We start from the raw sequence: 40,885 nt of genomic DNA on the forward strand, positions 1-40,885 counted from the left end.
CGGATCGCGCCGTTCAAGGTGCCCAAGCAGGTCCGCTTCGTCGAGGCGCTGCCCCGCAACCAGAGCGGCAAGCTGCTCAAGCGGGAACTGCGGACGCCACTGGGCTCCTCCCAGGGATGACATCGGGCGCGGGTCACGGGGACACCTCCGTGACCCGCCCCTACATCGACAGGGCCATCCGCGCGAACCCGCGCGCCCAGTCCGGCGGCCGCCCGGCATCGCGCGGGGAGGACGCAGTCACCGCGCCGATCAGCTCGAGGAAGTCCGCGGTCGCGGCGGCCACCCGCCATGCGTCGGACTCGTCGAGAACCCCGCCGTCCTCGAGGCACCACCCGAGCGCCTCCAGGCCCTCGGCCAGCGCGGCACGCTGCTCGCCGCGGGTGGCCCCGGCGGCGACACCGAGCAGCAGCAGGCGGCCGGCCTCGTACTCGATCTGCTCCCTGCCGAGCGGCACCGTGGTGACCACGTGCTCCCACAGGTCGGAGTCCCGGCGCAGCAGCGTCGCACCGCGCTTCGTCAGCAGGAGCGCGCCCTTGTACTTGCGGGTCAGGCCGAACGCGCGGCCCGCGTCCAGGAGCCGCCGAAAGAGCGGATTGTCGGCCTCGCGGGGGCCGGTCCACCGTCCGCCCCAGTCGAGTTCGTCGCGGGCGGCCGCGACCTGCTCGGACGGAACGTAACCGGCCGCGGTCAGCGCGATGCCCTCGGTGCCGATCCGGCGCAGCAGCCACCGCAGCTGGGCGAGCGCGGCGGCCTCCATCTCCTCGAACGGCACCACCAGCCGGTCCTGCAGGTCCGCGCGCGCCACCAGCGCGTGCACCCGAGGGGCAGCCTGGTACGGAATCCGCGCCAACAGCGCCGCGAACCGGGAGTCCAGGACGGGCGGGTGAAGTCGCACGGCGTCGCGCGCGGCCAGATTCACGTTCACCGCGTCGACGTCGAACGCTTCCGGGTCGAACTCGCCGCCGAGCCAGCCCAGCAGGTCCTCGCGTTCCGAATGCGCCCGGTCCGCGAGCACTCCCACCAGGTGCCGGTAACCGGACGCGCCCCCGCAGTCCTCCGGTGGACAGGCCCGTTCGCCGGCGATGCAGTGCGATTCGTCCGGGGAGGCGTCCCGATCGACCGCCTCGAGCACCACGGTGTGTTCCCAACCGTCTCCGAAGTCGTACTCGTACTCCAGGACGTCGCCGGGCGCCCTGAGCACGTCGTCGAGCCGGACCTTCTCCTCGCAGCGGGCGCCCTCGTCGAAGCCGTCCTCGATGCTCGACCGCATGGCATACCGCTCACCGTCACCGAACCCCTGCGGGTCCGGACGGAGCCATTGGTGCAGGTGGGTGTCCTTCCATCCCATCGCGGACTGCAGTACCGGGTGCAGCTCGTCGAGCCTGAGCGTCGACGGCACCACCAACCGCCGCCACACCGCCGGAAAGACTCCGTCGAGGTCGATTCGCAACCGGTAGGCGACGGCGCCGAGCGGCTCCGTCCAGGCGCGGGTCTCCTCGACGAACGACCGCAGAGCGTCGGGGTCGGTGGGCACGGACCGGAGGCGTCGACCGGATGCGGAAGCTCCCATTGCGCCAGCCTAGGACAGGTCACGGACAACGGCCTCCGGAGACCTTCCCAATTTCTGCAACACGTTCTAGGGTGCTGGGCATGAGCATCCTCATCGACGACCGCGCCCGCGTCCGGACGCTGACCCTCGACCGACCGGACGCGCTCAACGCGTTCAACGAGGCGCTCTACGACGCGACCACCGAGGCGCTGCGTGAGGCCGCCGCGGATCCGTCGGTGGCGGTGGTGCTGCTCACCGGCAACGGCCGCGCCTTCAGCGCGGGCACCGACCTACGCGAGATGCACGCGCGGGCAAGCGATCCGAACTTCCAGCCGGGAAAGCACGGCTTCCTGGGCCTGATCGACGCGCTCGCCGAGTTCCCGAAGCCGCTGATCTGCGCGATCAACGGCCTCGGCCTGGGCATCGGCACCACGATCATCGGGTTCGCCGACCTGGCGTTCATGTCGACCGCGGCGAAGCTCAAGTGCCCGTTCACCGGCCTCGGCGTGGCCCCCGAGGCGGCGTCGAGTTACCTGCTGCCGACGTTGATCGGGCGCCAGAACGCAGCCTGGGTGCTCATGAGCTCGGAATGGATCCACGCCGACCAGGCCAAGGAGATGGGCCTGGTCTTCCAGGTGTGCGAGCCCGACGAGCTGCTCGACGTCGCCCGCAGGCACGCGGAAACCCTGGCCGCCAAGCCGATCTCGAGCCTGATGGCCGTCAAGCGGACGATGATCGAGCCGCTCCGCGCCGAGATCGCCGCGGCACGGGAGCGGGAGAACGCCTGCTTCGCGGAACTGATGGGCGGCCCCGCGAACATCGAGGCGCTCGTCGCCTTCGCGGAGGGCAGGGAGCCGGACTTCACGAAGCTGCCGGCGGGGGCCTGACCCTGCAACGACCCACATTCACTGTCGCCCCCGGCTCGCGCCGCTACGACGGATGCGGCGCCTCATGGCCGGGGGCGCCGACGATACCACTCACTACGAACCCCAGCATCTCATCGCTGGAGTCGAACCAAATCGACAAGCTTCTTCCCTCATGTTGAAGAGCGGCTGTCCACACCGTCGTACCCTGACTCTCCTCGAGGCGAGACAGAAGCTCCCGCATTCCCGGGAAGACTTCGCCCCGCTGATCTGCGCGCCGCAGCCTTCTCTGGAAGGTCGTCACAACAGCACGCCTCTCAATAGCATGCAGTTCGATACGTCCCGACCGGGTACAACTCTGCAAAATGACACCGACGCCAGCCGCAATCGACGGCTCCAATCCCAGCCGATCGAGTTGTCGCCGAACATACTCGGCCCCCAACAACCGCGGAAGTGCGCTCATGACTGATCCTTGCGTCCTGGTCTTGTGCGGTCAGCGTATCTCGGCATTGCGAACCGGCCCCGCAATCAGTACTTCGAACTCGCCAAAGGCATCCGGCGATGGGACCCGAGTGTAGGTTGGGCCATCAACGTTGGGCATCTGCAAGACAACTCCCGGACCGTTTCCGCTGCGCGCGAAGTCCTGCGCAATCGACTCGTCGACGGTCCACGAAGTGAAAATGCTGTTGTTGTCACCCTGGTTGTGGAGATGTGGGTCGTGGTGGCCGCCCCATGGCACGGCAACACCGTCGAGCGCATCGGCATGTGCGGGATGTCCGTAGTAGACGCCGCGATAGAGGTACTCATAGGTGCTGGAGTCGAGATACCCCATTCCAGCAACGCCAGCACTCCCACACGCCTCCGGCGTCAGCCCCAGCGGGTCGATCCATCCCGTCGGGTTGTGTGGGTACGCACTGGGATTCGGCGCCGGCCTCAGGCCGAGTGGGTCCTGCGTGACGTACCGCCCGAGTGCGGGGTCGTAGTAGCGGTGCAGGTTGTAGTGCAGGCCCGACTCGTCGTCGAAGTACTGCCCCGGGAACCGCAGTGGCGTGGACTCCCCCTGCCACGTCGTCCGTCCCCACAGGTCCGCCGATGCCGACCCCACGACCTCGCCCGCGTCGGGGTCGACCAGTTCCACCGGCAAGCCGACGAGGTCGGTGACGATCGCGAAGAACTCGGCATCGACCCGCGACTGCGTCAGGGGTGCGAACCCACCCGGCCGATAGGTCCATCGCGTCACCTCACCCGCGACGTCCTGCTCGACGAGTTGAACTCCGTCCCAAACGAACCGGTTCCACTCGACCACCGTCCCGTCGTCCGCCACCCGCGACTTGGTGGTGCGGCGGCCGTACGCGTCGTAGGTGTACCGCCAGCACCGCCCGTCCGGGGTTATCAACTCGACGAGTTGGTCGAACGCGTCGTACCGATACTGCCAGACATCGGGTTTGCGGGACAGCCGGGTCACCACCTTGCGCACCAGCCGCCCCGCGCGGTCATGGTGGTAGCGGCTGCGCCCGTCCCGGACGATGAGGTTTCGGCGGTACTCGCGTCGATCGTCGCCGGCCCGCGAGATGTTTCCGAGCCCGTCGTATCCGTACCGTTCACCGGTCACGTGACCGCGGTCGATGGCGGTGATCCGGCCAACCGGGTCGAGCGTGTAGTCGGTGTCCAGGTGCGCATCGCCCGCCAGTGCCAGGTGCCGGACCAGGTAGCCGTCCGGCCGGTAGTCGTAGGTGTCCTCCCGCAGCATCGCCGGGGCAGCACCCGACCCGCCTCCGAGTCCCAGGTTCAGCGCGGACGCGGGGTGCGCGGTGACGGAGCGTCGGGCGAGCCGACCGCACGCGGTGTGGGTCTGCGCGACCGCGATCTCACCGATCCGCCACCCGGTAGCGGCGCCGCGTGCGTCGTGGGTGAACTCGACCCCACGCCCGTCGATGGTCAGCGCCGACAGTCGTCCCGCCGGATCCCATCGCCACGTCGTCTCGCCGCCGGTCTCGCTCATCCGCCGGGTCCGCCGACCGGCGAGGTCGTGCTCGAAGGCCGCGCGGCGTCCGTCGACCGTCTCGCTCACCGCCAGACCGTGTGATGTGTAGTCGAATTCGACGGTGTGCGAGGCACCGTCGGCGGCGAGCGACTCCGCGAGCGTGACCCGTCCGGCGAGATCGTGGACGAAGCGGCGACGCTCGCCGGTGTCGGCGCGCACGTCGGTGAGCCGGCCGATCAGGTCGTACGTGTGGGTGCGGGTGACGCCGGTCGCGGCGGTCACCGTCGCGGGCCGGCCCATCGGGTCCCGGGTGTAGGTGGTCGTGGCTCCGGTGAAGTCGGTCTCGGAGATCAGGCGCCCGGCCGGGTCGTACCGGTAGGTCCAGGTATCGCCGAGCGGGTTGGTGACGGCGGTGAGCCTGCGCTCGGTGTCCCACTCGTACCGGGCGGCCGTGCCGTCCGGTGGGGGTACCTCCCGCTTGCGGGGGACTGTGCGCGCGGCGAGTAGATCGAACGGCCCGTACTCGTACCGAGTGATGCCGCCGACCGCGTCCGTGTAGGCGAGCAGGTTGCCTTCCCCGTCGTACGACCAGGTTTCCGCGGCGCCGTCGGGATCGGTTCGGCTGAGCAGGTGCCCGCTCGGGGACCAGGTCTGGACGGTGGTGGCGCCGGTCGGGTCGACGACGCGGACGGGGCGGCCGAATCCGTCCCGGTCGATCCTGGTGACCGCGCCGGTCGGGTCAATGTCCCCGACCGGCAATCCGGCGGCGTCGCACTCGACGAGGGTGGTGGCGCCGGTCGGATCGGTGACGCGGGCGATCGCACCGGTGCTGTGGTGACCGTACGAGGTTCTGGCACCGGACGGGTCGACGACCGCGACGAGTCTGCCGCACTCGTCCCACTGCTGCCGAATGGTGGCGCCGTCCGGATGATGCACGGCCGCCGGCTGTTTCGGTGCGGAGTACTGGACGGTGACGACCGCGCCGTCGGGCCGGGTGATGCGGGCGACGTCCCCGTCTGGCGTGTACGCGTATCCCGTGGTGGCGCCGTCCGGGGTGCGGACGCGCAGCGGCTCGCGCCGACTGTTGTAATCCGTGTGGGTGTGCCCGCCGCCAGGATCGATCAGGTCGCGCAACCGCAGATCGGCGTCGAAACCGTGGGTGGTGGCCGCCCCGGTGGAGTCGGTGACGACGGTGACCCGCCCGCTCGGCAGGTCGGTGTACTCGAAGCGGCAGTTCATGATTCCCGCGGTGCCCCGCTGGAGCACGACGCGGCCGTCCTCGTCGTAGGTGTTGTCCATGCGGGTGCCGTTGTCGTCGACCCACGCCAGCATCCGGCCGTCCGCGTCGTACTCGTATCGGGTGACGCCCCCTTCCCCGGTCGTCACCGAGGTGAGGTTGCCGCCCGCGTAGCCGAATCGGCGCACTGGCACCGTCTCGTCGCGGTCCACGACGGACAGCGACGTCACTCGGCCCGCCACAGCGGAGACGAGCACCCGGTAGCCACCGGAATGCGAGATCTCCCGCGGCGCCCCGTCCGCGTCGTACCGGAACAGGATGCGGTTGCGATGCCGGTCGGTGATCGCACTGATCGCCAGGTTGCCGAGTGCGGCATCCACCCCGTCCAGTTCGGGATTCGGCGCGAAGTGCCAGGTGATGCGGCGGTCCGGGTCGTGGATCCGGTAGCCGCCGGTCTCGGTGCGGGTGAGCGGCCAGCGCTGCCCGGACGTCGGCAGCACCTCGGCGTCGACCTCGGGGTGCGGGTAGGTGAGCATCACGCCGTCCTCGGCGAGGAACGTGACGCCGTATTCCTCGACCACCACGCGCAGGTCGAGGGTCGCGGACCAGCTCGGCCCGAACCATCGGCCGAATCGATGGTTCGACCGGTGCCGACGTCCCAGGACGAGGGGAAGCACACCGGGGAGCGCGAGATCGGTTTCCGGGAGCAGGAATTCTCCCGTCGCCACATCGACCGGGTCGCCGCCCTCGGTGTTCTGATGTCCCGTGCGGTCGGCTTCGACCCCGTTGTCCGCCGCCGCCTGGTACGCACCACTGTCCGCGTCCGCGAGCTCGTGGGGTGTGGGTGCAGCGTCACCGCCCACCTCGGGCGCACCCGCGCCGCCCGAATCCTGTTCGCGGGTGGCCGGTTCCGTGTCGCGGTCCGGTTGGTCGGCACCGTCGGTGGTGGCCTCGGCGGACCCGTGACCTGTCGAGTCGGAGGCCGGGACCTGTTCTCGGTCGGCGGGCGGGTTCGGATCGCCGCCGTCTGCACGCGGTGACGCCGCGGGATCGGTGTCCGCTGCCGAGTGCGGCATGTCCGCGGGCTCGGTCCGGGGTGCAGCATGGGCTTCCGGGATCTCCGGTCGCGCCGCGTCCGGAATCACTCCGGGCCGATGTACCTCCGGGACGTGCTCCGCGAGCCGCGCCGCATCGGCGATCCCGTCGGCGACGTCCGCGACCCGCTCCGCCCCTCGCACGGCGGCGACGCCCGCACCCCCGACACCGCCGGTCGCCACGGTGAGAACCGCGTCGCCGGTGAGGCCGCCGAGCACCTCGAACGGGTTCTCGCGGAAGTCTGTCAGCATTCCCTCGACGACGGCGCCCGGATCCGAGGCGGCGACGAACAGGCCGGCCACCAACGCCGACATGGACTCCGCGTACTCCGCGGGGTGACTGAGGTTGTAGGGGTCGGTCGGGTTGACCTGGCGCACGAACCCCACGATGCCGGAGAACGAAGTGATCAGTCCGGAGGTGAAGTTCGCCTCCGCCATCTGCGCCGCGCCCTGCAGGTCCATGACATCCGCGAAAACGCGCTCGGTGAAGGGGGGTTCGGTCGGCGCGGACTCGGTGGCCGCCGCCAACTGGGACGCGATCCGGCCGGCGGCGCCGTCGCGTTCGGCGCGGGCGCCGCGAAGGATTTCGGTGGCCGCGGCCTTCGCCTCGCTCCACGTGTGGGTGACCTCGCTGCCCACCGCCGCACTCGCGGCCTGGACCCGCTCCGCCTCCTGCCAGAGCACCACGGCATCGGCGGCCCGCGCCTGCGCCGCCGCGACGGCATGTGCCCACGAGGTGAGGCAGTTGCCCGCTGTGGTCATCGAGGCGGCCGCCGTCCGCCAGAGCCCCGGCTGCCGGTCGTACACCGACTCGAACGCATCCGCGGCGCTCCCCGTCCACCCGGCGGTGTCGATCGCGGCGAGGGAGTCGCCGACCCCGGCGATGCCGGAGGCCATCTCGGCCAGCGTCGAGACGGCCTCGCCGATCGCGGCCGGATCCCCGCGCACGAGTTCGCAGGGATCCTCGGTCTGGCCGAGCTCGAGTTCGTCGACCGCGCCGCCGGTGAGGTCGGCGACGCTGTCACCGAGTCCGGTCAGGGTGTCCGCGATCGTGTCCGCACCCAGGTCGCGGGCGAACCGCGCGGCTCTGTCCAGTCCGGAGTCGACCGCCTGCCCGAGAGTTTCGGTACCGGATTCGGCGGTGTCGGTGAGGAAGTCACCGGCGTCGTCGATCGTTCCCTTCGCCGCCTCCCAGGTGTCGCTGAGCCAGCTCATTGCGGGCGCCCGGATCCGGGACCCGCATCCGCCCCGGTTACGGCAGATTCGGCCGTGGCCCCGTTTGCCCGTATCTCCTGGTACGCATCGGTGAACGACCCGACGCTGTACTCGGGGTGCAGGACATTGTTGACCGGATTGTCCGCGAGGGTTTCGCCCCAGTCGCGGTCGGCGATCTCCTCGCCGCTCAGGTGCGGGTTGCCGACGATGTCGGTCCACACCGTCTTGAGCATCGCCTCGGTGGTCTGCTCCATGTCGTGGTAGCGGCCGGCGTTCAGGTCCAGGGTCTGCGCGATCGAGTTGGCGGCCTGCACCAGATGCCGCACACCCCACGACCAGCGCTCGACGAACTCCTCGAACGCGGCCTGCACGTCGTGCGCGCCCGCTTCCAGCGGCGACAGCGACAGCAGAGAGAAGCCGCGGCCCATCGAGGCGATCTCGCCGATACCGAGGTCGGCGAGGGAACCGGTGATCGCGTTGATGCCCTCGGCCGCCTGGACGAGGACCTGCGGGTCGACCGCGAGTTCGCTCACGACGCCACCCGCTCGAGATCCGGTGGGAACGCCATCGGCGCCGCGCCGGCGGCGTCGATCACGACACCGGTCGGGCGCGGCAGCGCCGGGACGATCTCGTCGAGGAGTCGGCGGCCGAACAGCGCCCGGTACCGCACCGACGCCGCCTCCCGCCGGGCGTGGAGATACGCCGTGTACTCCGCCTCGTCGGTGAACGCGCAGACCCAGTCGACGCCACGAACCGTGCTGATCAGGATGCGGTCGTCGTCGGTGACGGGAAGCAACACCACCGCGGCGCGTAGCGCGGCCGTCAGCAGATCCGGCTGGCCGAACCCCTGCCGGAATGCCTCGATCTCCGCGCGCAGCACCGTACGGCCGTCGTCGTGCTCCCCCACCTGCAATCCCCCCGGATCGTCCCCCGCGTCCCCCGACGCGCCGGGCAAGGATAGCGTGCGGTCGGCGGAGCTAGCGCGACGCCATCGCCGCGATCCGGATGTCGCGGGTGCGTTCCTGGTGCGCGATCATCAGGGTGCGGGCCCGCTCCCCGTCCCCTGCGACGACGGCGGCATGGATCTCGCGATGCTCGGCTTCGATCTGGGTCAGGTTCGACGGCGCCTTCGACTCCTCCGCGTCGTAGACGGCGAGTTGGGCGTCGAGCCGGTCCATCAGCTCGGCGATGGTCGTGTTGTGGGCGGCGATGCGCAGCGCCGCGTGCCATTCGTTGTGCAGCCGTAGCGCCAACGCGGGATCCGGTGCCGCCACGGCGCTCTCGAGCAACCTGCTCAATCGCGCCACGTCGATGTCGGACCGCCGGCCGGCGGCCGAGTGCGCCACCGCGGACTCGAGCGCGATGCGCGCGTCGCAGATCTCGAGGACCTCCTCCTCGCTGCGTTCGCGCACCATGTAGCCGCGGGTCACCTTCGTGACCAACCCCTCGTTCTCCAGGCGGTGCAGCGCCTCGCGGACAGGGGTGCGCGACAGTCCCAGCTCGACGCCCACCGTGGCGGGTACCAGCATCGAACCCGGTGGGCAGTGCCCGCCCGTGATCCGTTCGCGCAGTTGCGTGTACGGCGACACCACGTTCCGCACCGACCCTCCCCATTCCCGTGACGACTGAAACCGAACGGGGCAACGCTTACCAGGGTCGTGAACACAAGTAAATAGTTTGAATCCATGTGTATACATATGTCGTCACATGCGTGCACTCGTATTTATCGTGCTCTCCGCAACACACTGCGAGGAGAACGATGCACACCCCAGCACCCACCACGGTCCGGCCATGACCGACACGACCCTCGCGCCGGTTCAGGCGCCGGAATCGACCACTCCCCCACTGCGCCAACGCCTGCGCCCCCGACCGAGCGGCCGCGCGCTGCTCCCCTGGGTGGTGCCGGTGCTGGTCCTGCTCGGCTGGCAGTGGGCCTCGTCTACGGGTGTGATCTCCGCGGCGATCCTGCCGCCGCCGAGCAAGGTCCTCGACACCGCCGCGAACTTGTGGAGCACCGGCGAACTGCAGACCCACCTGCTGGTGAGCGTCCGCCGGATCGTCCTCGGCTTCGTCATCGGCGCCGCGATCGGGCTGGCCCTCGGGTTCGCCGTCGGGCTCTCCCGGATCGCGGAAGGCCTCGTCGACCGGACGCTGCAGATGCTGCGCGCGCTGCCGCATCTCGCGCTCGTGCCGCTGCTCATCGCGGCGTTCGGCATCGGCGAGGTGCCGAAGGTCGTGCTCGTGACCCTCGGCGTCATCTTCCCCGTGTACCTGAACACCGTCGCAGGCATCCGCACCGTCGACCCGAAGCTCGTGCAGCTTGGCCGGTCCTACGGCCTCGGCCGCGGCGCCCTGATCCGGCAGATCATCGTGCCCGGCGCGATGCCGATGATCCTGACCGGCATCCGCTACGCCCTCGGTGTCGCCTGGCTGACCCTCGTCGTCGCCGAGACCATCGCCACCAGCGAGGGCATCGGCTATCTCGCACAGAACGGCCGCGATCTGCTCCGCAACGACCGCATCGTCCTCGCGATCGTGCTCTACGCGCTCGCCGGCCTGCTTGCGGATCAGCTCATCCGGTTCGTCGAGGCCCGGGTTCTGCGGTGGAACCCGAACTACCAGAAGGGAGATCGCTGATGGGCGGCAACGAGCACCGGCGCGCCGCGCCCGAGGACGCCCTCGTCGGCCTGGACCTGCTCGGTGTCGGGCACAGCTATCGCGACAAGAAGGTCCTCGACCGCATCGACCTGTCGATCGCGCCAGGCGAGTTCGTCACGTTTCTCGGCCCGAGCGGCGTCGGCAAGTCCACCCTGCTCCGTATCCTCGCCGGACTGGAGGAGCCCACCGAGGGCCGGGTCGAGCCTACCGTCGACCGGCCCGTCGTGTCCCGCATGATGTTCCAGGAGGACCGCCTGCTGCCGTGGCGCAGCGTCCTCGACAACGTGCAACTGGGCACCCGGGGGCGCCGCGACGAGGCCGCGGCGCTGCTGGGCGAGGTCGGCCTGGCCGGACGCGAGAACGACTGGCCCTCCGAGCTTTCCGGCGGACAGCGTCAGCGTGTCGCCCTCGCCCGGGCCCTGCTGCATCAGCCGGACGTGCTGCTCCTGGACGAGCCGTTCGGTGCGCTCGACGCGATCACCCGGGTCACCATGCAGCAGCTGCTCGAACGCGTTCTCGCCGAGCACCCCCGGACGGTCCTGCTCGTCACCCACGACGTGGAGGAAGCGCTCGTCCTGTCCGACCGCGTCCTGCTGCTGACCGAGCGCGGCATCACCCGGGACCTGCGGATCGACCAGGCCCGCCCCCGCCATCGCGGCGACGCCCGGCTCGCCGAATGGAAGGAGGAGTTCCTCGACGGGCTCCTCGAGGCCGACCGCGCCCTGCACTCCTGACACACCGAAGGAAGGTTCGTTTCCACATGTCCCCCCTGACCACCCCCGCCCTGAACCGGCGCGGCTTCCTCAAGGCCACCGGCGCCGGACTGCTCGGGCTGACGGCCCTGTCGCTGGCGGGTTGCGGCACCGACGCCGCCGCATCCGAGGGCGGACCCCTCACCGAGGTCCGGTACGCGCTGATCGGCGACGGCAACACCGAGCCCGGCGCGGTGCTGCGCAACGGACTCGGCGGATTCGACCTCAGCGCCGACCTCGGCGGGGTGCCCGTGCAGTGGCCGTCCGGCTTCCCGGCGTCGTTGCCCGTCATGGAGGCGATCAAGTCCGGCAGCGTCGACTTCTCGTTCGCCACCGCGACCGCCGTGATCTACGCGATCGGCGGCGGGGTGCCGATCGTGCCGCTGGTGGCGTACCCACTGCCGAGCGACGAGGTGGAGGTCCTCGTCCCGCAGGGCTCGACCATCCGGTCGGCCGCGGATCTCAAGGGCCGCAGGGTCGCCGACCACCGCGGCACCACCGGCACCTACAGCCTCGTCAAGTACCTGGAGTCGGCGGGCCTGACGATGGACGACATCGAGTACGTCAACCTCACCGCCGCGGACGCCGAGGCCGCGTTCGCGCAGGGCAAGGTGGACGCCTGGATCACCTGGCAGCCGACCGCCGAGCTGGCCAAGCGCAAGCACAACGCCGCGACCCTGCCCGACGTGAAGACCTACGACTACGCCTTCTTCGTCGCCAGCGAGTCTTTCGCCGACAATCACCCGCAGGCGGCGGCGACGCTGGTCCGCAACGTGCGCGACGCGCAGCGTTGGATCGAGGCGAACCCGGAGGCCGCGGTCGCCGAGTTCACCCGCCTCGGCGGCTTCGCGGGCAGCGAGCTCGAAGCCCAGGTGTACCTCGATCTCGTCAAGACCGGCCGGCTCTCCTATTCCGGTGCGGGACAGTTCACCTCGGTCGGCGCGGACGCGATCACGGGGACTCAGGACCTCGCGGACAACTTCCACCGCCTCGGCATCTACCCCGACCAGGTCGACGTCACCTCGTGGCTGCAGGACCCGCGGTTCGACTCGATCAAGTCCGCCATCGACCAGGAACTCTCGAAGTAGGTATCAGCACCCTCATGTCCGACTCCCAGATGCATCTCGCCGCGTTCATCACCGCAGGCCCCGGACGTCCCGGTGGCTGGCGCTACCCCGCCTCCGTTCCGGGTTGGCTGTCCGCGGACTACTACCAGAACATCGCGCGCACCCTCGAGGACGGCCGGTTCGACCTCGCGTTCTTCGCCGACATCCTGTCCGTCCCCGACCGATTCGGATCGAGCACCGACACGCAGCTGCGCAACGGCGCGCTCGGGTCGATGCGACTCGACCCGCTGCACGTGCTCTCGTCGATGGGCGCCGTCACCGAACACCTCGGCCTGGCCGCCACCGTGTCCACCACGTATGCACAGCCGTTCACCGTCGCCCGCTCGCTCGCCAGCCTCGACCACCTCACCGCGGGACGCGCGGCGTGGAACGTGGTCACCTCCTTCCAGGAGTCCGAGGCCCGCAACTTCAACCGCGACGAACAGTTCCCCCGCGACAAGCGATACGAACGCGCGGACGAGTTCCTCGAGGTCGCCGCGAAGCTGTGGGACAGCTGGGAGGACGACGCCCTGGTGCTCGACACCGAGGCGCCGCTGTTCGCGGACCCCGCCAAGGTGCACGCGATCGACCACAAGGGCGAGTGGTTCACGGTGCAGGGTCCGCTGAACGTGCCCCGGCCTCCGCAGGGCTACCCGGTGGTCATCCAGGCCGGAGCCTCCGCAAAGGGCAAGGACTTCGCAGCCCGCTGGTCCGACGTGATCTTCTGCAGCCACGCCTCGCTCGAATCCGCGCAGGCGTTCTACCGGGAGATCAAGGAACGCGCCGCCGCGCACGGCCGCGACCCGCGCCAGGTGAAGATCCTGCCGTCCATCGCCCCGGTCATCGGCGCCACCAACGCCATCGCACAGCAGACGTTCGCGGAGCTGTACGAGCTGGTGCCACCCCTCGGCGGCCTGTCCACCCTCGCCTACCACCTGGACGTCGACCTCTCGACGTTCCCGCTCGACGAACGCCTGCCCGACGTCGAGGTCCCCGGTGTCGAGGGCCACTACCACGAGGTCCGCGAGATCACCGAACGCGAGGGGCTGACCCTGCGCGAGCTCGGCAAGCAGTACGGCGGCCGCGTCGAGGGCGGATTCATCGGCACCGCAACCGAAGTCGCCGACGGCCTCGAGCAGTGGTTCACCGAGGGCGCGTGCGACGGCTTCATGGTGCAGGCCCCGTACCAGCCCGGCGGGTTCGAGGACTTCACCCGCCAGGTCGTCCCCGAACTGCAGAAGAGGGGCCTGTTCCGCACCGAGTACGAGGGCGCAACGCTGCGCGAGAACCTCGGCCTCGACCGGGCGGCCGCGGGCGAGTGGGAGAACCGGATCCCCAAGTCCGCGAGCATCACCGGATGAGCAGCACCACCATCACGCCGCCGAACGTCGCCCGGGTCTCCGGGCACACCATCTCGGGTGTGCCCGGGCGGTTCGTGGTCGACGCCCGGACCAACCATCTGGTCACCGACTCGCGCCTCGGTCCGGGCGAGTCGATCCAGGCCGGCGAGCTCCTGCTGTCCGCGCTCGTGTCCTGCGCGATGGCCAACTTCGAGGCCAACGCGCGGGAGCTCGGACTGCCGGTCACCGGGATCACAGTCGACGCCGAACACGCCCGCGGCAGCGTGGATCCGACGCGCTATGACTTCACCCGGATCACGATCACCGTGCAGGGGGCGGATCGGGCCGCGGCGGACAGCCTCGCGGAGCGGTTCGTCGCAACCTGTCCGATCTACAACACGATTCGGCGCGGCAGCGGGATCGACCTCGCGGTCGCGACGGCCTGAGCCGAGCCCACGTGAACGGATCGTTCGGGACCTCATGCGTCCCGAACGGTCCGTTCACACCGAGGTTCGGTCGCCGGCGGGTCGACGTCGCACGTACGCCTCGGTGACCGCGTCGAGCACCCGGTTCCCGTCGCGGTCCCGCAGCTGCCCGGTCGAGGTCACCAGTCCCCGGCCACGGTCGTCGAGCACGACGTCGTCGATCCGCATCGTCGCGGTGAGTGCGTCACCGGGACGCACCGGACGCCAGAACCGCACGTCCTTGAGTCCCCGGCCACCGATCACGCTCAGGTGCCGGTACGCACCGTCCACCGACAGCCGCTGCAGCACCGCGATGGAGTGGATCCCGCTCGCGATCAGCCCGCCGAAGTAGCCCCGCTCCGCGACGTCCTTGTCGACGTGGAAATCCTGCGGATCCCACGCGGTCGCGAAGTCGACCAGCTCGGTCTCGGTGACGGTGTGCGACCCGAGGTCGATCACCTCGCCGACGGTCAGGTCCTCCGCGTACTTCACATCGCTCATGACCTCGATGCTGCCAGTGGCACGGAGGACCACCACCGGCGGGGACTACAGCGCCTTGGCGATGATGCCCTTCATGATCTCGTTGGCGCCGCCGTAGATCCGTTGGACGCGCGCGTCCTGGTACATCCGCGCGACCAGATACTCACGCATGTAGCCGTATCCGCCGTGCAGCTGGACGCAGCGGTCGATCACCTCGCACTGCTTGTCCGTCAGCCAGTACTTGGCCATCGCGGCCTCGGCAGCGTCGAGCTCGCCGGCCAGGTGCTGCCGGATGCAGTGGTCGAGGAACGTCTCACAGGTACGCGCGATGGTCTGACACTCGGCGAGTTCGAACGCGGTGTTCTGGAGCTCGAACAGGCTGTGCCCGAACGCCTCCCGCTGCTTGGTGTAGGCGACGGTGTCATCCACGGCGCGGCGGGTGGCGCCGACGGCCTGCGCGGCGATGATCAGCCGCTCCTGCACCAGCTGCGTCATCAGCTGACCGAAGCCCTGCCCCTCGCGCTCGCCGAGCAGGTTCGTCACCGGCACCCGCACGTCGGTGAACGACAGTTCGGAGGTGTCCGCGCCGAGCTGACCGACCTTGTCGAGTACCCGCCCGACCGCGAACCCGGGCGTCTCGCGCAGGTCGACGATGAGCATCGAGACGCCCCTGGCGCCTGCCTTCGGGTCGGTCTTGACCGCCATCACGATGACGTCGGCGGACGAGCCGTTGGTGATGAACGTCTTCGACCCGTTGACCACGTACTCGTCGCCGTCCCGGATCGCCGTGGTCTTGATCGCCTTGAGGTCCGAGCCGGCTCCGGGTTCGCTCATGCCGATCGCGCCGAGGATCTCGCCGGTCGCCATACCGGGCAGCCACGCCCGCTTCTGCTCCTCGGTGCCATACGCGAGGATGTAGTGCGGCACGATGCCGCTGTGCACGGAGATGCCGAACGACAGGTCGCCCGCATAGCCTTGGGCCTCGAACACGGCGAGGTCGTGGGCGAAGGTACCGCCACCGCCGCCGTACTCCTCCGGAATCGAGCAGCACAGCAGGCCGAGTTTGCCGGCCTCGAACCACACCTCGCGGTCGATGCGGTGCTGCGCGTCCCACTTCTCGTTGTGCGCGACGATCTCACGTTCGAAGAATCCGCCCGCGAGCTCGGACAGGGCACGAACCTCGTCGTCGTGCCAGGTGGGGACGTACTTCTTCATCGAACAACCGCCTCTTCGGATCCGGGTACACCGGGCGCGCCATGCGCACCACTGTCGGACGCCATGCTAACGATGCATCCGTACTAGCGATCGCTCAGTTGCGGACACAGAGGCAGAAGTGGTGCCCGACGGGATCCCGGAAGACCCGGAAGGTCGGATGGTCCTCGCCGCCCTCGACCAGGTGCGCACCCAGCCCGACGACCCACCGCTCCGAGGCATCCATGTCGTCGACCACGAAGTCGAGGTGCATCTTCACACCCTCCGCAGGCCACGAGATCGGAGTGAAGTCGGGGGCGAGCTGAAACGCCAGGCGGAAGCCGCCCGGCCCCTGCAGGACCGCCCAGTCGTCGTCGGACAGCGTGATCTCCCACCCGAGGACGTCGCGATAGAACTCGGCGAGCACCACCGGGGCCGGACAGTCCAGGACGGTGTAGTCCACCGCGATATCGGGACGCGTCATGGCATCGAGGCTAGGCGGACGAGGCCACTCCCGCTCCCCTCACGAGGTGCGCGGCGCACCGTACCCTGTCGGGATGAGCGACTTCGACGACGCGGTCATCGCCGCGGTCACCGGCCACATGAACGGCGACCACTCCGCCGACAATCTCGCGATTGTCCGTGCATTCGCCGAACCCGACGCCACCGCGGCCCACATGACCGGACTCGACACCGAAGCCGGCGAGTGGACGGCGACGGTCGGCGGCACCGAGCGTGCCGTACGGGTGCCGTGGCTCGGAACGGTCACCGACCGGGCGTCGATCCGCACCGAGGTCGTCGCGCTGTACCACGCGGCGTGCGAGCGACTCGGCATCGAGCCGGGCGGGCACTGAGCACTCTCGAGCGCCGGTCACAGCTGGTGTTCGGAGTCCACTCCGAGTGCGTCGAGCAGCACCGCTCGCAGTGCGATCAGATCGGGGTCGGACCGACGCCGGGGTCGCGGCACATCCACGACGTGATCGACGGCGATCGCGCCGTCACCGAGGACCAGGACCCGATCGGCGAGGGCCAGCGCCTCGTCGACATCATGGGTGACCAGCAGTACCGCGGGCCGGTGCAGCAGGCACAGTTTCGCCAGGAACTCGTGCATGCGGATCCGGGTCAGGGCATCCAACGCACCGAACGGCTCGTCGAGAAGCACCAGGCGCGGCTCACGCACCAGCGCTCGCGCCAGCGCCACGCGCTGCGCCTCCCCACCGGAGAGGGTCGCGGGCCACGCATCGGCGCGGCCGGTCAGGCCCACCTCCTCCAGCGCCGTCATCGCCAGCGCCCGATCGGGCCGCCGGCCGAGACCGGTGACGACATTGCGCCACACCGACTTCCAGGGAAACAGGCGCGGCTCCTGGAACACCACCGAGCGGGCGGCCGGCACGGCGACCTCCCCCGTGTAGTCGGTGTCGAGGCCCGCGAGGACGCGCAGCAGCGTCGACTTGCCGCCCCCGCTGCGCCCCAGCAGCGCCACGATCTCGTCGGGCCGGATCTCGAGATCGACGCCGCCGAGCACCGCACGCTCCCCGAAGCTCTTGCGCAACCCGCGCACCCGCACCGCCGGGCCGTCGGCCCTCGACTCCGGGGCCGTCTTCGCGCTCACGCTCCCGCGAACGTCCGCTGCCATCGCAACACCCTCCTTTCGATCAGGCTCACCAGCTGGTCGGATGCCAGTCCGAGGAATCCGTAGATCACCAGGCCCAGCACGATGATGTCGTTGCGGAAGTACTGCTGCGCCTCGGTCATCATGAAGCCCAGCCCGGAACGCGCGTTGAGCTGCTCGGTGACGACCAGCACCAGCCAGGACACGCTCAGCGAGAACCGGAAGCCCGTGAAGAAGGACGGCAACGCCGACGGCGTGACGACCTGACGGATCAGTTCCCACCGGTTGAGGCCGAGGACCGCGGCGGCCTCGACCAGCTTCGCATCGATCGAGCGAATCCCCTTGAACGTGTTGAGGTACACGGGAAAGAACGTGGCGTAGGCGATGAGGATCAGCTTGGGAGCCTCGTCGACGCCGAACCACAGGATGAACAGGGGAATCAGGGCCAGTGCGGGCAGCGGCCGCAGCATCTGCAGTGTGGTGTCGAGCAGGTCCTCCCCGGTGCGCCACAGGCCGGACAGCAGCGCGGCGCCGACGCCGAACACCGTGCCGATCGTCAGCCCGACCAGCGCCCGCGCGACGGAGGTGGCCAGGTTGGACTGCAGATCGCCGCTGGCGAGCAACTCACCAGCGGTCGTGACGACGCTGGAGGGTGCCGCGAGCAGGCGCGTGTCGATCAGCCCGGTCCGTGCGGCGAGCTCCCACAGTGCGAGCAGCACCACGGGAACGATGCTGCGGCGCAACCACTGTGGCACCACCGGCGGAGTGGGGGTGACCGAGATCGACAGCCGTGGGGCGCCGATCTCGCTGGTCGCCTCGCTCACTGCCGGGCCGCCTCGACGACGTCGTCGTAGCGATCGTCGACGATGTCGGAGATCGTGACCTGGGCGTCGGTGAGACCGAACTCGCGCGTGAGGTCGGCCTCGGCCTGCAGCCGCTGCACCACGTCGGCGGTCAGCGGGAAGTACTCGAGTGGCAGTTCGGCCTGTACCGCTGCGAGCGCGGTCGCCGCGGGCAGCTTGGTGACCTCGGCCTGGACCTTCGCGTAGGCGTCCTTGTCGGTGTTGGTCCACACCTGATTGCGGATGAGCCTCGACTGGAAGTCCGCGATGGCCGCGTTGAGCTTCGGATCACCGAGGGACTTGTTGTTGGCGGTGGTCACCAGGAAGTTGTCGGTGTGCTCGGACGACCACGCGATCACCTTGCCGCCGGCCTCCTGCACCCGCGTGAAGCTCGCGCCGCCGCCTGCCCACGCGTCGACCTGTCCGCTGAGCAGTGCACCCAGCCCCGCCGCACTGTCGAGGAACACCGGATCGACCTCGTCGATACCGATTCCGCTGTCCTTCAACGTCTTGGCCAGGAAGTAGTGCGGTGACGAGGCCTTCGCCGGTGAGACCGCGATCCGCTTGCCGACGAGGTCGGCGGGCGAGGTGATGTCGAGTCCGGGCCGGGTGGCCAGCCAGAAGGTGCCGTGGTTCTCGGGATGGTCGGTGGGGTTCTTGCCCGCGATCCCGACGATCTTGAACGGCACCGCACCCGCGGCCGCCGAGAACAGGGCGGGGTCGACGCCCTGCACGGACACGTTGACCGCGTCGGATCCGAGGGCCTGGAACATCGGGGCGCCGCCGCCGATCTTCTTCCATTCCACCGTGTACGGGATGCCGTCGAGGGCACCGGACGCCTCGAAGTACTGCCGGGTGAAGCCGCCGATCTCGCCGACGTTGAGTGTGACGCCGGACATGTCGACGCCGGCCGTCTCCGGTTTGGCGGCCGCGCCACCGGCCGTGTCGGAGGAACCGGAGTTGCCGCAGGCGGCGATCGTCGTCGCGGCGAGGACGGCGGCCAGAGCCGCCACGGGGCGTCGGAGGAGGGAACGCGCACGCATGTGGGGAGGTGCCTTTCTGCTCCGCGCCCGGTGCGGGCGCGGTTGGGGGGTCGAACGTGGTGGGGTGGGGTGGCCGTTCAGGTGGGTATCTGCACGGTGACGGATTTGAGTTCGGTGTAGGAGTGGAGCCACTCGTCGCCGCCGTCGCGACCGAGCCCGGACTGCTTGAATCCGCCACTCGCCGCGACGGCGCCGCCGGGCCCGAATCGGTTGACCCAGACCGAGCCGGCGTCCAGTCGGGCCGCCACGCGGTGTGCCCTCGCGAGGTTGTCGGTCCAGATCGAGGCGGCCAGGCCGTAGACGGTGTCGTTGGCCAACGCGATAGCCTCGTCTTCGGTGTCGAACGGGATCACGGTGAGGACGGGCCCGAAGATCTCGTCCTGCGCCACGCGCGAGGAGTTGTCGACACCGGTCAGCACCGTGGGGCGCACGAAGTACCCGGGGCCGTCGACGACACCGCCGTCGAGAGCGAAACCGGCGCCCGCGGTTCGCGCCAGGGCCAGGTAGTCGGCGACCCGGTTCCGCTGACGGGCCGAGATGAGCGGCCCGAGGTCGACGCCGTCGACGAATCCGTTGCCGATCACCAGGTTCCGCGACCCGTCGACGACGGCGTCGACCACCCGGTCGTGCACCGTCCGTTCCACGAGCAGCCGGGTGCCCGCGAAGCAGATCTGACCGGAGTTCGTCCAGACGGCTCGCTGGGCGGCGAGCGCCGCAGCGTCCAGGTCGGCGTCAGCGAACACGATGTTGGGTGACTTCCCGCCGAGTTCCAGCGAGACCCGCTTCACGGATGTCGCGGCGCGGGCCAGGATCTCCTTGCCGACGCCGGTGGACCCGGTGAAGCTCACCTTGTTCACCAGAGGATGCTCGACCAGGGGGACACCGACACCCGGCCCGCTGCCGGTGACCACACCCAGCGCCCCGGCGGGCAGCCCGGCCTCGCGGCCGAGTTCCGCCAGCCGAAGCGCGGTGAGCGGGGTGTCCTCGGCGGGCTTGAGGACGACGGTGTTGCCGGCCGCGAGGGCGGGTGCCAGCTTGTTGACCGCCATGATCAGCGGCACGTTCCAGGGCGTGATCGCGGCGACCACCCCCACGGGTTGCCGCACGCTGTAGGACAACACGTCGGACTGTCCGGGGTTGACTCGTCCCGCGATCCGCTCCGGCCATCCCGCAAATTCGGCGAGGATTGCCGAGGATCCGTGCGCCCAGCCACGCGTCAGCGCCAGCGGCGCACCGTTTTCCAGCGTCTCGAGTTCCGCCAGCACCTGCGAGTCCGCGGCGACGAGGTCACTCCAGCGTCGCAACACCGCAGCGCGCCGGGCGGGTGCCAGGCCCCGCCACCGGTCGTCGCGATGTGCCGCCGCCGCGGCGGCGACCGCGTTCTCGACGTCGGCGCCGGTGCCCTCGGCGACGCGGGCGATTTCCTGTTCGGTGGCCGGGTCGACGACGGCCCGGGTGCCTCCGTCGGACGCCGCTGCCTGCGTGTCGTCGACGAAGTGCCCGTGGGTCCGTCCCAGGAACTCGACCGTCGCGGGCGCGAGCCGGGCGTGGACGGTGTCGACGCTCATGCGAACGCCTCCTCTCGACGCGTGTTTCTTCCCTGCAGGAGATCGATGCCGCGGTGCGCGATCACCGCAGTCGGCGCCATCGTGTGTCCGCGGGTGACGGTCGGAATCGCGGACGCGTCGAGCACCCGCAACCCGTCCACGCCCCGTACCCGCAGGTCGCCGGTCAGCACGGCAGCGGGATCACCGTCGCGTCCGATCCGCGCGGTTCCGACCGGATGGAAGATCGTCGACGCGTGTGCCCGCACGAACTCCGCCACCTCGACGTCGGTCGCATCGCCGCGGAACCCGGGATGCACCGGCTCGCCGACGGTGCCGCGCAATGCATCACTGTCGACCAGACGCCGGGCGATCCGGAACCCGCGCACCAGCGTCGCCAGGTCGCCGGCGTCGGGGTCGGTGAGGTAGCCGGGATCGATGCGCGGCGCGTCCGCGGGATCCGCGGACGCGAGCGAGATCGATCCACGGCTGTCCGGTTGCAGCAGAACCCATCCCACTCCGAAGCCGTCGACCCGGCGACCGGCATAGCCGGTCACCGAGGTCGTCAGGATGAACTCGAGGTCGGGTGCCGCCAGCCCTGTGCGGGAGCGGGCGAATCCGATCGAACCGGTGGTCGCGAGGGAGCCGGTTCCGTCAGCGCGCCACTGCGCGAGGGCACGCCGGTGCGTCTCGGCGGTGGCAGCGCTCGCCTGACCGTCGGCGAGGTACGCGCCCGTCCAGACGACCAGGTGGTCGTGCAGGTTCGCGCCGACTCCGGGAAGGTCGGCCACCACGTCGATGCCCCAGCGGGCCAGATCCCCGGTGGGACCGATGCCGGAGAGCAGCAGCAAGTGCGGGGTGCCGATCGCGCCGGCCGCGAGCAGCACGGTGTCGGCGGCCAGCACCGTCGACTGCGCACCGACGGTCGCGGCGACTCCCACCGCGCGGGTGCCGTCGAACAGCACCCGATCGACGCGCACACCGGTACGCACGGTCAGATTCGTTCGTGCTCGGACCTTTTCGTCGAGGTAGGCATCGGCAAAACTGACCCGGCGCGCGCGACGGGTGGTGCTGTGGCCGAGATCGACGCCCTCGGGATCCGGCCCGTTGACGTCCGTCCTCGGGAAACCGGACTCCTCGGCGGCCCGGATCAACAGCTCGGCCCGCGGCTCCGAGTGTTCGCGTCGCTCGATCGGCAGCGGGCCACCGACTCCGCGCCACGGCGCGGCGCCGTGAGCACTGTCCTCGATCGCGCGGAACGCCGCGAGGGCGGCGTCGTTGTTCCAGCCGTCCGCGTGTGTTTCCCAGCTGTCGTAGTCGGCTCGGTGCCCCCGCACCCATGCCTGCACGTTGACCGCGGACGACCCACCGACGACGCGTCCCCGCGGCCACGGCACCGCTCGGCCGTCGAGCCCACCCTGCGGCGCCGTCGTGAAGTTCCAGTCCAGGGGGCCTCCCCACAGGGTGTGCGCGAGGGCGGGCACCCGCACCGCCTCGTTTCCCGGCAGCGTGTCGTCCGGGAACTCCGGGCCGGCCTCGAGCGCGAGGACGCGCACGTCGGGATCCTCGGTGAGCCGGGCCGCCGCCAGTGCCCCGGCGACGCCCAGTCCCACGATCAGGTAGTCGTACTCCTCAGCCATCGATCTCGTCCCCTTCTGTTCGATCCGCAGCATTCGATCCGCACGGTTCAGACCGCCACATCCGAACGGCTCCCCGCGACCACGTTGCCGATCCACGGCAGGACCGCGTCGCGCACGGTGACCCGCCGCGGCAGCAGACCGTTGGCGTGCAGCAGGTCCGCGGCGCGCTGCTGCTCGTCGAGGAAGTCCTCGGTGACCGGGCGGATCCCGAAGGGGCGTCCCCGCAGCGCCTCCTCCCATCGATCCAGATCGGCTGTTCCCCCACGCCTTTCGGCGTCATCGACGAAGAAGCGCGCGGCCTCGCGAGGGTCGGCGACGATCCGCGCATCCGACTCTTGCAGGGCCGCGACGATCGCCTCGAGCTCCGGGCGGTGGTTCTCCGCGAACTCGCGCCGGACGAACCACAGCGACGGGTGACTGAAGAGACCGTCGGTGTCGACGAGAGTGTGCAGCCGCGCCGCGGCCTCGACCTCCGCAAGGCCCGGGTATGCACCCACCCACGCGTCCAGGTCGCCGCGCAGCAACGCCGCGCCGCCGTCGTTCACGTCGACGTCGACCGGCACGATGTCGGACCAGCTCAAACCCTCCCGGTCGAGGGCGAGCAGGGCGAGCGTGGTCTGCCACGAGCCGTGTGCAACGCCGACCCGCTTGCCGCGCAGGTCCGCGACGGTACGAACACCGGGGTCCGCGAGGCTCACCAGCCTCCCGTTCTCGACGCGGGGACCGGAGATGCCGACGTAGACGAGATCCCGGTTCTGTCCCAGCGCGGTGATGGGCGGGGTGAAGCCGGTTCCGATGAAGTCGTAGCCACCGGCTTCGAAGAGCCAGTCCGAGTGCAGGGTCGGCAGTGCCGTCCGCGGATCGACCGCGGGCCCGGCCGGCAGCGCGCGCAGATCCACCCACTCGACATCGGGGAGGCGGGATTCGAGCAGGCCGGTGTGGCGCAGCACGAACAGCGAGTTGTTGTTCGGGAAGTACCCGACACGAATCGTCATGAAAAGCTCCTGATCGGTCCGGGCTCAGACGAGTCCGCGGCGGCGGGCCTCGTCGAGCAGGCCGCTGCGACCCCACTGCGCCACGAGGTTGGTCTTGTCGAAGTCGACGGTGCCGCCGACGAGTTCGCCGATCGCCTGGTACTGCGCGCCCTCCTCGAGCAGGACGACGAACTTCGCGAGCTCGAGCAGGCCGGCGCGACCGATGACGTTGACGCCGCCGTTGGCCTCGAAGATCGCCACCAGATCCGGGTCGTCGACCAGGCGGTCGAGGATGAAGTCGCCGGGCGACTGGCTGCGGTCGATGTGCGGCGGGATGTCGCGCGAGAGCGTCAGGCGCTGCGAGGCCGCGTACTTGATGCGCAGAGTGCGGTGGGTCTGGGCCCAGCCGCCCAGCCACGGGGTGTGCACGTGGACGATCGACGTGATCTCGGGGTGCTGGCGGAACACCTTGGCGTACCCGGTGACGAACCCGGCCGGTCCGGCACCGGCGAGGACCTCGCCGTCGAAGGTCGCGAGGATCGGCTTGGCGCTGCGGTCCTGGGCCCACGGTCCGGGCTCGTTGAGCGCGACCGCGAGTTCCTCGCCGGGGACCCGCTCGACGAAGTTGACGGTGCCGTTGGCCGAGACGGTGCCGGTCTCCCGGAACACCCGGAAGGCGGTGTCGGCGGCGCGGCGGGCCTCGTCGACAAAGGCCTCGACGGCGGGGCTGATGCGAATTTCGGTGCTGGTCACGGTAATTGCTCCTATCGGACGGAAAGACTGCGGACCTGGGTGGGAGTGGTGCGACGCAGCAGCGGCAGCACCTCCTCGCCCACGCGATAGGCCTCTTCGAGGTGGGGGTTGCCGGCGAGGATGAACGCGTCCACGCCGAGATCGATCAGCTGGTCGAGCCGCTCGGCGACCTGCTCGTAGCTGCCGACGAGGCCGAACGCGGGCCCGCCGCGGATGAGGCTGAAGCCGCACCACACGTTGGGCTGGACCTCGAGGTCGCGGTACCCGGTGATGTTCTCCGGCACCCAGCCGGCGATGCGGGCGGCGCCGACGGAGTCGCCCTGCGCGGCGCGGTTGGCCGCGTCCCGGTCGACGAAGGCCCAGCCCTTCTCGATCTCCGCCCACGCCGCTTCCTCGGTGTGCCGGGCGACGATGTCGATGCGGACCGCGAACTTCGGTGTGCGGCCGATCTTCGCGGAGTGCTCACGGACGCCGTCGAACTTGGCCCGCAGGTCCGCGAACGGCTCGAGCCACGACAGGTAGTGGTCGGCGTGTGCTCCCGCAGCGGCGACCGCGGCGCCCGACGACCCCGAGAAGTACACCTCGGGGAACGGCTGCCCCGCCAGCAAGGGCGACAGCGCGGCGCCCTCGGTCCGGAAGAAAAGGCCGTCGTAGTCGAGCGGGGTACCGTCCCACACCCCGCGCAGCACGTCGAGGAATTCGGTGGTGCGGGCGTAGCGGTCGTCGTGCGCGACCTTGTCGCCCCACCACAGCTGCGGCGCTCCCCCGCCGCCACTGATGATGTTGTAGACGAGTCGTCCGCCGGTGGCCCGCTGCAGGCTGGCCGACATCCGCGCCGCCTGTACGGGATGCAGGAAGCCGGGCTGGAACGCCACCATGAACCGGTAGGTGTCGCTCTCGCGGGCCAGCGCCGAGGCCGCGGCCCACGGGTCCTCGGTGATCGGGAACGAGGGCAGCAACCCGCCGACGAATCCGGCCGACTCCGATGCCTTCACCACCGCGGCCATGTGGTCGATGTAGCTGTAGCCGTCGAGTCTGCCTGCGCGGATCGCGGGCGCGATGTTTCCGGGGCCGTGCCCGCCCGCGTGACCGCGGTTGTAGCGACGAGGGGTGCGCAGCGATGCGTGGTCGCCCTCCATCCCGATGCGCCAGTAGAAGTCGGTGCTCATGCGTGGGTCTCCGTCCCGGTGAGTGTGCGGCCGGCGGGGTCGACGAGGTGCAGCAGGTGCTCGCCCGCACGGTGCAGTTCCTCGATGTGTGGGTGCCCGGTGAGCTCGAAGACCTCGAACCCGCGGTCCCGGTACTCCGAGAGCGCCTGTGCCACTTGCTCGTAACTACCGACGAGCCCGGTCGAGTGCCCGTAGCCGATGTGGTGGAATCCCGCCCAGCGGGGGCCTTGCCCCGCGAGTGCCCGGACCTCGGCGTCGGGCGCCCCGGGATGCACCTCGCGCCACTGTCGCAGCACGCGGGCCCACGCCTCGTCCTCGGTCTCGCGGGCGACGACGGGCAAGGCGAGGCCGGCCCGGACGGTGCGGCCGTGACCGCTCGCGGCCTCCAGCAGCGACGCCAGCGCCTCGTCGACACCGTCGGTCTCGTCGAACACGTGCACGTCGCCGTGCGCGGCGGACAGTGCCAGCGCCTCGGGCGAATCGCCGATCAGGTACACGGTGGGGAACGGCAGCCCGGACAGGATGCCGCGGAATCCGCCGTCGGTCACGTCGTAGTACCCGCCGGCGAACTCGAAGCCGGTACCGCCGAACCGCGCGGGTAGCACCTGTTCCTCGTTCCACACCCCGCGGGCGACGGTGAGGAACTCGGCTGCCCGCCGGTAGCGGTCCGCGCCGGCGACCCGGTCACCGCGGGCAGCGGCGTCGGCCTCGTCGGTCTCGACGCGCAACCGCCAGTCGAGCCGGCCGTTCGAGAGCCGCTGCAGGGTCGCCGACAGCTTGGCCGCGTACACCGGTGTCCCGAACGCCGGATGGAACTCGACGCCCACCCGGACGTGCCGTGTCTGCCGCAGGGCAGACCCGGCGACCACCCACGACTCCTCCCCCGCCGGGTCGTACGGGACGACCACACCGTCGAGGCCCGACAATTCGGCAGCGAGGACAACCTGGTCCAGGAAGTCGAAGCCGTCGCGGCGCGCGGAGACGGTGTCGACGTGCCGCCCGTCACCGCGGACCGGCAACTCCCACAGGAACTCGGTCACGGTGTCACCTTTCGCTCGCCGGCGAGCAGCGCGCTCGCCTGCTGCAGGGGTTCCGGCGCGACCCACGACCCGAGATCGAAGTCGGCGGCCAGGAAGCCGTGCGTGTAGAGGAACTGCTTCTGGATGTCGAGCAACTCGAGCCGCTCGGCCGACAGGGTCGGGTGCAGGTCGCGGTGGAACGAGTCGCCGTAGGCGGCCTCCACTCCCACTGCGCCGGAGAAGGTTTCCCGGGCGAGCACCTCGCGAACCTCGTCGAGATTGCCGGCGGCCCAGTCCGCGGCACGCAACGTCTGCGCGAGGAACCCGACGACCAGGTCGGGTCGCGTCTCGAGCAGCTCGGCGTGCACGGTGATCGGGCGCGGGGTTCCGTTGTTGACGCGCAACCGCTTCGACTCGGTGGCGTCCAGATCGACGGCCACGCGCAGTCCGTGCTCCCGTGCCACTTCCTGGGCACGAGCGCCCTTGACGTAGATCGCGTCCACTTCGCCATCGAGCAACGCCTCGACACCCCAGGTGGTGATCCTGCGACCGGACTGGGCATCGGTGCGCACCTGCGGGCTGCGCTCCACCTCGACCTCGACGGGCCGGACGTCGGCCAAGGTCAGTCCACCGAGGCGGAGCGCGTCGGCGAATCCGTGCAACGCCATCGCCCGGGGGAAGCTGCGGGTCCGGTCCTGCGCCCACGCCGGGATCGCGATCCGCAGCCCGGCCAGATCACCGGGCCCGGTGGCGGACGAGTCGGGGGCCACCAGAATCGCCTGGGCCTCGTCTATCCAGGTCAGGCCGATCAGCCGGGTGGGCGAGCCCTCGGAGCGAGCCGCGAGGGCAGGCACGTTGCCGCCCTCGCGAATCAGGCCGAGCAGTTGGTGGTCGAAGTGTCGCGCCGCCAGCTCGGGACCGGCGTCCTGCAACACTCCCAGCCCGACTCCGGCGCTGGCGGCGCTCTCCCCCAACCAGCCGAGACTGTGCGCCAGACCGCTCGCGGTGGGCACGGGGCAGCGCGTGTACCAGAGGGTGTCGAGGACGGTGTCCGCTACAGCTGTCATCTCGTGCTCCTAGGTGGTTGTGGGGGAAGTGGTGCGACCGACGCCCAGCTCGGACAGGAAGGCCGCGCGATACCGCAGCGATTCCGGGTCGGTGCGGTCGCGGGGGCGGGCGAGGTCGATGTCGGTGTCGACGGCAAATCGGCCCTCGTTCAGGATCAACACCCGGTCGGCCAGCCGGACCGCCTCGTCGACGTCGTGCGTCACCAGCAGCACCGCAGGGCGGTGGCGAGCCACGAGGTCGCCGACCAGATCCTGCATCTGCAGCCTGGTCAGGGCGTCGAGCGCCGCGAACGGTTCATCGAGCAAGAGCAATTCGGGCTCGCGGACCAGTGCCCGGGCCAGCGCGACGCGTTGCGCCTCACCGCCGGAGAGCGTTGCCGGCCACTGCCGAGCCTTGCCGTCGAGGTTGACCTCAGCCAGCGCACGGGCGGCCCGCTCCCGGGTCTCGCTCGTGCGCGACTGACCCACGGTGACGTTGCCCAGGACCCGTTTGGACGGGATCAACCGCGGCTCCTGATAGACCGTGGTGCGACGGGTCGGAACGAGAACCGTACCGGCATCCGGCTTCTCGAGTCCGGTGAGCAGCCGGAGCAAGGTGGTCTTGCCCGTGCCGGAGGGCCCGAGGAGGACCACGAACTCACCGCGGCGGATCTCGAGGTCGACGCCGTCGAGCACGACCTTGTCACCGAATGTCTTGCGCAGTCCGCTGATCGAGACCGCAACCGGTTGGCCCGCGCGGCGGTCGTTCGCGGCCGTCGCGGTCTGCGCGCGACGGGCCAGGGGCGGCAGGGGCGCTTCGGGGCTCATCGGATCGCCACCTGTCCGCGCCACGGCATCGCGAACCGTTCCACGATCCGCACCACCCCGTCGAAGACCAGACCGAGCACCGCGTACAGCACCACGCACAGCACCATGTAGTCGGTGCGGTTGTACTCCTGCGCGAGCGTGACCAGGTAGCCGATGCCCTCCCGGGTGCCGACCTGTTCGGCCGCGATCAGGCCGGTGATGGAGATGGACAGGCAGATTCGCAGCGCCATCAGTACCCCGGGCAGCGCCGCGGGCAGGATCGCCTCGACGACCAGCCTTGGCCCCCGCAGCCCGAAACTCTGCGCGGCCTCGACCATCTTCCGGTCGACATTGCGGACACCCAGGTAGGTGTACGCGTACATCGGGCCGACCGTCGCGACGGTGATCAGCAGGACCTTGAACGTCTCGTCGATACCGAACCAGGCGATGAACAACGGGACCAGCGCGAGGAACGGGATCGCCCGGTTGATCTGCATGGTGGAGTCGATCAGTTCCTCGCCGAGGCTGGACAGCCCGGACAGCACCCCGAGCACCAGCCCGCCGGCCACCCCGAGCAGTACCCCGAGCGCGGCCCGCTTGAACGAGGCGAGCGAGAAGTCGACGAGCTGCCCGGTCTGGTACAGCTCGGTGAAGGCGGCCCACACCTTCGGCGGTCCCGCGAGGATCTCCTCGGGGATGGCGCCGGTCGCCGAGCCGATCCACCAGGCCGCGACGATCAGGGCGGGCACCAGAAAACGCAGCGGCACCGACACCCAGCGCGGTCGCCGGCGGCCCGCCCGGTGTCGCGGCGTCTCCAGTTCGAGTTGCCCGGGGACTGCGCGCTCGCCGCCGCTCTTCGCCCGGGGCGAGGTCAGGACGGCCATCTCAGCTCACCGGGGTGGGAGCGGACTGGTTCGACGCCGCGGGCGACTGGGCCGGCTTCTCCTGCAATGGGTAGAAGACGTCGTTCGCGGTGACCGCCCGCGTGATCACCCCGTTCTGGAAGAACAGATCCGCAACCTCCTGAAGGTCCGCGGCGTCCGCGGCAGTCGGGTGGTGCGGCACCGATGCCCGCCTGCCGAGATCGACGGCGCGGGCGAGCCGGTCACCGGACAGTGCTCGCGGACCGGCCTTCTCGAACACGTTCTGGAAGTCCTCGGGATTGCTCCGCTGCCGTTCGGTCAACTGCTGCAGCGTCTCGAGGTACTTCGCCGCGACGTCGGGACGCTTCTCGAGGACCTCCGTGCGGAACGCGACGATCGTGTTGTCCTTCGAGTCGATACTCGCCTCGGTCGCGATCTCGACGCCACCACGGGCCTTCGCCTCCTGGTACGGGTCGTTGAACGACGCCCAGGCGTCGACCTGGCCGGTGGAGAAGGCGGAGGCGGCGTCCGACGGCTGCAGCGGGACCCGCTCGACCTGGTCGAAGGGAATACCGGCCTGCCGCAACGCCTTCAGGGTGATGTACTCGCCCTTGCCTGCGGGGTTGACGGCGATGCGCTTGCCGACGAGGTCCTTGACCTCCGTCACGCCCGAGTCCGGCGAGGCGATGATGCCGGCCTGGTCCTGGTCCACCGGATCGGCGACGGCGATGATTCGCACGCCGACGTCCTTGGACAGTGCCCCGACGACCGGACTGTAGGCACCACCGGAGACGTCGAGTTGGCCGGCGTTGAACAACTTGAGGTTCGCGCTGAACGCGGGCGGCGCATTGACCCACTCGACCCTCGCCCCAAGCGGAGCGAGTGCCTGGTCGAAGGTGCCGTCCCGCTTGGCGACCGCGAGAGGCCCCGCGTTGCCGCCGTCGGTGACCTTGAGGACGAAGGTGGGTTCGGCGCCCGGCGCGGCCTCGCTCGTGTCTTCTCCCCCGGATCCACATGCCGCAACCAACGCGACGACGGGAAGGATCGCGAGCGCGGCACGCGCCCGGGGCAGTCGGCGGATGGGAGGCATCGAATTCGGCTCCTGTCGAGGGGTGGCGGGTTCGGTAGCGACGACGTTAGGTCCGCAGCACCGAGGAGCCCAGCCATACCTTTCCGCTGATCGGAAAGGTTGACTCGAAGGTTGGGTCTGTGATTCGAACCTCGACCAGCAGATCGTCTGGATGTTCTACGCCACTTCGCTGAGCGGAGCCGACCGACTGCGGTCGATTCTTTCCACAATCCGGAAAGGATCTCCCCATGGTGCGCCTCGCCTTGTGCTAGCGTCCGCGACGTGCCCACCCCCCAACCCCACGGTCAGCTCCAGTCCGTCACGCGCGCCCTCGCGGTGCTCGGATGCTTCCGCGGCGGCGAGCACCTCGGTGTCTCGGAGATCGCCCGTAGGCAGGGCCTGGCGGTGAGCACGACGCATCGACTGCTCACCGCACTGGTCGACGCCGGATTCCTCGACAAGGTGGAGGCGACCAGCCGCTACCGACTCGGCGGCGCGCTCGCCGAGTACGGCCAGATCGCGTACCGGCAGCACCGCATCTACCTCGCCGAACCGCACCTCGAGGAACTGGCGACCATCACCGGCGCCAGCGCGTCGATTGCCACCCGCCACGGCAACGACGCGGTACTCCTGGGGACAAGTCGCTGGCGCGAGGCCGACGGACACGAACTGCAAGGTCTGCGTCTCCCCCTGCATGCGAGCGCACTGGGCAAGGCCCTGCTGGCCTGGTCACAGGCGACCGACGACGAGCTGACCCGGTTGCCGTACGAAAACGGCACGGCCCGTTCGATTTCCGGACCGGTGGAGTTGGGGAAGGAGCTCGCACTGACCAGGGAACGGGGATACGCCTTCAACGACGAGGAACTCGAACAGGGATTTCGGACCATCGGCGTACCGATCGGCGGGGAAACCCAACGGGTTCGATTCGCCCTCGGCGTGCGCGGTCCGGTCGACCTGATGATCGACCAGAGAATTCCGTTCCTCGTCGATCTGGCGAAAGTGGCCGCCCGCGAGATCGCGGCCGTACTCGACTGACCCACCGGGTGCCGGCCACCGTCGGTTCCGACGACTTCGCGGAAATTCGCTCGCGCGCCGTGGTCCACCGGGCTAGCGTCGAGTCATGTCTCCCCCGTCCTGAAAGGGCCCCGACATGACCGCGCCGACGGCGATCTCGACCCGCCGGCTGACGCCCCTGCTGCTGGTCAACCTCGCAACCCTGTTGTCCGCGACGGGCAACGGCATCACGATCGTGGCTCTGCCGTGGCTGGTGCTACAGCAGACCGGACGGGCCACCGATGCGGCCGTCGTGGCCGGCGCCGCGACGCTCCCTCTGCTGCTCTCGTCGCTGTTCTCCGGGACCGTCGTCGACCGGTTCGGCCGCCGTCGCACCTCGCTCGTCTCCGATTCACTGTCGGCGCTGTCGGTGGCGCTGATCCCCGTCTCGTCCGCGACGATCGGACTGTCGGTGCCGCTGATCGCGGCCCTGGCCGCGCTAGGCGCCGCGTTCGACCCGGCCGGCATCTCGGCCCGCGAGTCGATGCTGCCTGCCGCGACCGCCGCCGCGGGCTGGCGACTGGACCGCGTCAACAGTCTCTACGAGGCGAACTACAACGTCGCGTATCTGATCGGGCCCGGCGTCGGTGGCGTGCTGATCGCCACCGTCGGCCCGGTGAACACGCTGTGGGTGACGGCGGCCTGCTTCGCCGGGTCGATCGTGACGATCGCGTTCCTGCGCCTCGCCGGCGCCGGGGTACCGGACCACGAGACCCGGCCGGCATCGATGTGGTCCGGCACCCTCGAGGGGCTGAAGTTCGTGTGGCGCAGCCGATTGCTCCGCACCCTCGCCCTCGTCGACATGGCCATCGTGGCGCTGTACATGCCGGTCGAGAGCGTCCTGTTCCCGGTGCACTTCACCGACCTCGGGCAGCCCGCGCAGCTTGGCTGGGTGCTGATGGCAATGAGCATCGGCGGCGTGATCGGGGCCCTCGGTTACGGCGCGCTCGCCGTCCGGGTGCGCCGCCGGACCCTGATGCTGGTCGCCGTCACCGCGCTCGGCCTCTGCATGGTCGGGATGGCGTTCCTGCCGCCGCTGTGGGTGACGCTCGTCCTCGCCGCGGCGATCGGGTTGGTGTACGGCCCGGTCGGCCCGATCGCGAACTACGCCATGCAGACCCGCAGCCCCGAGCACATGCGCGGGCGGGTCGTCGGGGTGATGACGTCCACCGCCTATGCGGCCGGTCCGCTCGGGTACCTGCTCGCGGGACCGATGATCGACGCCGTCGGTCTGCAGGCGACGTTCTTCACGCTCGCGATCCCGGTGTGCGTGATCGCCGCGATCTGCTTCCTGCTCCCTGCCCTGCGTGAACTCGACGCCCCTGCCGATCCACCGGTGTGAACCCCGGCCCTCACACCGGCGCGGGCACCTTCGACACAGCCTGTTCGCTGGCGACGTCCGCGCGCCGCTCGGAGGCGGTGGCGACGAGCAGAACCAGCAGACCGGTCGCGGTGACGGCGGCACCGATCCAGATCGGGGCAGTGAAGCCGAGTCCCGCGGCGATCGCGAGCCCGCCGAGCCACGCACCGATGGCGTTGCCGAGGTTGAACGCGGCGATGTTGGCGCCGGATGCCATCGTCGGCGCCGACGCCGCATGGTTCATGATCCGCATCTGGAAGCCCGGGACGGTGGCGAACCCGAAGGCGCCCATCAGGATCAGCGACACCAGCGTCGCCGGCTTGCTGTGCGCGGTGAGCGCGAACACGACGAGCACCACGGTCAGCACGGCCAGGATCGTGATCAGCGTCGGTGTCAGCGCCCGGTCGGCGGCTCGTCCGCCGAGGGTGTTTCCGAGTACCAATCCGGCGCCGAAGAGCACGAGCAGCCATGGCACCGTCGTGGCGGCGAACCCGCCGACCTCGGTGAGCGTGTAGGCGATGTAGGTGAACGCCCCGAACATGCCGCCGAATCCGAGGACCGTGATCGCGATCGAGTACCAGACCTGCCCCGATCGGAAGGCTCGCAGTTCTGCCCGCAGGCCGCCGCCGGTCCGGTCGCCGGTGGTGGACGGGACCAGGGCGGCGATGCCTGCGAGCGCCACGATCCCGATCGCGGTGATCGCCCAGAAGGTCGACCGCCAGCCGAACTGCTGACCGATGAAGGTCCCCGCCGGCACTCCGAGCACGTTCGCAACCGTCAGGCCGGTGAACATCATCGCGATCGCGGCGGCGCGCTTGCCGGGGGCGACCAGGTCGGCGGCGACGACGGCCCCGATCCCGAAGAATGCCCCGTGGCACAGTGCCGCGACGATCCGGCCGGCCAGCATGACGTCGTAGGTCGGAGCGAGGGCGCTGAGCGCGTTGCCGACGACGAAGAGCACCAGCAGAGCCATGAGGACCCGCTTGCGGTCGAAGCGTCCGGCGGCGGCCGTCAGCACGACGCCACCCACCGCGACGGATAGCGCGTAGCCGGAGATCAGGTACCCGGCGGTGGCCTCCGAGACGGCGAAATCGCCCGCGACCTCGGGCAACAGGCCCATGATCACGAATTCGGTGAGACCGATACCGAACCCGCCGACGGCAAGGGCCAGGAGACCGAGAGGCATCCGAGTTCCTCCACATTTCGATTGCTTGAGCAGATATCGCGCGCATACATTAGTTGCAGGCGCGTCATAAATAGTTGCACGCGCCGACTATCAGCGCAAGCGGCTATGCTCGGGTGACGACAACGGGAGGTGGACGTGGGTATCGCGGACGACGCGGTCGAGGTGCGAGCACAGGGCTGGCGGACCCTCGCGGCCCTGCACGGACTGCTCGACACCGAGCTCGAACGCGCACTGCAACGGGAGCACGACCTGTCGGTGGTCGAGTACACCGTCCTCGACGCCCTCGGACGCCAGGACGGGTGGCACATGCGCATGGCACAGCTGGCCCGCGCCGCGGCACTCAGCAGCAGCGCGACCACGCGACTCGTGAACCGGCTCGAGAGCCGCGGACTGCTCGCGCGGTACCTGTGCGAGGACGACCGCCGCGGGATCTACACCGAGGTCACCGAGGCCGGGCGGGCGCTGCTCGACCGGGCGCGACCCACCCACGACGCCACCCTCGAACAGGCACTGGACAAAGCCTGCGCCACACCGGAACTCGCACCGCTCGTCGCGGCACTGCACGCCCTGCCGCGCTGACGGCGGCCGCGCCGGTCAGCTGCCGCCCGCTCAGCTGAAGCCCATCACCTCATTGCCCCAGGCGGCCCGGAGCGCCTGGTCCGGATCGGAGACGAGGGTGTCGGACTTGTCGATCAACAGGGTCGAGCGGGTGTCATCCGTGTACCGGGCCCAGTGCTTCGACCCGTCCAGCGCGGCGGGCACCCCGTGCCGGGCGAACGCCAACCAGCGCCGCTGCATCCGGCCCGCCACCTCGACCGCGGTCTTTCGCCCACCGAGCCAGAACGTCGGATCGACGTTCAGGGTGCCGAAATTGCCGAACACGTAGGGCAATTCGGTGGCATGGCTCGCTCCGACCCGGGCGGCCTTGAGCATGGGGGTGGCGTGGTCGAAGCGGTACACCCATGTCGGCGAGTGCGAACAGTGCGCGTCCGCGATCCACAGGCACGGCATCCGGAACGCGGCATCACGCGAGACGGCCATCGCCCCGGTCGATTTCATGAAGTCGGGGTAGGCGGCGATGACCTCGGCGATCCGCGACGGCGACAGGTCCGCGTGGTCGGCCGCGATCGCGTCGAACATCTGCGACACGGTGTCCGCGGTGACCGGCAGGATCGGCGACCGGGTCAGCCGGAATATGGACGCCTCGTCCCTGTTGGTTCCGATGATCAGCGGAATCCGATGCGCGAGTCCCTTCTGGAACGCCGCCACCGGGTACTTCGGCACCAGATCCCGGTCGACGACCGGCGCCATCGCGAGCGTTCCGGGCACGGAGGTGACAACATCGTCGAGCAATTTGTCGCCGATCCGGGTCAGCTCCTCGAACGGCAGCTCCCGCAGCCGCCCGGCGTCGGCCGGCGCCAGTCCCGCGAGCTCGAGGTACCGGGCGGCGACGGCGGCCGCCCGTTCCGTCCCGTACACCGACGTGGCGGGCGCGCTCTGCGCGATCGCGCGATGGAACAGGCCCTCCGCCCGCGGCGCCGTCATGAGCGTGGTGATGGACCCGGCGCCGGACGACTCCCCGAACACCGTCACGTTGCTGGGGTCGCCCCCGAACGCGGCGATGTTGTCGCGGATCCATTCGAGGGCGTCGATCTGGTCCCGCAATCCGATGTTGGACTCGAACTCCGCCCCGAACGAGGAGAAGTCGAGGAACCCGAACACACCGAGCCGGTAGTTCACGGTGACCACGATCAGATCCCCGGTCTCGGCCAGATGCCTGCCGTCGTACACCGTCTGCGACGAGGCACCGACGCAGTACGCGCCGCCGTGGATCCACACCATCACCGGTCGCGGCTCTCCGTCCGGACGCGGCGCCCACACGTTCAGCGACAGGCAGTCCTCGTCCTGCACCAGGTCGGGATCGATCGGCACCTGCATGGCCTTGGCCTGCGGCGCGATGGGGCCGAAGTCGCGACAGTCGCGTTCACCGTCCCACGGCGTCACCGGCAGCGCACTGCGGAACCGGCGGCCCTGCCCCGCCGACGCGTACGGCACGCCCTTCCACACGAGCACCGAACCCGCTGCATATCCGCGCAGTGCGCCGTCCGATATCCGCACCGTCAGGGTGTCCGGTGACGTCACTGCACCGTTCTCGTCGGTCTGCACGACTGCCTCCCTCGGGCCGCGGTCACGTCATTCGCCAACGTACCAAGGGGCGACCCGGCTCGGCGTCTGCTCGTCACGCACGTCTCGCAGCGGTCGGGGCGAGCACCACCTCACAGCCACCCGATCAGGTGCAATGGCCCACATGAAGGTGCCCCAGGCCCCGGACCACCGCCACGTGGTCGGCGTGCCGGCGTCACCGGCGGCGCCTCTCCGGATTCGGAGCCACGATCGCCCACGGTGTCCTTCTCGCCCGACGTGAACGAGGTCGGGCCGGGCGAGTTCGACCTGTCCGCAGGCCATGACGTCGCGGCCGTCGGCAGGTGCGTCGGGCCCGGGCCGCAGACTTGTGCACGCTTGCGCAGCGGCCGGGCGACCACCACTCGGTCGATCCGACGCCGTCGGCCAAGCCCTACGATGGCGCGCATGGGTGCGTCACGAATCATTCTGCTGCTCACCGTCGTCTGCTGCACAGCTGTGGTCGGGGGCTGCGCGCAGTCGGTGGACGGCTCCGCCGCCCCGACCACGCAGCAGGTGACGGCGACGACAACCACTTCCGCAGCACCACGCACCACCACGCGAACCCCACCGACGACCACAAGCACCGCACCCGCGGCGCAGGTGGCGGAGTACATGGGCGGCGCGAGCGGGTCGTACTACTTCACCAGCCCGAGTTCGAAGTTCGAGTGCGCCGTCGTCACCGCCCCGAATCCGGTGGCCGGATGCCACGGCAAACTTCCCGCCACAGCGCCACAGGTGCCGGCTCCGGGCGGTCCGGGCACCATGGCCCCGAACGCAATCCGCGTGACCGCCGCCGGTCCCGGCGAGTTCGCCGCCACCGGCGATCCCGCGTTCCACCGCTTCGACGGCACCGCTAAGGCACTTCCCTACGGGTCGGCGCTACGGGTACAGGGCTTCACCTGCACCGTCGACGAACACACCGGCGTGACATGTGCCAGCGCCGCGGGTCACGGCTTCACGGTCTCGGACGCGGCCTTCCGGCTCTGGTGACCCGTTTCGTGTGAAACGGGTCATCGAGGTTCAGGAGTAGAGCGAATCGATCTCGGCGCCGAACCGTTCGGCGACGACATTGCGTTTGATCTTCAACGTCGCGGTGAGCTCGCCGCTCTCCTCGGTCAGATCGCGGGAGAGGATGACGAACTTCTTCACCGACTCCGCATGCGACACCGAAGAGTTCGCGTCGTTGATTACCGCCTGTACCGCGGCTCGCAGGTCCAGGTCCTCGCTCAGGTCCGCCACCGTGGCGTCCTCGGCCTTGCCGTTCTCGGTGCGCCATCGCGCGAACGTGTCGGGATCCACCGTGACCAACGCCCCGATGAACGGCCGCCCGTCCCCGACCACAACGGCCTGCGACACGAGTTCGTGCGATCGCATCCGGTCCTCGAGCGGCCCCGGCGAGACGTTCTTGCCACCGGCGGTGATCAGGAGATCCTTCTTGCGCCCGGTGATGGTGAGGTAGCCGTCCTCGTCGAGCGACCCGAGGTCACCGGTACGGAACCAGTCGCCGTCGAAGACCTCCGCGGTCGCGGCGTCGTTGTTCCAGTACCCACCGAAGACGACACCGCCGCGCAGTTCGATCTCGCCGTCGTCGGCAATCCGGACGGAGTTGCCGCCGAGCGGCTGCCCGACACTCCCGATCCTCTGGGCCCGCGGCATGTTGACACAATGCGCCGCAGTGGATTCCGTCAGGCCGTAGCCCTCGTAGATCGGGACGCCGAGACCGCGGAAGAAGTGACCCAGGCGCGGCATGAGCGCTCCGCCGCCGGAGATCGCCCACCAGCACTCGCCGCCGAGGACCGCACGCAACTTCGAGTAGACGAGCTTATCGGCGACGAAGTGCTTGACTCGCAACAGCGGCGACGGCGCGCCCGAGTCGAGCGCCTCGCTGTACTCGACGGCCGTGGTCTCCGCGAAGTCGAATACGCGCTTCTTCAGCGTTCCCCCGGCCGATGCCTGTTGCGCCGCGGCATCGCGGACCTTCTCGAAAACTCTTGGCACACCGAGAATCACGTTCGGACGGAACCTCGCGAACTGTCCGACAATGGTCCCGAAGTCGGACCAGTGGGCCTGGGTGCCACCGGCCTCGAACATCGCCAGCGACACGGCGCGGGCGAGGACGTGCGCGAGCGGCAGGAACGTCAGCATCCGGTTGCCGGGACGAGCGACCGAGCCGACGCTGGAGGCCAGGATGCCCCGGATCTCGGACAGGAAGTTCCGGTGCGTGAGCACACAGCCCTTGGGTCGTCCCGTCGTCCCGGAGGTGTACACCAGGGACGCCAGATCGTCGGCCCGCAGAGCCGAGACCCGCTGCTCCACCACGTCGTCGTCGAGGTCCGCACCGGATGCGAGGAGCGTCTCGACGGCGGCGTCGTCGATCTGCAGGACCCGGGCACCGGAACCGACGAAGGACTCGGCATGGAACGCGGTCTCGACGATCGCGACCTTGGCGCCCGAGTCCTCGACGATCCACTTCACCTGATCCGCCGAGGACGAATCGTAGATCGGCACCGACGCGGCGCCGGCCGCCCAGATCGCGAAGTCGAGGAGCGACCACTCGAAGCGTGTCGCCGACAGCAGGATGACCCTGTCTCCCGGCTGCACGCCACCCCGGATCAGCCCCTTGGCCACACCCGTGACCAGGTTCGCGAACTCGGCGGCCGTGACATCCACCCATTCGTCGCCACGTGGACGAGAGAACAACACCAGGTCCGGCGTCTCTCGGGCGTGCCGATAGACCGTCCGCACGACTGAATCGTCGTCGGAGATGGTGAAGGTGGGCGAGGTCGCGTATTCACGCATTCGGGTCGCCTCCGCTGTTGTCGGGAGTGGAATCTGGGATCGCCGTACGGAATCGGTGCAAGAGTTCGCCGAGCTGCTGGACATCCGAATCCGACCAGCCACGGACGCGGCCGGCCACCTCGGCGAGACGGTGTTCCGCCGCCAGTACCAGCACCTCTCGACCGGCCGGGGTGATCGAGAGCGGATGACCGGTACGCACGGGTCCGGCTTGGGCACTCACCCAACCGCTGTCGACGCATCCACGCACCTGCCTCGACACGGTCGACCGGTGCACCCCGAAAGCATCGGCGATCTCGGTCGCCCGGCAGCCGGGATGGCGGTCGATGAACGAGAGCACCGAGTGCTGGGCGAATGTCGGGGAACCGGCGTCCACTCGATCGCCGGTCATCAGCTGCCGCACCAGGTGTACGAGCTCCTCGTGCACCTGCGTCACGGCACCGCTGTGTTGCATGACGCAACTATATCGCCGATAGAGCCGGGTGAATACCCCCGGTATGCAGTCCCTGGAGTGATCCCGGCTACGTCGATTCAGAGCGCGAACTCGGTGTACCGACCTACCGGGGTGAACCCGATCCGCGAGTAGACCGGCGCACCCTGGGCACTCGCTTCCAGGACGGCGATCCGCGTCCCTGCCCTGCGTGCCACGTCCAGGGCGGCCAGCGTCACCGCGGTGCCGTGACCGCAACGACGGAACTCGTCGAGAGTGACGACGCCGTACAGGCCGGCGACACCATCACTGACGTGCACCTCGGCGCCACTGACCGGACGTCCGTCGAGATACCCGACGACGAACGTACTCGCACACGACGGACGCAGGACCGCCTCGGCAACCGTGTCGAAGTACGAGACCACGGTGGCCGAGGACGGCGTCCAGTTCGCCGCCATCAGGGTCGCGTAGTCGCGGAGCGTCCGCCGATCGCGGACGGTTTCGAGCCGCAGATCCGAGCGAGTGCCGGGAACCGGGACATCGGAAAGTGATGCGGTCATGGCCAGTTCGGATTCCTGCTCCACGAATCCGTTCACCGTAAGCAGGGCAGGCAGATCCGCGGGAGTCGCCGCCGGGCCCACCCACCACGAGAACGGGCGCCCCGTCGCGCGCACGAGTGCGGCGGTTTCCTCCACGCGCTCCGACGCATCGTCGATCGTGAACCGCGCACGACAGATCAGGTTGAAGGTGTCGTCGTGCAGGCCGCTGTCCGCGAGAAGCAGATCGTCGCTGGTGTGTACCCGAGCCCCTGGTATCGCCGAGTGCAGGTGCGACGCGTGAGATGCCAGATTCGCGTCCATCGCGCCGAGTATCCGATTCACGTCCTGATCCTAGGTAGTCCGATGCACACGACTTTTCGTCGGTGCACACGGCCTTTATGCGTGCATTCCGTGTGTGCACGCTCCAACAGGTATGTGCACACGGGTTTTCCGCGCCGGTTAGCGGAAGTGTCGTGTGCACACGCCCCGTCGTCGGTGCACACGGCCGTTGCGCGTGCATTCGGTGTGTGCACGCGGCATCGGGTGTGTGCACAGGGGTTTTCGGTGCCGCGGACGGCGTACCGCAGCCGGCATCGCGGCGCGGACTCCCCTCCGGGACGAGCACACAGGCGTTCGCCGGTCCACACAGGGGTTGGACGTGTAGCGGGTATGTGGACGCCGCATCGGGTGTGTGCACGGGGGTTTTGGCGGCGGGCGGCCAGCTGTCGTGTGCACACGCCCTGCCGTCGGTGCACACGGCCTTTGCGCGTGCATTCCGTGTGTGAAGGCGGCATCGGGTGTGTGCACAGGGGTTTTCGGTGCCGCGGGATGCTGCCGCACCGAGTACCCGCCACCGGCATCACTGCACGGCCTCCCCGCCGGCCGAGCACACCGGAAACGCCGGCACCAGCCCCCAACAAGAAACGAAAACACCCCCAGAAATGCCGAATGCCCGGGACCAGAAGAAAACTCCTGATCCCGGGCAACCGGGGATGTTATGTACGGCGGTGTCCTACTCTCCCA

At 69.7% G+C, this 40,885-nt stretch carries 38 protein-coding genes (1 of these 38 only partly in view); 12 read left to right on the plus strand and 26 right to left on the minus strand.

Annotated elements, in window-relative coordinates:
• Positions 1-120, plus strand: the final stretch of a protein-coding gene (locus ACWEPG_RS21670; RefSeq protein WP_452595280.1) for an acyl-CoA synthetase. The gene continues 1,419 nt to the left of window position 1, outside the view; the window shows 120 of its 1,539 coding nt (coding positions 1,420-1,539); its start codon lies off the left edge, out of view; it ends in the stop codon at positions 118-120.
• A 40-nt stretch (positions 121-160) separates the two neighbouring features.
• Here ACWEPG_RS21670 and ACWEPG_RS21675 read toward each other — a convergent pair whose 3' ends face one another.
• The gene (locus ACWEPG_RS21675; protein WP_452595281.1) at positions 161-1,570 is read right to left on the minus strand and encodes a plasmid pRiA4b ORF-3 family protein; all 1,410 of its coding nucleotides are present in this window, start codon (positions 1,568-1,570) and stop codon (positions 161-163) included.
• An 80-nt stretch (positions 1,571-1,650) separates the two neighbouring features.
• On the opposite strand from ACWEPG_RS21675, the gene ACWEPG_RS21680 reads away from it, so the two are divergent.
• Positions 1,651-2,436: an enoyl-CoA hydratase/isomerase family protein gene (locus ACWEPG_RS21680; RefSeq protein ID WP_452595282.1), complete on the plus strand. Its 786-nt coding sequence runs from the start codon at positions 1,651-1,653 to the stop codon at positions 2,434-2,436.
• 469 nt (positions 2,437-2,905) lie between these two features.
• On the opposite strand, the gene ACWEPG_RS21685 is transcribed toward ACWEPG_RS21680, so the two are convergent.
• The 4 genes from ACWEPG_RS21685 to ACWEPG_RS21700 all read right to left on the minus strand — a co-directional run bounded on the left by ACWEPG_RS21685 (position 2,906) and on the right by ACWEPG_RS21700 (position 9,543).
• Positions 2,906-7,942 carry a putative T7SS-secreted protein gene (locus ACWEPG_RS21685; RefSeq protein WP_452595283.1) on the minus strand — a complete coding sequence of 1,679 codons (5,037 nt, stop codon included), beginning with the start codon at positions 7,940-7,942 and terminating at the stop codon, positions 2,906-2,908.
• Positions 7,939-8,475 (minus strand): hypothetical protein, encoded by a 537-nt coding sequence (locus ACWEPG_RS21690; RefSeq protein ID WP_452595284.1) that lies wholly within the window; start codon positions 8,473-8,475, stop codon positions 7,939-7,941. Before ACWEPG_RS21690 ends, ACWEPG_RS21685 begins: the two co-directional genes overlap by 4 nt.
• Positions 8,472-8,849, minus strand: a complete 378-nt coding sequence (locus tag ACWEPG_RS21695; RefSeq protein ID WP_450114242.1) for an SseB family protein — start codon at positions 8,847-8,849, stop codon at positions 8,472-8,474. The genes ACWEPG_RS21690 and ACWEPG_RS21695 overlap by 4 nt, the downstream gene beginning before the upstream one ends.
• Before the next feature lie 70 nt (positions 8,850-8,919).
• Entirely contained in the window at positions 8,920-9,543 is a 624-nt protein-coding gene (locus tag ACWEPG_RS21700; RefSeq protein ID WP_450114243.1) for a GntR family transcriptional regulator, read from the minus strand.
• Between the two features lie 190 nt (positions 9,544-9,733).
• On the opposite strand from ACWEPG_RS21700, the gene ACWEPG_RS21705 reads away from it, so the two are divergent.
• Genes ACWEPG_RS21705 through ACWEPG_RS21725 form a run of 5 tightly spaced genes read left to right on the plus strand, consistent with a single transcriptional unit; the run spans position 9,734 to position 14,244 of the window.
• Positions 9,734-10,579 carry an ABC transporter permease gene (locus tag ACWEPG_RS21705; protein ID WP_452595285.1) on the plus strand — a complete coding sequence of 282 codons (846 nt, stop codon included), beginning with the start codon at positions 9,734-9,736 and terminating at the stop codon, positions 10,577-10,579.
• Positions 10,579-11,334, plus strand: coding sequence for an ABC transporter ATP-binding protein (locus tag ACWEPG_RS21710; RefSeq protein ID WP_452595286.1), 756 nt, complete (start codon positions 10,579-10,581; stop codon positions 11,332-11,334). The genes ACWEPG_RS21705 and ACWEPG_RS21710 overlap by 1 nt, the downstream gene beginning before the upstream one ends.
• 26 nt (positions 11,335-11,360) lie before the next feature.
• Positions 11,361-12,440, plus strand: coding sequence for an NrtA/SsuA/CpmA family ABC transporter substrate-binding protein (locus ACWEPG_RS21715; protein ID WP_450114246.1), 1,080 nt, complete (start codon positions 11,361-11,363; stop codon positions 12,438-12,440).
• Positions 12,441-12,454: 14 nt separating this feature from the next.
• Positions 12,455-13,819 (plus strand): LLM class flavin-dependent oxidoreductase, encoded by a 1,365-nt coding sequence (locus ACWEPG_RS21720; RefSeq protein WP_450114247.1) that lies wholly within the window; start codon positions 12,455-12,457, stop codon positions 13,817-13,819.
• A complete protein-coding gene (locus tag ACWEPG_RS21725) occupies positions 13,816-14,244 on the plus strand; it encodes an OsmC family protein (RefSeq protein WP_450114248.1) in 429 nt (142 codons plus the stop codon). Before ACWEPG_RS21720 ends, ACWEPG_RS21725 begins: the two co-directional genes overlap by 4 nt.
• A 54-nt stretch (positions 14,245-14,298) precedes the next feature.
• Here the strand turns inward: ACWEPG_RS21725 and ACWEPG_RS21730 are convergent, their stop codons facing one another.
• From ACWEPG_RS21730 to ACWEPG_RS21740, 3 genes are all read right to left on the minus strand, one after another.
• Entirely contained in the window at positions 14,299-14,763 is a 465-nt protein-coding gene (locus ACWEPG_RS21730) for a MaoC/PaaZ C-terminal domain-containing protein (RefSeq protein ID WP_450114249.1), read from the minus strand.
• Between the two features lie 45 nt (positions 14,764-14,808).
• Positions 14,809-15,957 carry an acyl-CoA dehydrogenase family protein gene (locus ACWEPG_RS21735; protein WP_450114250.1) on the minus strand — a complete coding sequence of 383 codons (1,149 nt, stop codon included), beginning with the start codon at positions 15,955-15,957 and terminating at the stop codon, positions 14,809-14,811.
• Between the two features lie 94 nt (positions 15,958-16,051).
• Positions 16,052-16,417 carry a VOC family protein gene (locus ACWEPG_RS21740; protein ID WP_452595287.1) on the minus strand — a complete coding sequence of 122 codons (366 nt, stop codon included), beginning with the start codon at positions 16,415-16,417 and terminating at the stop codon, positions 16,052-16,054.
• A gap of 73 nt (positions 16,418-16,490) precedes the next feature.
• Here ACWEPG_RS21740 and ACWEPG_RS21745 point away from each other — a divergent pair, with 73 nt between their 5' ends.
• Entirely contained in the window at positions 16,491-16,787 is a 297-nt protein-coding gene (locus ACWEPG_RS21745) for a DUF2470 domain-containing protein (RefSeq protein ID WP_450114252.1), read from the plus strand.
• Between the two features lie 17 nt (positions 16,788-16,804).
• Here the strand turns inward: ACWEPG_RS21745 and ACWEPG_RS21750 are convergent, their stop codons facing one another.
• The 13 genes from ACWEPG_RS21750 to ACWEPG_RS21810 form a co-directional block, all read right to left on the minus strand.
• Complete coding sequence (locus ACWEPG_RS21750) at positions 16,805-17,569, minus strand: ABC transporter ATP-binding protein (RefSeq protein WP_450114253.1); 765 nt, start codon at positions 17,567-17,569, stop codon at positions 16,805-16,807.
• Positions 17,542-18,369 carry an ABC transporter permease gene (locus ACWEPG_RS21755; RefSeq protein WP_450114254.1) on the minus strand — a complete coding sequence of 276 codons (828 nt, stop codon included), beginning with the start codon at positions 18,367-18,369 and terminating at the stop codon, positions 17,542-17,544. Before ACWEPG_RS21755 ends, ACWEPG_RS21750 begins: the two co-directional genes overlap by 28 nt.
• Positions 18,366-19,430, minus strand: a complete 1,065-nt coding sequence (locus ACWEPG_RS21760; RefSeq protein WP_452595288.1) for an ABC transporter substrate-binding protein — start codon at positions 19,428-19,430, stop codon at positions 18,366-18,368. The genes ACWEPG_RS21755 and ACWEPG_RS21760 overlap by 4 nt, the downstream gene beginning before the upstream one ends.
• A gap of 77 nt (positions 19,431-19,507) precedes the next feature.
• Complete coding sequence (locus tag ACWEPG_RS21765; RefSeq protein ID WP_450114256.1) at positions 19,508-20,998, minus strand: aldehyde dehydrogenase family protein; 1,491 nt, start codon at positions 20,996-20,998, stop codon at positions 19,508-19,510.
• A complete protein-coding gene (locus ACWEPG_RS21770) occupies positions 20,995-22,614 on the minus strand; it encodes a GMC family oxidoreductase (RefSeq protein WP_450114257.1) in 1,620 nt (539 codons plus the stop codon). Before ACWEPG_RS21770 ends, ACWEPG_RS21765 begins: the two co-directional genes overlap by 4 nt.
• A 47-nt stretch (positions 22,615-22,661) precedes the next feature.
• Positions 22,662-23,609, minus strand: a complete 948-nt coding sequence (locus ACWEPG_RS21775) for an ABC transporter substrate-binding protein (protein WP_452595289.1) — start codon at positions 23,607-23,609, stop codon at positions 22,662-22,664.
• A gap of 24 nt (positions 23,610-23,633) precedes the next feature.
• A complete protein-coding gene (locus ACWEPG_RS21780) occupies positions 23,634-24,341 on the minus strand; it encodes a class II aldolase/adducin family protein (protein ID WP_452595290.1) in 708 nt (235 codons plus the stop codon).
• Positions 24,342-24,352: 11 nt separating this feature from the next.
• Complete coding sequence (locus ACWEPG_RS21785) at positions 24,353-25,510, minus strand: LLM class flavin-dependent oxidoreductase (RefSeq protein WP_450114260.1); 1,158 nt, start codon at positions 25,508-25,510, stop codon at positions 24,353-24,355.
• A complete protein-coding gene (locus tag ACWEPG_RS21790; protein ID WP_452595291.1) occupies positions 25,507-26,550 on the minus strand; it encodes an LLM class flavin-dependent oxidoreductase in 1,044 nt (347 codons plus the stop codon). Before ACWEPG_RS21790 ends, ACWEPG_RS21785 begins: the two co-directional genes overlap by 4 nt.
• The gene (locus ACWEPG_RS21795; protein WP_452595292.1) at positions 26,547-27,596 is read right to left on the minus strand and encodes an ABC transporter substrate-binding protein; all 1,050 of its coding nucleotides are present in this window, start codon (positions 27,594-27,596) and stop codon (positions 26,547-26,549) included. Before ACWEPG_RS21795 ends, ACWEPG_RS21790 begins: the two co-directional genes overlap by 4 nt.
• 9 nt (positions 27,597-27,605) lie before the next feature.
• Positions 27,606-28,403 carry an ABC transporter ATP-binding protein gene (locus tag ACWEPG_RS21800; protein WP_450114262.1) on the minus strand — a complete coding sequence of 266 codons (798 nt, stop codon included), beginning with the start codon at positions 28,401-28,403 and terminating at the stop codon, positions 27,606-27,608.
• Positions 28,400-29,266: an ABC transporter permease gene (locus tag ACWEPG_RS21805; protein ID WP_450114263.1), complete on the minus strand. Its 867-nt coding sequence runs from the start codon at positions 29,264-29,266 to the stop codon at positions 28,400-28,402. Before ACWEPG_RS21805 ends, ACWEPG_RS21800 begins: the two co-directional genes overlap by 4 nt.
• A gap of 1 nt (position 29,267) precedes the next feature.
• Positions 29,268-30,335 carry an NrtA/SsuA/CpmA family ABC transporter substrate-binding protein gene (locus ACWEPG_RS21810; protein WP_450114264.1) on the minus strand — a complete coding sequence of 356 codons (1,068 nt, stop codon included), beginning with the start codon at positions 30,333-30,335 and terminating at the stop codon, positions 29,268-29,270.
• Between the two features lie 261 nt (positions 30,336-30,596).
• Between ACWEPG_RS21810 and ACWEPG_RS21815 the strand changes: the two genes are divergently transcribed.
• Positions 30,597-31,349, plus strand: coding sequence for an IclR family transcriptional regulator (locus ACWEPG_RS21815; protein ID WP_450114265.1), 753 nt, complete (start codon positions 30,597-30,599; stop codon positions 31,347-31,349).
• Positions 31,350-31,464: 115 nt separating this feature from the next.
• A complete protein-coding gene (locus ACWEPG_RS21820) occupies positions 31,465-32,709 on the plus strand; it encodes an MFS transporter (RefSeq protein ID WP_452595293.1) in 1,245 nt (414 codons plus the stop codon).
• A 10-nt stretch (positions 32,710-32,719) separates the two neighbouring features.
• Here ACWEPG_RS21820 and ACWEPG_RS21825 read toward each other — a convergent pair whose 3' ends face one another.
• Positions 32,720-33,913 carry an MFS transporter gene (locus ACWEPG_RS21825; protein ID WP_452595294.1) on the minus strand — a complete coding sequence of 398 codons (1,194 nt, stop codon included), beginning with the start codon at positions 33,911-33,913 and terminating at the stop codon, positions 32,720-32,722.
• Positions 33,914-34,048: 135 nt separating this feature from the next.
• On the opposite strand from ACWEPG_RS21825, the gene ACWEPG_RS21830 reads away from it, so the two are divergent.
• Entirely contained in the window at positions 34,049-34,492 is a 444-nt protein-coding gene (locus ACWEPG_RS21830) for a MarR family winged helix-turn-helix transcriptional regulator (protein ID WP_450114268.1), read from the plus strand.
• Between the two features lie 30 nt (positions 34,493-34,522).
• On the opposite strand, the gene ACWEPG_RS21835 is transcribed toward ACWEPG_RS21830, so the two are convergent.
• Entirely contained in the window at positions 34,523-36,079 is a 1,557-nt protein-coding gene (locus ACWEPG_RS21835; RefSeq protein WP_452595295.1) for a carboxylesterase/lipase family protein, read from the minus strand.
• Positions 36,080-36,502: 423 nt separating this feature from the next.
• On the opposite strand from ACWEPG_RS21835, the gene ACWEPG_RS21840 reads away from it, so the two are divergent.
• Positions 36,503-37,087, plus strand: a complete 585-nt coding sequence (locus tag ACWEPG_RS21840; RefSeq protein ID WP_450114270.1) for a hypothetical protein — start codon at positions 36,503-36,505, stop codon at positions 37,085-37,087.
• 30 nt (positions 37,088-37,117) lie between these two features.
• On the opposite strand, the gene ACWEPG_RS21845 is transcribed toward ACWEPG_RS21840, so the two are convergent.
• The 3 genes from ACWEPG_RS21845 to ACWEPG_RS21855 all read right to left on the minus strand — a co-directional run bounded on the left by ACWEPG_RS21845 (position 37,118) and on the right by ACWEPG_RS21855 (position 40,204).
• Complete coding sequence (locus tag ACWEPG_RS21845) at positions 37,118-38,896, minus strand: AMP-dependent synthetase/ligase (protein ID WP_450114271.1); 1,779 nt, start codon at positions 38,894-38,896, stop codon at positions 37,118-37,120.
• On the minus strand, positions 38,889-39,347 hold the full coding sequence (locus ACWEPG_RS21850) for a MarR family winged helix-turn-helix transcriptional regulator (protein ID WP_450114272.1): 459 nt from the start codon (positions 39,345-39,347) through the stop codon (positions 38,889-38,891). The genes ACWEPG_RS21845 and ACWEPG_RS21850 overlap by 8 nt, the downstream gene beginning before the upstream one ends.
• A 77-nt stretch (positions 39,348-39,424) precedes the next feature.
• On the minus strand, positions 39,425-40,204 hold the full coding sequence (locus tag ACWEPG_RS21855) for a GNAT family N-acetyltransferase (protein WP_452595296.1): 780 nt from the start codon (positions 40,202-40,204) through the stop codon (positions 39,425-39,427).
• Positions 40,205-40,885: the final 681 nt, after the last annotated feature.

It is taken from the genome of Rhodococcus sp. NPDC004095, from assembly GCF_053604015.1.

Coding starts and splice junctions, on each gene's coding strand:
- ACWEPG_RS21675 (WP_452595281.1), bottom strand. CDS start 1,570: ATGGGAGCTTCCGCATCCGGTCGACGCCTCCGGTCCGTGCCCACCGAC.
- ACWEPG_RS21680 (WP_452595282.1), top strand. CDS start 1,651: ATGAGCATCCTCATCGACGACCGCGCCCGCGTCCGGACGCTGACCCTC.
- ACWEPG_RS21685 (WP_452595283.1), bottom strand. CDS start 7,942: ATGAGCTGGCTCAGCGACACCTGGGAGGCGGCGAAGGGAACGATCGAC.
- ACWEPG_RS21705 (WP_452595285.1), top strand. CDS start 9,734: ATGACCGACACGACCCTCGCGCCGGTTCAGGCGCCGGAATCGACCACT.
- ACWEPG_RS21710 (WP_452595286.1), top strand. CDS start 10,579: ATGGGCGGCAACGAGCACCGGCGCGCCGCGCCCGAGGACGCCCTCGTC.
- ACWEPG_RS21715 (WP_450114246.1), top strand. CDS start 11,361: ATGTCCCCCCTGACCACCCCCGCCCTGAACCGGCGCGGCTTCCTCAAG.
- ACWEPG_RS21720 (WP_450114247.1), top strand. CDS start 12,455: ATGTCCGACTCCCAGATGCATCTCGCCGCGTTCATCACCGCAGGCCCC.
- ACWEPG_RS21725 (WP_450114248.1), top strand. CDS start 13,816: ATGAGCAGCACCACCATCACGCCGCCGAACGTCGCCCGGGTCTCCGGG.
- ACWEPG_RS21730 (WP_450114249.1), bottom strand. CDS start 14,763: ATGAGCGATGTGAAGTACGCGGAGGACCTGACCGTCGGCGAGGTGATC.
- ACWEPG_RS21735 (WP_450114250.1), bottom strand. CDS start 15,957: ATGAAGAAGTACGTCCCCACCTGGCACGACGACGAGGTTCGTGCCCTG.
- ACWEPG_RS21740 (WP_452595287.1), bottom strand. CDS start 16,417: ATGACGCGTCCCGATATCGCGGTGGACTACACCGTCCTGGACTGTCCG.
- ACWEPG_RS21745 (WP_450114252.1), top strand. CDS start 16,491: ATGAGCGACTTCGACGACGCGGTCATCGCCGCGGTCACCGGCCACATG.
- ACWEPG_RS21750 (WP_450114253.1), bottom strand. CDS start 17,569: ATGGCAGCGGACGTTCGCGGGAGCGTGAGCGCGAAGACGGCCCCGGAG.
- ACWEPG_RS21760 (WP_452595288.1), bottom strand. CDS start 19,430: ATGCGTGCGCGTTCCCTCCTCCGACGCCCCGTGGCGGCTCTGGCCGCC.
- ACWEPG_RS21765 (WP_450114256.1), bottom strand. CDS start 20,998: ATGAGCGTCGACACCGTCCACGCCCGGCTCGCGCCCGCGACGGTCGAG.
- ACWEPG_RS21770 (WP_450114257.1), bottom strand. CDS start 22,614: ATGGCTGAGGAGTACGACTACCTGATCGTGGGACTGGGCGTCGCCGGG.
- ACWEPG_RS21775 (WP_452595289.1), bottom strand. CDS start 23,609: ATGACGATTCGTGTCGGGTACTTCCCGAACAACAACTCGCTGTTCGTG.
- ACWEPG_RS21785 (WP_450114260.1), bottom strand. CDS start 25,510: ATGAGCACCGACTTCTACTGGCGCATCGGGATGGAGGGCGACCACGCA.
- ACWEPG_RS21795 (WP_452595292.1), bottom strand. CDS start 27,596: ATGACAGCTGTAGCGGACACCGTCCTCGACACCCTCTGGTACACGCGC.
- ACWEPG_RS21800 (WP_450114262.1), bottom strand. CDS start 28,403: ATGAGCCCCGAAGCGCCCCTGCCGCCCCTGGCCCGTCGCGCGCAGACC.
- ACWEPG_RS21805 (WP_450114263.1), bottom strand. CDS start 29,266: ATGGCCGTCCTGACCTCGCCCCGGGCGAAGAGCGGCGGCGAGCGCGCA.
- ACWEPG_RS21810 (WP_450114264.1), bottom strand. CDS start 30,335: ATGCCTCCCATCCGCCGACTGCCCCGGGCGCGTGCCGCGCTCGCGATC.
- ACWEPG_RS21820 (WP_452595293.1), top strand. CDS start 31,465: ATGACCGCGCCGACGGCGATCTCGACCCGCCGGCTGACGCCCCTGCTG.
- ACWEPG_RS21825 (WP_452595294.1), bottom strand. CDS start 33,913: ATGCCTCTCGGTCTCCTGGCCCTTGCCGTCGGCGGGTTCGGTATCGGT.
- ACWEPG_RS21840 (WP_450114270.1), top strand. CDS start 36,503: ATGGGTGCGTCACGAATCATTCTGCTGCTCACCGTCGTCTGCTGCACA.
- ACWEPG_RS21845 (WP_450114271.1), bottom strand. CDS start 38,896: ATGCGTGAATACGCGACCTCGCCCACCTTCACCATCTCCGACGACGAT.
- ACWEPG_RS21850 (WP_450114272.1), bottom strand. CDS start 39,347: ATGCAACACAGCGGTGCCGTGACGCAGGTGCACGAGGAGCTCGTACAC.